This is a genomic window from Pseudomonas sp. SBB6 (genome assembly GCF_024213215.1).
Lineage (GTDB): Bacteria > Pseudomonadota > Gammaproteobacteria > Pseudomonadales > Pseudomonadaceae > Aquipseudomonas > Aquipseudomonas donghuensis.
Genome location: NZ_JANAVH010000004.1, coordinates 430,427 through 487,324 on the forward strand (window position 1 = coordinate 430,427; position 56,898 = coordinate 487,324).

At 62.7% G+C, this 56,898-nt stretch carries 48 protein-coding genes and 2 pseudogenes (1 of these 50 running past the window's edge); 29 read left to right on the forward strand and 21 right to left on the reverse strand.

Annotated elements, in window-relative coordinates:
- From NLX68_RS10775 to dnaB, 8 genes are all read left to right on the forward strand, one after another.
- On the forward strand, positions 1 to 196 hold a 196-nt coding region (locus NLX68_RS10775; protein ID WP_254283962.1), incomplete at its 5' end, for a hypothetical protein.
- 83 nt (positions 197 to 279) lie between these two features.
- A complete protein-coding gene (gene rnr / locus NLX68_RS10780; protein WP_254283963.1) occupies positions 280 to 2,871 on the forward strand; it encodes a ribonuclease R in 2,592 nt (863 codons plus the stop codon).
- Positions 2,868 to 3,620 carry a 23S rRNA (guanosine(2251)-2'-O)-methyltransferase RlmB gene (gene rlmB / locus NLX68_RS10785; protein ID WP_010221604.1) on the forward strand — a complete coding sequence of 251 codons (753 nt, stop codon included), beginning with the start codon at positions 2,868 to 2,870 and terminating at the stop codon, positions 3,618 to 3,620. The genes rnr and rlmB overlap by 4 nt, the downstream gene beginning before the upstream one ends.
- 276 nt (positions 3,621 to 3,896) lie before the next feature.
- Positions 3,897 to 4,322, forward strand: a complete 426-nt coding sequence (gene rpsF, locus NLX68_RS10790; RefSeq protein WP_010221605.1) for a 30S ribosomal protein S6 — start codon at positions 3,897 to 3,899, stop codon at positions 4,320 to 4,322.
- 28 nt (positions 4,323 to 4,350) lie between these two features.
- Positions 4,351 to 4,581: a 30S ribosomal protein S18 gene (gene rpsR, locus NLX68_RS10795; RefSeq protein WP_009403887.1), complete on the forward strand. Its 231-nt coding sequence runs from the start codon at positions 4,351 to 4,353 to the stop codon at positions 4,579 to 4,581.
- Between the two features lie 36 nt (positions 4,582 to 4,617).
- Positions 4,618 to 5,508 carry a hypothetical protein gene (locus tag NLX68_RS10800; protein ID WP_254283964.1) on the forward strand — a complete coding sequence of 297 codons (891 nt, stop codon included), beginning with the start codon at positions 4,618 to 4,620 and terminating at the stop codon, positions 5,506 to 5,508.
- A gap of 21 nt (positions 5,509 to 5,529) precedes the next feature.
- Positions 5,530 to 5,976, forward strand: a complete 447-nt coding sequence (gene rplI / locus NLX68_RS10805) for a 50S ribosomal protein L9 (protein ID WP_010221607.1) — start codon at positions 5,530 to 5,532, stop codon at positions 5,974 to 5,976.
- A gap of 110 nt (positions 5,977 to 6,086) precedes the next feature.
- Positions 6,087 to 7,484: a replicative DNA helicase gene (gene dnaB / locus NLX68_RS10810; protein ID WP_115089082.1), complete on the forward strand. Its 1,398-nt coding sequence runs from the start codon at positions 6,087 to 6,089 to the stop codon at positions 7,482 to 7,484.
- Between the two features lie 5 nt (positions 7,485 to 7,489).
- Here dnaB and NLX68_RS10815 read toward each other — a convergent pair whose 3' ends face one another.
- Positions 7,490 to 12,019, reverse strand: coding sequence for a hypothetical protein (locus tag NLX68_RS10815; RefSeq protein ID WP_254283965.1), 4,530 nt, complete (start codon positions 12,017 to 12,019; stop codon positions 7,490 to 7,492).
- Between the two features lie 168 nt (positions 12,020 to 12,187).
- Here NLX68_RS10815 and NLX68_RS10820 point away from each other — a divergent pair, with 168 nt between their 5' ends.
- Positions 12,188 to 14,491, forward strand: a complete 2,304-nt coding sequence (locus NLX68_RS10820; protein WP_134064509.1) for a YgiQ family radical SAM protein — start codon at positions 12,188 to 12,190, stop codon at positions 14,489 to 14,491.
- A 148-nt stretch (positions 14,492 to 14,639) separates the two neighbouring features.
- On the opposite strand, the pseudogene NLX68_RS10825 reads toward NLX68_RS10820, so the two are convergent.
- Positions 14,640 to 14,878 (reverse strand): annotated as a pseudogene (locus NLX68_RS10825) (transposase); the annotation flags it as partial.
- Positions 14,879 to 15,521: 643 nt separating this feature from the next.
- Between NLX68_RS10825 and NLX68_RS10830 the strand changes: the two are divergent.
- From NLX68_RS10830 to NLX68_RS10840, 3 genes are read left to right on the forward strand one after another with little or no spacing between them, the layout of a single operon-like run.
- On the forward strand, positions 15,522 to 18,806 hold the full coding sequence (locus NLX68_RS10830) for a transglutaminase family protein (protein ID WP_254283966.1): 3,285 nt from the start codon (positions 15,522 to 15,524) through the stop codon (positions 18,804 to 18,806).
- A 39-nt stretch (positions 18,807 to 18,845) separates the two neighbouring features.
- Positions 18,846 to 21,332 carry a circularly permuted type 2 ATP-grasp protein gene (locus NLX68_RS10835; protein ID WP_254283967.1) on the forward strand — a complete coding sequence of 829 codons (2,487 nt, stop codon included), beginning with the start codon at positions 18,846 to 18,848 and terminating at the stop codon, positions 21,330 to 21,332.
- On the forward strand, positions 21,332 to 22,237 hold the full coding sequence (locus NLX68_RS10840; RefSeq protein ID WP_254283968.1) for a transglutaminase family protein: 906 nt from the start codon (positions 21,332 to 21,334) through the stop codon (positions 22,235 to 22,237). The genes NLX68_RS10835 and NLX68_RS10840 overlap by 1 nt, the downstream gene beginning before the upstream one ends.
- Positions 22,238 to 22,327: 90 nt before the next feature.
- Here the strand turns inward: NLX68_RS10840 and NLX68_RS10845 are convergent, their stop codons facing one another.
- Complete coding sequence (locus tag NLX68_RS10845) at positions 22,328 to 22,915, reverse strand: TIGR00730 family Rossman fold protein (protein WP_254283969.1); 588 nt, start codon at positions 22,913 to 22,915, stop codon at positions 22,328 to 22,330.
- A 354-nt stretch (positions 22,916 to 23,269) separates the two neighbouring features.
- Here NLX68_RS10845 and azu point away from each other — a divergent pair, with 354 nt between their 5' ends.
- Positions 23,270 to 23,716 (forward strand): azurin, encoded by a 447-nt coding sequence (gene azu / locus NLX68_RS10850; protein WP_254283970.1) that lies wholly within the window; start codon positions 23,270 to 23,272, stop codon positions 23,714 to 23,716.
- Positions 23,717 to 23,811: 95 nt separating this feature from the next.
- Here azu and nadE read toward each other — a convergent pair whose 3' ends face one another.
- On the reverse strand, positions 23,812 to 24,639 hold the full coding sequence (gene nadE / locus NLX68_RS10855; protein ID WP_254283971.1) for an ammonia-dependent NAD(+) synthetase: 828 nt from the start codon (positions 24,637 to 24,639) through the stop codon (positions 23,812 to 23,814).
- A 3-nt stretch (positions 24,640 to 24,642) separates the two neighbouring features.
- Entirely contained in the window at positions 24,643 to 25,845 is a 1,203-nt protein-coding gene (gene pncB / locus NLX68_RS10860; protein ID WP_254283972.1) for a nicotinate phosphoribosyltransferase, read from the reverse strand.
- 470 nt (positions 25,846 to 26,315) lie between these two features.
- Between pncB and NLX68_RS10865 the strand changes: the two genes are divergently transcribed.
- From NLX68_RS10865 to NLX68_RS10890, 6 genes are all read left to right on the forward strand, one after another.
- Positions 26,316 to 27,452, forward strand: coding sequence for a branched-chain amino acid ABC transporter substrate-binding protein (locus NLX68_RS10865; RefSeq protein ID WP_254283973.1), 1,137 nt, complete (start codon positions 26,316 to 26,318; stop codon positions 27,450 to 27,452).
- A gap of 160 nt (positions 27,453 to 27,612) precedes the next feature.
- Positions 27,613 to 28,527, forward strand: coding sequence for a branched-chain amino acid ABC transporter permease (locus NLX68_RS10870; protein WP_010221625.1), 915 nt, complete (start codon positions 27,613 to 27,615; stop codon positions 28,525 to 28,527).
- Positions 28,528 to 28,529: 2 nt separating this feature from the next.
- Positions 28,530 to 29,813: a high-affinity branched-chain amino acid ABC transporter permease LivM gene (gene livM / locus NLX68_RS10875; RefSeq protein ID WP_254283974.1), complete on the forward strand. Its 1,284-nt coding sequence runs from the start codon at positions 28,530 to 28,532 to the stop codon at positions 29,811 to 29,813.
- A complete protein-coding gene (locus tag NLX68_RS10880) occupies positions 29,810 to 30,685 on the forward strand; it encodes an ABC transporter ATP-binding protein (protein WP_254283975.1) in 876 nt (291 codons plus the stop codon). The genes livM and NLX68_RS10880 overlap by 4 nt, the downstream gene beginning before the upstream one ends.
- Complete coding sequence (locus NLX68_RS10885) at positions 30,682 to 31,398, forward strand: ABC transporter ATP-binding protein (protein WP_254283976.1); 717 nt, start codon at positions 30,682 to 30,684, stop codon at positions 31,396 to 31,398. The genes NLX68_RS10880 and NLX68_RS10885 overlap by 4 nt, the downstream gene beginning before the upstream one ends.
- Positions 31,399 to 32,074: 676 nt before the next feature.
- Positions 32,075 to 32,842, forward strand: coding sequence for an SDR family oxidoreductase (locus NLX68_RS10890; RefSeq protein WP_254283977.1), 768 nt, complete (start codon positions 32,075 to 32,077; stop codon positions 32,840 to 32,842).
- A 43-nt stretch (positions 32,843 to 32,885) separates the two neighbouring features.
- Here the strand turns inward: NLX68_RS10890 and NLX68_RS10895 are convergent, their stop codons facing one another.
- The 3 genes from NLX68_RS10895 to NLX68_RS10905 all read right to left on the reverse strand — a co-directional run bounded on the left by NLX68_RS10895 (position 32,886) and on the right by NLX68_RS10905 (position 35,338).
- On the reverse strand, positions 32,886 to 33,995 hold the full coding sequence (locus NLX68_RS10895; protein ID WP_254283978.1) for an AGE family epimerase/isomerase: 1,110 nt from the start codon (positions 33,993 to 33,995) through the stop codon (positions 32,886 to 32,888).
- Between the two features lie 177 nt (positions 33,996 to 34,172).
- Positions 34,173 to 34,802, reverse strand: a complete 630-nt coding sequence (locus NLX68_RS10900) for a TetR family transcriptional regulator (protein WP_254283979.1) — start codon at positions 34,800 to 34,802, stop codon at positions 34,173 to 34,175.
- Between the two features lie 134 nt (positions 34,803 to 34,936).
- Positions 34,937 to 35,338: a hypothetical protein gene (locus NLX68_RS10905; RefSeq protein WP_010221632.1), complete on the reverse strand. Its 402-nt coding sequence runs from the start codon at positions 35,336 to 35,338 to the stop codon at positions 34,937 to 34,939.
- Positions 35,339 to 35,679: 341 nt separating this feature from the next.
- Between NLX68_RS10905 and NLX68_RS10910 the strand changes: the two genes are divergently transcribed.
- On the forward strand, positions 35,680 to 37,740 hold the full coding sequence (locus tag NLX68_RS10910; RefSeq protein WP_254283980.1) for an AsmA family protein: 2,061 nt from the start codon (positions 35,680 to 35,682) through the stop codon (positions 37,738 to 37,740).
- 39 nt (positions 37,741 to 37,779) lie between these two features.
- On the opposite strand, the pseudogene NLX68_RS10915 reads toward NLX68_RS10910, so the two are convergent.
- Positions 37,780 to 37,857: pseudogene (locus NLX68_RS10915) on the reverse strand (bacterioferritin); the annotation flags it as partial.
- Positions 37,858 to 37,929: 72 nt separating this feature from the next.
- Here NLX68_RS10915 and NLX68_RS10920 point away from each other — a divergent pair.
- Complete coding sequence (locus tag NLX68_RS10920) at positions 37,930 to 38,820, forward strand: triacylglycerol lipase (protein WP_254283981.1); 891 nt, start codon at positions 37,930 to 37,932, stop codon at positions 38,818 to 38,820.
- Here NLX68_RS10920 and NLX68_RS10925 read toward each other — a convergent pair.
- Positions 38,801 to 39,694, reverse strand: a complete 894-nt coding sequence (locus tag NLX68_RS10925) for a DMT family transporter (RefSeq protein ID WP_254283982.1) — start codon at positions 39,692 to 39,694, stop codon at positions 38,801 to 38,803. The genes NLX68_RS10920 and NLX68_RS10925 overlap by 20 nt on opposite strands.
- 98 nt (positions 39,695 to 39,792) lie before the next feature.
- On the opposite strand from NLX68_RS10925, the gene NLX68_RS10930 reads away from it, so the two are divergent.
- From NLX68_RS10930 to NLX68_RS10940, 3 genes are all read left to right on the forward strand, one after another.
- The gene (locus NLX68_RS10930; protein WP_254283983.1) at positions 39,793 to 40,584 is read left to right on the forward strand and encodes a helix-turn-helix transcriptional regulator; all 792 of its coding nucleotides are present in this window, start codon (positions 39,793 to 39,795) and stop codon (positions 40,582 to 40,584) included.
- Between the two features lie 62 nt (positions 40,585 to 40,646).
- On the forward strand, positions 40,647 to 40,928 hold the full coding sequence (locus NLX68_RS10935; RefSeq protein WP_254283984.1) for a PsiF family protein: 282 nt from the start codon (positions 40,647 to 40,649) through the stop codon (positions 40,926 to 40,928).
- Positions 40,929 to 41,039: 111 nt separating this feature from the next.
- Positions 41,040 to 41,450 (forward strand): hypothetical protein, encoded by a 411-nt coding sequence (locus NLX68_RS10940; protein ID WP_254283985.1) that lies wholly within the window; start codon positions 41,040 to 41,042, stop codon positions 41,448 to 41,450.
- Here NLX68_RS10940 and NLX68_RS10945 read toward each other — a convergent pair.
- A complete protein-coding gene (locus NLX68_RS10945; protein WP_254283986.1) occupies positions 41,432 to 42,358 on the reverse strand; it encodes a hypothetical protein in 927 nt (308 codons plus the stop codon). The genes NLX68_RS10940 and NLX68_RS10945 overlap by 19 nt on opposite strands.
- Positions 42,359 to 42,577: 219 nt before the next feature.
- Here NLX68_RS10945 and NLX68_RS10950 point away from each other — a divergent pair, with 219 nt between their 5' ends.
- Complete coding sequence (locus tag NLX68_RS10950) at positions 42,578 to 43,585, forward strand: AI-2E family transporter (protein WP_010221643.1); 1,008 nt, start codon at positions 42,578 to 42,580, stop codon at positions 43,583 to 43,585.
- 108 nt (positions 43,586 to 43,693) lie between these two features.
- Here NLX68_RS10950 and NLX68_RS10955 read toward each other — a convergent pair whose 3' ends face one another.
- A complete protein-coding gene (locus NLX68_RS10955; RefSeq protein WP_254283987.1) occupies positions 43,694 to 44,959 on the reverse strand; it encodes an Hsp70 family protein in 1,266 nt (421 codons plus the stop codon).
- Positions 44,960 to 45,118: 159 nt separating this feature from the next.
- Between NLX68_RS10955 and cbpA the strand changes: the two genes are divergently transcribed.
- Complete coding sequence (gene cbpA, locus NLX68_RS10960) at positions 45,119 to 46,078, forward strand: curved DNA-binding protein (protein WP_254283988.1); 960 nt, start codon at positions 45,119 to 45,121, stop codon at positions 46,076 to 46,078.
- A gap of 2 nt (positions 46,079 to 46,080) precedes the next feature.
- On the forward strand, positions 46,081 to 46,386 hold the full coding sequence (locus NLX68_RS10965; RefSeq protein WP_010221646.1) for a chaperone modulator CbpM: 306 nt from the start codon (positions 46,081 to 46,083) through the stop codon (positions 46,384 to 46,386).
- Between the two features lie 111 nt (positions 46,387 to 46,497).
- On the opposite strand, the gene NLX68_RS10970 is transcribed toward NLX68_RS10965, so the two are convergent.
- From NLX68_RS10970 to urtA, 7 genes are all read right to left on the reverse strand, one after another.
- The gene (locus tag NLX68_RS10970) at positions 46,498 to 47,019 is read right to left on the reverse strand and encodes a GNAT family N-acetyltransferase (protein WP_254283989.1); all 522 of its coding nucleotides are present in this window, start codon (positions 47,017 to 47,019) and stop codon (positions 46,498 to 46,500) included.
- A gap of 5 nt (positions 47,020 to 47,024) precedes the next feature.
- On the reverse strand, positions 47,025 to 47,552 hold the full coding sequence (locus NLX68_RS10975; RefSeq protein ID WP_254283990.1) for a GNAT family N-acetyltransferase: 528 nt from the start codon (positions 47,550 to 47,552) through the stop codon (positions 47,025 to 47,027).
- Between the two features lie 38 nt (positions 47,553 to 47,590).
- Positions 47,591 to 48,289, reverse strand: coding sequence for an urea ABC transporter ATP-binding subunit UrtE (urtE, locus tag NLX68_RS10980; protein ID WP_254283991.1), 699 nt, complete (start codon positions 48,287 to 48,289; stop codon positions 47,591 to 47,593).
- 20 nt (positions 48,290 to 48,309) lie between these two features.
- Complete coding sequence (urtD, locus tag NLX68_RS10985) at positions 48,310 to 49,131, reverse strand: urea ABC transporter ATP-binding protein UrtD (protein ID WP_254284070.1); 822 nt, start codon at positions 49,129 to 49,131, stop codon at positions 48,310 to 48,312.
- Between the two features lie 35 nt (positions 49,132 to 49,166).
- A complete protein-coding gene (gene urtC, locus NLX68_RS10990) occupies positions 49,167 to 50,246 on the reverse strand; it encodes an urea ABC transporter permease subunit UrtC (protein WP_254283992.1) in 1,080 nt (359 codons plus the stop codon).
- Positions 50,246 to 51,742, reverse strand: a complete 1,497-nt coding sequence (gene urtB / locus NLX68_RS10995) for an urea ABC transporter permease subunit UrtB (RefSeq protein WP_254283993.1) — start codon at positions 51,740 to 51,742, stop codon at positions 50,246 to 50,248. The genes urtC and urtB overlap by 1 nt, the downstream gene beginning before the upstream one ends.
- Before the next feature lie 102 nt (positions 51,743 to 51,844).
- Entirely contained in the window at positions 51,845 to 53,110 is a 1,266-nt protein-coding gene (urtA, locus tag NLX68_RS11000) for an urea ABC transporter substrate-binding protein (protein ID WP_254283994.1), read from the reverse strand.
- A 245-nt stretch (positions 53,111 to 53,355) separates the two neighbouring features.
- On the opposite strand from urtA, the gene NLX68_RS11005 reads away from it, so the two are divergent.
- Positions 53,356 to 53,931 carry a hypothetical protein gene (locus NLX68_RS11005; RefSeq protein WP_254283995.1) on the forward strand — a complete coding sequence of 192 codons (576 nt, stop codon included), beginning with the start codon at positions 53,356 to 53,358 and terminating at the stop codon, positions 53,929 to 53,931.
- Between the two features lie 33 nt (positions 53,932 to 53,964).
- Positions 53,965 to 54,504: a hypothetical protein gene (locus tag NLX68_RS11010; RefSeq protein WP_254283996.1), complete on the forward strand. Its 540-nt coding sequence runs from the start codon at positions 53,965 to 53,967 to the stop codon at positions 54,502 to 54,504.
- A gap of 9 nt (positions 54,505 to 54,513) precedes the next feature.
- Here NLX68_RS11010 and cycA read toward each other — a convergent pair whose 3' ends face one another.
- Both cycA and NLX68_RS11020 read right to left on the reverse strand, forming a co-directional pair.
- Entirely contained in the window at positions 54,514 to 55,932 is a 1,419-nt protein-coding gene (gene cycA / locus NLX68_RS11015) for a D-serine/D-alanine/glycine transporter (protein ID WP_254283997.1), read from the reverse strand.
- A gap of 110 nt (positions 55,933 to 56,042) precedes the next feature.
- A protein-coding gene (locus tag NLX68_RS11020) for an iron ABC transporter permease (protein WP_254283998.1) crosses the window boundary here: on the reverse strand, positions 56,043 to 56,898 show its 3' portion. The gene runs 167 nt beyond the window's last position; only the last 856 of its 1,023 coding nucleotides appear in the window; its start codon lies beyond the right edge, outside the window; it ends in the stop codon at positions 56,043 to 56,045.

Here is a 56,898-nt window from a genome sequence, read left to right on the forward strand (position 1 = left end):
TCACCATCTGGGCATTTCGCTGAGGAACATGATGCTTCACATCGTGTTGCATCTCAACTATAACGACGGTGTCCGTCGCTGTGGTGCGCACTATACGGATGCCTCTGAGAGCTGTAAACCCCCGTTCAGAAAAAATCTTAAAAAATTCAAGTCGTTGTTCCTTATGATGGTTTTGGCAGCATTGAGGGGGCTCTGACAGGGCTGTCCAAGCCTGAAATTTCCGGTTTCAATACGCCTATGCCAAACTAACCCTTATATAGACAAGGTGAACCCCTCCTAATGGCCGATTGGCAGACCCTCGATCCCGAGGCCGCTCGTGAAGCGGAAAAATACGAAAACCCTATTCCTAGCCGTGAGCTGATCCTCCAGCGTCTGGACGAGCGCGGCTCGCCGGCAGCCCGTGAGCAGCTGGTCGAAGAGTTCGGCCTGACCACCGAAGACCAGATCGAAGCCCTGCGCCGCCGTCTGCGCGCGATGGAACGCGACGGCCAGCTGATCTATACCCGGCGCGGCACTTATGCCCCGGTAGACAAGCTCGACCTGATCCTCGGTCGCATCGCCGGCCACCGCGACGGCTTCGGTTTCCTGATTCCGGATGACGGCAGCGACGACCTGTTCCTCAGCCCCGCACAAATGCGCCTGGTGTTCGATGGCGACCGCGCCCTGGCCCGGGTTTCCGGCCTGGACCGTCGTGGCCGCCGCGAAGGCGTGGTGGTCGAAGTGATCTCCCGTGCCCACGAAAGCATCGTTGGCCGCTACTTCGAAGAAGGCGGTATCGGCTTTGTCACCCCCGACAACCCCAAGGTCCAGCAGGAAGTGCTGATCACCCCGGGGCGCAACGGTGGTGCCAAGATCGGTCAGTTCGTCGAGGTCAAGATCACCCACTGGCCGACCCCGCGCTTCCAGCCTCAGGGCGATATCACCGAAGTGATCGGCAACTACATGGCCCCGGGCATGGAAATCGACGTTGCCCTGCGCAGCTACGATATTCCGCATGTCTGGCCAGAAGCCGTGATCAAGGAAGCGCGCAAGCTCAAGCCGGAAGTCGAAGAGAAAGACAAAGAACACCGCGTCGACCTGCGCCATCTGCCGTTCGTCACCATCGACGGCGAAGATGCCCGCGACTTCGACGATGCGGTGTACTGCGAGAGCCTGGGCAAGTTGCGCCTGTTCTCCGGTGGCTGGCGCCTGTACGTGGCGATCGCCGACGTCTCCAGCTACGTGCGCCTGGGTTCTGCCCTGGATGCCGAAGCCCAGGTGCGCGGCAACTCGGTGTATTTCCCCGAGCGCGTGGTGCCGATGCTGCCCGAAGAGCTGTCCAACGGCCTGTGCTCGCTGAACCCGCACGTCGACCGCTTGGCGATGGTCTGTGAAATGACCATCAACAAGTCCGGGCAGATGGTCGATTACCAATTCTACGAAGCGGTGATCCACTCTCATGCGCGCCTGACCTACAACAAGGTCAGCAGCATGCTCGAACACGCCCGTACCCGCGAAGGCAAGGCCCTGCGCGAGCAGTACAGCAACGTGGTGCCGGACCTCAAGCAGCTCTATGCGCTGTACAAGGTGCTGCTGGCGGCCCGTCATACCCGTGGTGCGATCGACTTCGAAACCCAGGAAACCCGGATCATCTTCGGGGCCGAGCGCAAGATCGCCGAAATTCGCCCGACCGTGCGCAACGACGCCCACAAGCTGATCGAGGAGTGCATGCTGGCGGCCAACGTGGCCACCGCCGAGTTCCTCAAGAAGCACGAAATCCCTGCGCTGTACCGTGTTCACGACGGTCCGCCGCCGGAGCGCCTGGAAAAACTGCGCGCCTTCCTGGGCGAGCTGGGCCTGTCCCTGCACAAGGGCAAGGAGGGGCCGTCGCCCAAGGATTACCAGGCACTGCTGGCGAGCATCGCCGACCGCCCGGATTTCCACCTGATCCAGACCGTGATGCTGCGCTCCCTGAGCCAGGCGGTGTACAGCGCCGACAACAACGGCCACTTCGGTCTGAATTACGAGGCGTACACCCACTTCACCTCGCCGATCCGTCGCTACCCGGACCTGCTGACCCACCGGGCCATCCGCAGCGTGATCCGTTCGCGCCAGGAAACCCCGCACGTCAAGCGTGCCGGTGCGATGAGCATTCCCAAGGCGCGTATCTACCCGTACGACGAGGCGACCCTGGAGCAGCTCGGCGAGCAGTGCTCGATGAGCGAGCGGCGTGCCGACGAGGCCACCCGCGACGTGGTCAACTGGCTCAAGTGCGAGTACATGAAAGACCGCGTCGGCGAGAGCTTCCCGGGTGTGATCACCGCGGTGACCGGCTTTGGCCTGTTCGTCGAGCTGACCGACATCTACGTCGAAGGCATGGTGCACGTCAGCGCGTTGCCGGGTGATTACTACCACTTCGACCCTGTGCATCACCGGCTGGCCGGTGAACGTACCGGGCGCAACTTCCGCCTGGGTGACACCGTCGAAGTGCGGGTGATGCGCGTCGATCTCGAGCAGCGCAAGATCGACTTCGAGATGGCCGAGAACACCCTCAAGGCGCCGATTGGCCGCAAGCAGCGTGGCGAAGGCGTGCGTCCACAAGACGGCAAGCCGGTACCGGTGCTCGACAAGGCTGAAGTGACCAAGGCGGCAGAGCCTGCGCGCCGGAGCAAGAAGAACGAAACCGCCGAAGCCTATTTCCCTGCCCATGCCGCGGCGAAAAACGCCGAAGTGCGCAAGAGCCGGGAGATGAAGAAGGCCTTGATGTCCGATGCCAAGCACGCAGGCAGCAAGCCGGCGTCCAAGTCGGGCAAGTCGGAAAAACCGAGCAAGCACCGTAAAGGGCCGCCCAAAGCCGGCTCTGCGTCACGTAAACCCAAGGCCAAGTCATGAGTCAGTTGGAAAAGATCTACGGCGTGCATGCCGTGGAAGCGCTGTTGCGTCATCACCCCAAGCGGGTCAAGCAGATCTGGTTGTCCGAGGGGCGCAGCGAGCCGCGCCTGCAGCCGCTGCTTGAGCTCGCTGCGCAGAACCGCGTGGCGGTCGGCCAGGCCGAGCGCCGCGAGATGGATGCCTGGGTTGAAGGCGTGCACCAGGGGGTGGTGGCTGAAGTCAGCCCGAGCCAGGTCTGGGGCGAGGCGATGCTCGAAGAGCTGCTCGACCGTACTGAAGGCGCACCGCTGATCCTGGTGCTCGACGGCGTCACCGACCCGCACAACCTCGGCGCGTGCCTGCGCACCGCCGATGCTGCCGGTGCCCTGGCGGTGGTGGTGCCCAAGGACAAGTCGGCGACCCTGACCCCTGCAGTGCGTAAAGTGGCCTGCGGTGCGGCCGAAGTCATCCCCCTGGTGGCGGTCACCAACCTGGCGCGGACCCTGGAGAAACTCCAGCAGCGTGGCCTGTGGGTGGTGGGCACGGCGGGCGAGGCCGAGCAGGAGCTGTATCAACAGGACCTGACTGGCCCGACCATCCTGATCATGGGCGCCGAAGGCAAGGGCATGCGCCGCTTGACCCGCGAGCACTGTGATTTTCTGGTCAAGCTGCCGATGGCCGGTAGCGTCAGCAGCCTCAACGTATCGGTGGCGACGGGCGTGTGCCTGTTCGAGGCCGTTCGTCAGCGGCAGGCTAAAGCTAAACGCTGATCTCTGCGGGCTGCTTCGCAGCCCATCGCCGGCAAGGCCGGCTCCCACAGGTGTTGTGCACGTCTGTGGGAGCTGGCCTTGCCGGCGATTGCAGCACCTCGGTGCTGCTCAATAATTCACCAATTACCTTGCTTGTCCCTCGGCGCTTCTCTACAATTGCGCCCCTTGCCATGTTGGCAGGCGTTCATGCGCCTTTTCCCAGGGCAAGACATACAAGTGTCCTTCACTCCTTGTCTGACCACTCTGGTGGCAGACTACAACCCGTAAGGAGCATTCATGCGTCATTACGAAATCATCTTTCTGGTCCACCCTGACCAGAGCGAGCAAGTCGGCGGCATGGTTGAGCGTTACACCAAGCTGATCGAAGAAGACGGCGGCAAAATCCACCGTCTGGAAGACTGGGGCCGTCGTCAACTGGCCTATGCAATCAACAATGTTCACAAGGCTCACTACGTGATGCTGAACGTTGAGTGCACCGGCAAGGCCCTGGCCGAGCTGGAAGACAACTTCCGCTACAACGATGCCGTGATCCGTAACCTGGTCATCCGTCGCGACGAAGCCGTTACCGGCCAGTCCGAGATGCTCAAGGCTGAAGAGAACCGCAGTGAGCGCCGTGAGCGTCGCGACCGTCCTGAGCATGCTGACAGCGCCGATGGCGATGACAGCAACGACAGCGACAACAGCGATAACGCTGACGAGTAATCCACGGACCTTTTGAGGAGCCTATTACATGGCACGTTTCTTCCGTCGTCGTAAATTCTGCCGCTTCACTGCTGAAGACGTGAAAGAGATCGATTACAAAGATCTCAACACCCTGAAAGCTTACGTATCCGAAACCGGCAAGATCGTTCCAAGCCGTATCACCGGTACCAAAGCTCGTTATCAGCGTCAGCTGGCTACCGCTATCAAGCGCGCCCGCTTCCTGGCCCTGCTGCCCTACACCGACAGCCACGGCCGCTGAGACCGGGTCGTCGACAAGTAGCAAAGGATAAAGTGCATGCGAGCGCTAGCTGATTACATCATGCGCGGACGTGTGCAGGCCACGCTTGTCGTGGCCGGATCGGCGGCATTGCCGCTGTTGTTCTGGTTGAGTGCCGCTGCGGGATGCCTTGTGCTTCTGCGGCGCGGTTCGGACGCATTGAGCGTCCTTGGTCTGGGATTGCTGGCGACGTTGTTGAGCTGGCACTTCCTGAAGGACCCGACAGCGTTGCTGGTGCTGGTGGGGTCTTGCAGCCTTGCGTTGGTTTTGCGCGCAGGCCATTCCTGGAACCGCGTGCTGCTGGTCAGCGTGGTAGTGGGGTTGTTGTTTGCGGTGAGCCTGGGGACCTTGCTGGGTCCTTACATCGATTCACTCGCCAAAGCGTCGCAAGATGCCTTGCCGTTAGTGATGGGTAAAGCCTACGAGACTATCTCGGCGGACCAGAAGGCAATGCTCGCCTCAGTGATGGCCCCAATCTTGATCGCTTCAATAGCGATAACGCTGCAGGTCTTTAGCGTGTCATGTCTGATTCTTGGGCGTTATTGGCAGGCGTTGTTGTACAACCCAGGTGGTTTCGGTCGCGAATTTCGCGCGATTCGGTTCCCCAAGGGCGTGATGCTGGCATTGCTGGCCGTCATGTTTGTAGCACCGTTCATGGGGCTGCACGCATTGATTCTGTTGCCGCTGTGCAGTGTTGCGTTCATGTTCGCCGGGCTGGCCCTGATTCACGGGCTGGTCGCGCAGAAACGCCTGGCCAGTTTCTGGCTGGTGGGGTTATACGTCACGCTGTTGCCTTTCATGCACTTGATCGGTCCATTGCTCGTGGTTCTGGCCATTGTCGACAGCCTGATTGATTTTCGTGGTCGTTCAGCATCCAAGGATGCCGATGACGCGAACGGTGAAGGTTAAAAGTTAAGAGGTTAATACCAAATGGAACTGATCCTGCTGGAAAAAGTCGCCAACCTGGGCAACCTGGGCGACAAGGTAAATGTTAAGGCCGGTTACGGTCGTAACTTCCTGCTGCCATTCGGCAAAGCCACCGCTGCGACCGCTGCCAACCTGGCTGCGTTCGAAGAGCGTCGTGCTGAGCTGGAAAAAATCGCTGCAGAGAAAAAAGCTTCGGCCGAAACTCGCGCTGCCCAACTGGCTGAGCTGGAAGTGACCATCACTGCCACCGCCGGTGACGAAGGCAAGCTGTTCGGTTCGATCGGCACCCACGACATCGCTGACGCCCTGACCGCCTCCGGCGTTGAAGTGGCCAAGGCTGAAGTTCGTCTGCCGAACGGCACCATCCGTAACGTCGGCGAATACGACGTTGCCGTGCACCTGCACAGCGACGTTGAAGCCACCGTTCGCGTGGTTGTTGTCGCAGCCTAAGCTGTACCGATCGGCTGGCACCTTGGGTGTCAGCCGGTTAACATCGGGCACGATCCTGCTTTGCAGGTCGTGCCCTTTGTCTTTTTCATCACCCTGATTCCTGCGTGGCCATGAACGAGATAACCGCCCCCGAGCAATATGATCTGCAAACCGCTGCCCTGAAGGTGCCGCCGCATTCCATCGAGGCCGAACAGGCCGTGCTCGGTGGCTTGATGCTGGACAACAACGCCTGGGAGCGGGTGCTTGATCAAGTCTCCGATGGCGACTTCTACCGGCATGACCACCGCCTGATCTTCCGCGCCATCCACAAGCTCGCCGACCAGAACGCCCCGTTCGACGTGGTCACCCTGCACGAGCAACTGGACAAGGAAGGCCTGAGCTCGCAAATCGGCGGCCTGGGTTACCTGGGCGAGCTGGCGAAGAACACCCCGTCGGTGGCCAACATCAAGGCCTATGCGGGGATCATCCGCGAGCGGGCGACCCTGCGCCAGCTGATCAGCATCAGCAACGAGATCGCCGACAGCGCCTTCAATCCCCAAGGGCGCAATGCCGCGGAGATCCTCGATGAAGCCGAACGGCAGATCTTCCAGATCGCCGAAGCGCGGCCGAAAACCGGTGGCCCGGTGGGCGTCAACGACCTGCTGACCAAGGCCATCGACCGCATCGACACGCTGTTCAACACCGACAGCGCGATCACCGGCCTGTCCACCGGCTACACCGACCTCGACGAGAAGACCAGCGGCCTGCAGCCAGCCGACCTGATCATCGTCGCCGGCCGTCCGTCGATGGGTAAGACCACCTTCGCCATGAACCTGGTGGAAAACGCCGTACTGCGCAGCGACAAGGCGGTACTGGTGTACTCCCTGGAGATGCCAGGCGAATCGCTGATCATGCGTATGCTGTCCTCGCTCGGCCGTATCGACCAGACCAAAGTGCGTTCCGGCCAGCTGGAAGACGACGACTGGCCGCGCCTGACCTCGGCGGTCAACCTGCTCAACGACCGCAAGCTGTTCATCGACGATACCGCCGGCATCAGCCCGTCGGAAATGCGCGCCCGGACCCGCCGTCTGGTGCGCGAGCACGGCGAAGTCGGCCTGATCATGATCGACTACCTGCAACTGATGCAGATCCCCGGCTCCAGCGGCGACAATCGCACCAACGAGATTTCCGAGATTTCCCGCTCGCTCAAGGCCCTGGCCAAAGAGTTCAACTGCCCGGTAGTTGCCCTGTCGCAGCTCAACCGCTCCCTCGAGCAGCGGCCGAACAAGCGCCCGGTGAACTCCGACTTGCGTGAATCCGGTGCAATCGAGCAGGACGCCGACGTGATCATGTTCGTCTACCGCGATGAGGTCTACCACCCGGAGACCGAGCACAAAGGCATTGCCGAAATCATCATCGGCAAGCAGCGGAACGGCCCGATCGGCTTTATCCGCCTGGCTTTCATCGGCAAGTACACGCGCTTCGAAAACCTCGCGCCGGGCAGTTACAACTTCGACGACGACGAGTAAGCCGCTCAGCCATCACTGGCGGCCCTGAACAGTTCGCGCGCCGCCTGAGGGCTAAAAGCGGCACGCCAGATCGGCTCATGGGCTTGCCCTTCACGCTCGGCCTGAGCCTGTGATACCGCGCCCAGGCGGCTTTGTGCCAAGGTCTTCAAGTGCGCGCCCTTGAGCTGGAACTGGTCCAGGGCGGTCGTTGTCGCATCGTAGTGAAAATGCGCCTCCCACAGCGTCGAGCGACTGCCCTGGGCGTCGCGGACCTGGTAAATGTCGAGGAAGTGCTTGTTCCGCCCTTTACCGCGTGGCGCTCGCATCAGTGTCTTGTGCACGCTCACTTGCCGGTGCTCGATCAGGTACAGCAGACGATTGATATCGAGTGTTTCCGGTGATTTGTACAGCATCAGGCGCAATGCCTCGCCATGCTGGCGCAAACGCTGGGCGGCGCCGTGCAGGCGATCGAGCAGGGATCGCTGTTCAGCCTCCGTGCTTGATGACTCAATGCCTTGTGCCAACACCTCCAGAGCCCCGGCGTGACGTTCAAGGGCCTCGACGATGTTGCTCGGGTTTTGTTTTTTCTCGGCATCCTGACGCGCGCTGTCCAGTTGCTGCTCGACGTTGCCCAGTAACGTATTGGCCTGGGACAGTTGCGTTGCCAACGACGCCGCGCCGCCAACCTGGCGTTCAGTGGCAAGCGGCTGCCAGTAGCCGGCCACCGGGTTGACATAGCGTTGCACCCGGGGCCCGGAAACGATGCCAGGGTTGATGATATCGACCACCTCCCGACCCTGCTCGTCGGTGTGTGCTTCCCCCACCTTAAATGCCGTAGCGCCCTGCTGCCTGACTTTGATCACCCGCTTGCGTGGCCCGGCGACAGGCTGCTGCAGCGATCGGGCGGGCAGAAAATCAGTGTCCAGGGCCTGCGAATCAAGGCTCAACAGGGTATTGCTGGTCAGGTCCTGGTACATCGACTCAAGTCGCTGTTGTATCTGCTGCACCAGGCTGACCAGCGCCTGGTCAATATCGCGCAGATGGGCTTTATCCAGCATGGCAGCGGTGTCCTGCATGGATTTGAGCCCTTGCTGGTGGTTGTCGAATTGGCGTTGCAGGTCATCGAGCAGTGACAGCTGATAGTGTTCCGGGAGGCTGTCCAGGTCGGTGTAGGTGCTCAGGGCGTCGTGCAGTTGCACCAGGCGCAGCGCCGCCTCGGTATTGAGCTGGATCAGGGCTTGCGGGTCCGGGGTGTCGCTGATAACCAGCAAGTCCATCTTGAACAGGATCACCGCCGCTTGGTGCATCAGCGCAGTCGCGGGGAAATGCTCCTTGGCCCGAGCGAGATAGGCGTCGGTGCGAGCGCCGGGAAAGCTGTTGGTGAGGGCCTTGATATAGGCCGCGTGCTTGTCGAGGAAGGGACGCTTTTCTTCCAGGTGCTGGAGGATGCGCCGGTGTTGCAGGCGATAGCGGCCATGCTCGCCCTGATGGGGGTCGGCCAGCAACTCCCCGGTTTCACTGGTGAAGGCGAGGTCCTGGCTGAGCATGATCTTTTCCAGGCAGTGCAGGCGATATTCGTGCATCTCTCGTTGCTGACTCAGTGTCTGCGGGTCGCCCAGGGTTTCAAGCAGGTCGACCTTCGTCGAAATGTGTTTGATGGTTTTCCAGTAGGTCACCACCAGGGCAGAGATGGCTTGTTGCTGTGCGTCTGAGCCACTAACCGCAGCGTTGACCCGGGCAGTCACTTGCGTCATCTGGTCGGCGGTCGTCAGCAGTGCCTGGTTGACCTCAAGCAGTTGCTGGCGAGTGTTGTGCTGCTGCTGAAATTGGGCAGCACGCTCGGCTGCGGCGGCTGCGCGGTTCTGCTCCTGCATTTGCGCCAGGCGCCCTCCTCGGCGGGGCATGCCGGCGGCGCCAGGAACCCGGGCGTAGTACCAGTGCTGGCGATACAGCACAATCGCAGGGCTATCGGCGGGTGGGCCGTCTGCCAGTCGCCATACCCGCCATTCTGGAGTTGATGCCGAGGCATCAGGCACTATCGGGTACGCCGCGTCCTCAATCATGGCGTAGGTCGTCCCCTGGTAACGATGAATACCGCTACCAGGCGTGCCAGCAGTACCGGCCAATGGATGGGCGCTGACCCTCAAGCGCCCGGCTGAGACCGCCTGCAGCGGGGGCTCGGCCAGCAGTTCCGGCAGCAGGTCGCGGTTGCGCAGCGCGATGTCGAGCAGTTGCTCGCGCAACATGGCAACGCTATCGTCTTTGGCTAACGGGGTGTGCGGATGCTCGTGCAAGGCCTGCAGTAACCCAACACCTGGCATGTCCTGGAAGTGATAGTGGCTACCGGTGCGGGTCAGGCTCAGGTAGTCCGTGGCATCGGCTGAACCGAAGTGTTGAGTGGGCGCTGCGGGGGTGAAGCCTGTGCCTGGCGGGGCCTGAAGGTTCTCTTCGATGCGGATGCCTAAGGTAGCTGGCCACTCAGGGCGGATGGCGAGCAACTGGCAGCACAGGGCTTCGGCATCCCGGTCGGGGCCAGCCCGTTCATCGTCCAGCTTGCACAGTGCCAACAGGCTGCGGCTTTCCTGCGCAAGCCCGAGCACGGTCGCAATGGGGCCGGGCTCGATGAGACTGTCCGTTGCTAGCCGCATCAGCTGGGGGTGGCGGCGCAGGGCTTCGTGCGCGGCTGCAACAGACAAATCGGGGAAGCGCAGGGTCAGGGCGGCAATGGCCGGATTGCCCTCTGCGTTGGCCGATGGTTGCCCTTCAATCACGCAGCGCAGTTGCCAAGGCAGGTCCGCTCCGGCGCTCCATGCCGCCTCCAGCTGTTCGCGCGTTACACCGCTCAGCCGCAAGATTGAGGTAGCGGCCTTGGTAGGGAGCTGAGGCTGCAGGTGTTCCAGCAACCTGGCGTCGCTCCAGTTTCGCGAATCCAGTTGCTGCGCTATTCGTGCCTCAATTGCCGGTGCACGGCCAAGGGCTGCCACCAGGTGCCTTGAGCGGCGCGCCGAGAGCCGTGCGCCGAGGCCCTGAAGCCTGGCGCTGATTATCAGGTCGGCGATATCGGCCGCTGCCTGGACTGCTTCGCTGGTGCGGCCGGACAGCAGTGCGTTGGCTGCTGAAATCGACTGAAAACCGAGGCTGGCGAAGGTGGCGGTGAGCATGGCGCGGTTGAGACCGGTAACGCCGCCGGGAACCGAGAGCGTCAGCAGCTCCAGCACCTCGCTGACCACGAACAGTGCGCCTCTCTGGAAGGTGTCGAAATCCACGCTGTTGTTGCTGATCGCCATCAGCGCCAGGTCGGCGGCGATCCCGTGCTGCTGTTCCTGGGCGATAACCTGGAGCAGTGATTGCGCTTTCCACGGGCTGTTCGGGTTCTCGACGACATCGAGCAGGGCGGTGGAGGGCTGGTTGGCAAAGGTGTCGTACAGCCATTTGGCCAACGCATTGAGCTGGTTGCGGTCAACGTTGTCAGGCTTGAGCAGTGCCGAGAGCTTTTGTTGTAGCGCAAGCGGCAGCCATTGATAGAGCCAATGCAACGCGCTGGTGCTTTGGCCCTGGTGGATCTGCTGGCGTAGCGAGTCCACGGCGTCGACGGCCGAGGCGTGAGAACGCCAGGCGCCGCCCGGGCGTTCGGGAAAATAGCTGAAAACCCCATCGCCCAACTTGACCACGAAGAACGGCAGCGGAATCAAGTTACCTACCAAGGTCTGGCTCATGCGTCGGCTGGCCAATGAATCCAGTGCCTGTTTCAGTGGCCTGAACAACGGCTGAGACCCGGCCAGCCCGAGCAGATGTTCGATGACCCCGTCCGGCAACTTCAGGCTGAAGTACTTCCACTGCAAGGCCCCCGGTCGCTCGCAGGCCGTTTGCAAGCTGGCCAGTTGCTCACGGTTGAATTCGTGGTCTTCGGTGCTGCGATAGGCTTCCAGCAGGGCAAATTGCAACAGGGCACGCTGATAGTCGTTGACCGCTTGTGCGCTCAGGGCGGGCAGCTTCTGCTGCAAGTCGTCTTGCAAGCGCTTGCCCAGGTTCAAATTGCGCACGACATCGACGAAAGTGCTGACCGGGATCAGCGAATGACGCCCGCCTGACTCGCGGGTGTTGATGCTGCTGGCCCTGAGGAGGACCTGCCCTGAACCGCTTTGCAAGGCAACGTTGAAGCCAAAATTGTCCTGGGCTGCCTGCCAGAGGCTGCGAGTCTGCAGGTGTTCGACTTCCTGGTGGGGGAATTCGTGCTGAACCTCCAGCGAGTAGGTGTGCAGGTAGGTGCTCAGAGGGTCCAGCGCCTGGCCGGACGCCAGGGCCAGTTGTTGGCGCAGGTCATCCAGAGCCTGGTGCTCGAAAGCACTGCGAAACTGGTGCAGGGCATCGCTCAGACGCTGGCGCCGTTGCGGGCCGAGACGGGCCAGTAGCAGGTAACGGCGCTGCTCATGTTCATCCAGGGTGTGCAAACTCTGGTTCAGATGCTCTTCGATCAGCTCCAGGGTCAGTCGATCCGACCAGCGTTGCTGGTCGTTGGCTGCCAGTGGGGCCTGGTCGACAATTGAGGGGGGCATGGTGTGCGTCTCCATTGGTGGAAAACGCAGATCAGAGCGCGGCGCTGGCGGCGACGGGCGGTAAATAATTGTCGGGGGCGGATTCCGACCACCACCGTCGGATTTGGTCAATTTTTGTGCTATATTCCGCGCCCGCGATTTTTCATCGATTAGCCACCGGTCACTGACATGCAAGCAGCCAAACCACTTTTCGACTATCCCAAGTACTGGGCCGAATGCTTCGGGCCAGCACCGTTCCTGCCGATGAGCAGGGAGGAGATGGATCAGCTCGGCTGGGATTCCTGCGACATCATCATCGTGACCGGTGATGCCTACGTCGACCATCCGTCGTTCGGCATGGCCATTATCGGCCGCCTGCTGGAAGCCCAGGGTTTTCGCGTGGGCATCATTGCCCAGCCGAACTGGCAGTCCAAAGACGACTTCATGAAGCTCGGCGAGCCGAACCTGTTCTTCGGCGTCGCGGCCGGCAACATGGACTCGATGATCAACCGCTACACCGCCGACAAGAAGATCCGCTCCGACGACGCCTACACCCCAGGTGGCCTGGCCGGCAAGCGTCCGGACCGCGCCAGCCTGGTGTACAGCCAGCGCTGCAAGGAAGCCTACAAGCATGTGCCGATCGTCCTCGGCGGCATTGAAGCTTCTCTGCGCCGTATCGCTCACTACGACTACTGGCAGGACAAGGTCCGTCATTCGATCCTGATCGACGCCTGCGCCGATATCCTGCTGTACGGCAACGCCGAGCGGGCCATTGTCGAAGTGGCCCAGCGCCTGTCTTTTGGCCAGAAGATTGAAGACATTACCGACATCCGCGGTACTGCATTCATTCGCCGTGACACGCCGCAAGGCTGGTACGAGGTCGACTCGACCCGTATCGACCGTCCGGGCAAGATCGACAAGATCATCAACCCGTACGTCAACACCCAGGACACCCAGGCCTGTGCCATCGAGCAGGAGAAGGGCGAGGTCGAGGACCCGAACGAAGCCAAGGTGGTGCAGATTCTCGCCAGCCCGCGCATGACCCGTGACAAGACGGTCATCCGCTTGCCGTCGTTCGAGAAGGTCCGTGGTGATGCCGTGCTCTATGCCCACGCCAACCGCGTGTTGCACCTGGAAACCAACCCGGGCAACGCCCGTGCCCTGGTGCAGAAGCATGGCGAAGTGGACGTCTGGTTCAACCCGCCACCCATTCCGATGACCACCGAAGAAATGGACTACGTGTTCGGCATGCCCTATGCACGCATCCCGCACCCGGCGTACGGCAAGGAGAAAATCCCCGCCTACGACATGATCCGTTTCTCGGTGAACATCATGCGCGGCTGTTTCGGCGGCTGCACCTTCTGCTCGATCACCGAGCACGAAGGGCGGATCATCCAGAACCGTTCGCACGAGTCGATCATTCGCGAGATCGAAGAGATCCGTGACAAGGTTCCCGGTTTTACCGGGGTCATCTCCGACCTTGGCGGCCCGACCGCGAACATGTACCGCATCGCCTGCAAGAGCCCCGAGATCGAATCGGCGTGCCGCAAGCCATCGTGCGTGTTCCCCGGCATCTGCCCGAACCTGAACACCGACCACTCGGCGCTGATCAAGCTGTACCGCAGCGCCCGTGACTTGCCGGGGGTGAAGAAGATCCTCATCGCCTCGGGCCTGCGTTACGACCTGGCGGTGGAATCGCCGGAGTACGTCAAGGAGCTGGTGACCCACCACGTCGGCGGCTACCTGAAGATTGCCCCGGAGCATACCGAGGAAGGCCCGCTGAACCAGATGATGAAGCCGGGCATCGGTAGCTACGACCGCTTCAAGCGCATGTTCGAGAAGTACTCGAAAGAGGCGGGCAAAGAGCAGTACCTGATCCCGTACTTCATCGCCGCGCACCCGGGCACCACCGACGAAGACATGATGAACCTGGCCCTGTGGCTCAAGGGCAACGGCTTCCGTGCCGACCAGGTGCAGGCGTTCTACCCGTCGCCAATGGCGTCGGCCACGGCGATGTACCACTCGGGCAAGAACCCGCTGCGCAAGGTCACCTACAAGAGCGACCCGGTGACCATCGTCAAGAGCGAGCAGCAGCGCCGCCTGCACAAGGCCTTCCTGCGCTATCACGACCCGAAGGGCTGGCCGATGCTGCGTGAAGCCCTGGAGCGCATGGGCCGTGCCGACCTGATCGGCCCGGGCAAGCACCAGTTGATCCCGCTGCACCAGCCGGCGACCGACAGCTACCAAAGTGCCCGGCGCAAGAACTCGACCCCGGCCGGCAGCCACAAGGTGGCCAAGGAACAGAAGATCCTCACCCAGCACAACGGCTTGCCGCCGCGTGCCAGTGACGGTTCCAAACCGTGGGACAAGCGCGAACAGGCCAAGGCGGCGGCGTTTGCCCGCAACCAGGAAGCGGCCAAGGCGCGCAAGGATGCCGCCAAGGGCGGCAAGGGCAAGAAGAAGCCCGCCCGCCAACCGGCTCTGCCGCGCTAACAGGTGGGGCAGGGCTTGTGGGAGCAACTGTCTGTCATCTGGTTAGCTGTGGGAGCCGGCCTTGCCGGCGATGGGGTGCGTAGCACCCCCGGCCCGGCTATGCCGGGCATCGCCAGCAAGGCTGGCTCCCACAGGGACTCAACCGCCTTCAAGCCGGCTGTTCTCGCCAGGGCGTTCCGCTTTTGAGCATGGCATTCAATCGCACGATCAATACCCGCATGCACGCAACCACTGCTTGAAGTCCTTGTTGTGCCGAATAACGATCCAGCAGGCCATGTACAGCGCTCGCCTGACCCGTGACCGACCACCCCATATCGTGTGTTTGCCTGAGTGTTTGCCACTGTCCTGGTTGAAGGGCGCGACGCCCACCAGCGCCGCGATTTTTTTGCTGTCTACCTGACTGAACAAAGCGGTCCCGCTGCAGGAGTTACTCACGAAGTAAAGCGCGCTCAACGCCGCGCACTCGTAGCCGCCCGTGGCTTCAAGCAAAACCTGGGAACGCGGGTCATCACTGATTTTTTCGACCAACTGCTTGAAGCCGCTCAAGTCATTGGAAACATTGAAACTCACACCCTCGGGACGGATGTGAACCGCTAGCTTGGTGCTGGAAACAGCGATGCCGACAGAGGAAGACATGGCCAAACCCTCTTAGCCTCAACGAGTGAGAGCACTTTGGCTTGGCCCACGCTTGTGATTCGAGATCTGGCTCTCATCCAACTGTTCGGGCTCTCGCCAAAGTGGAACGGTGAATGGCAGTTTGTGCTCCCACACGTGCTCTAGGCACTTCGGATTAGCAACTTGTCATTCACCGCTCCCACTCCAGACACTTACCCCCCCCACAACTGCAAACGCCGGCCTTGTCGCAATCTTCCTGGCAAAGCCTCAAATCTGTGCAAGGCTTGCACGGCGGCCTCGCTACGGTGCGCTTTGGGTGCGACGGTACGGGCTGCATGCAGGGAATCGCAGGCCTGGGGCCATGGCACAAGTCTTGCGCGGTTCCACTACCGCCCAGGCTCGCAGGAGGCCCGCCGTGTCGATTCATGTCGCCTTGCACCATGTCACCGAGTACCGCTACGACCGTGCGGTTGAACTGGGCCCGCAAATCGTGCGCCTGCGTCCGGCGGCCCACAGCCGCACCCGGATTCTTTCCTACGGACTGAAGGTGCAACCGGATGGGCATTTCATCAATTGGCAGCAGGACCCACAGGGCAATTACCTGGCGCGCCTGGTGTTTCCGGAAAAGACCGACAGCCTGCGTGTAGAAGTCGACCTGGTCGCCGAGATGGCGGTGTTCAACCCTTTCGACTTCTTCCTCGAACCCTACGCCGAGCAGATTCCCTTCAGCTATGGCCGTGACGAACGCCATGAGCTGATGCCTTACCTGGAACAGCTGCCGCTGACGCCGACGTTCGCTACCTACCTGCAAAGCATCGAGCGCGCGCCGCAAGCCAGCGTCGATTTCCTGGTGGCGCTCAATCAGCGCCTGAGCGAAGACATCAGTTACCTGATTCGCCTGGAACCTGGCGTGCAAACCCCGGAGCAGACCTTGGAACTGGGCGCCGGCTCCTGCCGCGATTCGGCCTGGCTGTTGGTGCAACTGCTGCGCCACCTGGGCTTGGCGGCGCGGTTTGTCTCCGGTTATCTGATTCAGCTGACGGCCGACATCAAGTCGCTGGACGGGCCGTCCGGCACCGAAGAAGACTTCACCGACCTGCACGCCTGGTGCGAGGTGTACTTGCCAGGTGCTGGCTGGATCGGCCTGGACGTCACCTCCGGGCTGTTTGCCGGTGAAGGTCATATCCCACTGGCCTGTAGCCCCGATCCGACTTCAGCGGCGCCGATCAGTGGCCTGGTCGAGCCCTGCGAATGCACCTTCGAACATGACATGAGCGTCGAGCGCCTGTGGGAATCGCCACGGGTGACGTTGCCCTACCGCGATGAGCAATGGCAGGCCATCGTCGCCCTCGGGCGGCAGGTGGATAGCGACCTGAAAGCGGCGGATGTACGCCTGACCATGGGCGGTGAACCGACCTTCGTGGCCATCGACGACCCTGACGGCGCCGAGTGGAATACCGCCGCGTTGGGTGCGAACAAGCGGCGCCTGGCGGGCGAACTGTTCCAGCGCCTGTACAAGCATTACGCGCCCAGCGCCCTGGTGCACTTCGGCCAGGGCAAGTGGTACCCGGGGGAGCAGTTGCCGCGCTGGTCGCTCAACTGCTTCTGGCGCCGCGATGGTGTGCCGTTGTGGAGCAACCCGGCGTTGATTGCCGACGAGCAGGAGGACCTCGGTGCCGACAGCGACTTGGCCGGGCGCTTCCTGGCCAGCGTTGCCGAACGGCTGAAGCTGCCGCCACGCTATGTCTTCGCCGCTTATGAAGACCACCTCTATTACCTATGGCGCGAGGGCGGCCTGCCGTCCAATGTACGCGCCGACGATGCGCGCCTGAACGACGAGATGGAACGGGCGAGGCTGCGCAAGGTGTTTGGCCAGGGCCTGGACCAGGTCATCGGCCAGGTTCTGCCGCTGGCCCGCAGCGCCGACGAACAACGCTGGCAGAGTGGGCGCTGGTACCTGCGTGATGAACATTGCCGGCTGGTGCCTGGCGACTCGCCGCTTGGCTATCGCTTGCCGCTGGCGGCGCAGCCTTGGGTCAAGGCTGCTGAATACCCCTATGTGCACCCCACCGACCCGAACCAGACCTTGGGCGACTTGCCCGGTCGTGACGAGTTGGTCAAGGCCAGTGCGCAGCAGGCAGTCGACCAGCAGGAGCGCGCAGCCCCCGAGATCGATGCTTCGGCAGACTGGCTGACGCGCACGGCGCTGTGCGCCGAGCCGCGTGAGGGGCGGTTGTACCTGTTCATGCCGCCGCTGTCACGGCTGGAGGATTACCTCGAACTGCTCGCAGTGATCGAAGCCACCGCGGCCGAGCTGCATTGCCCGGTCATCCTCGAAGGCTACGAGCCACCGGCCGATCCGCGCCTGGCCAATTTCAAAGTCACCCCCGACCCCGGCGTCATCGAGGTCAACGTGCAGCCTTCGGCCAGTTGGGATGAATTGGTGGAGCGCACCGAGTTTCTCTACGAACAGGCGCGGCTGACGCGCTTGAGCTGCGAAAAATTCATGATCGACGGCCGTCACACCGGTACCGGTGGCGGCAACCATTTCGTCCTTGGCGGCGCGACGCCGGCCGACTCCCCCTTCCTGCGCCGCCCCGACCTGCTGCGCAGCCTGATCAGCTACTGGCACAACCATCCGTCATTGTCCTACCTGTTTTCCGGCCTGTTCATCGGCCCGACGTCCCAGGCGCCGCGGGTCGATGAAGCGCGTAACGATGCCCTGTATGAGCTGGAAATCGCCTTCGCACAGATGCCCGAGGCCGGTGAGCAATGCCCGCCGTGGCTGGTCGACCGGCTGCTGCGCAACCTGCTGATCGACGTCACCGGCAACACCCATCGCGCCGAGTTCTGCATCGACAAACTGTATTCCCCGGACGGTCCGGCCGGGCGCCTGGGTTTGCTTGAGCTGCGTGCCTTCGAGATGCCGCCGCATGCGCGCATGAGCCTGGTCCAGCAACTGCTGCTGCGTGCCTTGGTCGCGCGTTTCTGGCGTGAACCTTATGCGCCCAAGCGCCTGGTCCGCTGGGGGACCGAGCTGCATGACCGGTTCATGCTGCCGCACTTTATCGAGCAGGACTTCGCTGATGTGCTGGTCGAGCTCAACGCCTCAGGTTACCCGCTGCGGGCCGAGTGGTTCGCCGCGCACCTGGAGTTTCGCTTTCCCAAGGTCGGCGACATTGCCGTCAATGGCATCGAACTGGAACTGCGCCAGGCCCTGGAGCCCTGGCATGTACTGGGCGAGGAGGGCAGTGGCGGTGCCACCGTGCGTTATGTCGATTCGTCGCTGGAGCGCCTGCAGGTCAAGGTCAGCGGCCTGTCGCCGGAGCGCTATCAACTGACCTGTAACGGTCGGGCGCTACCCTTGCAGCCAACCGGGCGGGTCGGTGAGTTCGTCGCCGCCGTGCGCTATCGCGCCTGGCAGCCGGCCAATTGTTTGCAGCCGACCATCGCGGTGCATGCGCCGCTGGTATTCGACCTGCTGGACACCTGGATGGGCCGTTCGCTGGGCGGCTGCCAGTACCATGTCACCCACCCGGGCGGGCGCAATTACGAGACCCTGCCGGTCAATGCCAATGAAGCCCAGAGCCGGCGTCAGGCGCGCTTCTTCCGCCTCGGGCACAGCCCGGGCGTGATGGCGATACCTGTGCCGCAGGTGAACCCGGAACGCCCCTTTACTCTGGATTTGCGCCGCAGCTGAGCGCTACTCTGAACTGACTTGTGGCCTTCGAGCACTGCCATGCCTGACCTGTTTGATGCTTACCCGCTGAGTGCGGGGACCTATCACGAGATGCTCGAAGGCCAAGGCGCCGTACGTGGCCATTGGCAACCGCTGTGCGCCTACCTGCAGCGCAGCGGGCCGGCGCAACTGGCGCAACGCCAGGCCTCGTTGACCCGCCAGTTACGCGAGAACGGTGTCACCTACAACGTTTATGCCGACCCCAAGGGCGCCGACCGGCCGTGGGAGCTGGACCTGTTGCCACACCTGCTGCCTGCCGCCGAATGGCAGCAGTTGGCGGCCGGTGTTGAACAGCGCGCGCGTTTGCTCAATGCGGTGCTGGCCGATATCTACGGGCCGCAGCAGTTGATCCGTGAAGGCCTGCTGCCGGCCGAGCTGGTCTATGGCCATAACAATTTTCTCTGGCCCTGTCAGGGTATCGCTGCGCCAGAAGGGACTTACCTGCATGTCTACGCTGTGGACCTTGCTCGCGCTCCGGACGGTCGCTGGTGGGTAACCGCCGACCGTACCCAGGCGCCGTCGGGCGCAGGTTTCGCGCTGGAGAACCGCACCATCGTCTCGCGGGCCTTGCCCGAGCTTTACCGCGATCTGCAAGTGCAGCACCTGTCCGGGTTTTTCCGCACCCTGCAACAGACCCTGGCGCGTCTGGCGCCAAGCGACAAGGCCGCGCCGCTGGTGGTGCTGCTGACTCCGGGGCGCTTCAACGAGAGCTATTTCGAGCACCTGTACCTGGCTCGGCAACTGGGTTATCCACTGGTCGAGGGCAGCGACCTGACCGTGCGCGACGCCACGGTGTACCTCAAGACCTTGAGCGGCCTACGTCGGGTGCACGCGATCATGCGCCGCCTGGACGATGACTTCTGCGACCCGCTGGAGCTGCGCACCGATTCGGCCCTGGGCGTGCCCGGTTTGCTTGATGCGGTGCGCCAGGGCCGGGTGCTGGTGGCCAATGCACTGGGTAGCGGGGTGCTGGAATCGCCTGGCCTGCTCGGCTTTTTGCCGGCGATCAACCAGCGTTTGTTTGCTGAAGACTTGAGCCTGCCGTCGATTGCCACCTGGTGGTGTGGTGAGCCTCCGGTGATGGCCCGCGCCCTGGAGCAGTTGCCCACGTTGGTGGTCAAACCGGCGTTTCCCTCGCAGAGTTTCAGCCCTGTGTTTGGTCGCGACCTCGACCCGGCCCAACGCCAGGCCCTGGCCGAACGCATCCAGGCCCGGCCCTATGCCTACGTGGCCCAGGCGTTGGCGCAGTTGTCCCAGGCGCCGGTGTGGCAGGCCGAGCAGGGCCAGTTGCAGGCGCGGGCCATTGGCATGCGCATGTACGCGGTGGCCACGGCCGAGGGGTATCGGGTGTTGCCCGGTGGCCTGACCCGGGTCGCGGCCCAGGCCGATGCCGAAGTGGTGTCGATGCAGCGCGGTGGCGCCAGCAAGGACACCTGGGTACTCGGCGAGGCGGCGCCACAGGGTGAGCAGTGGCGGGCCCAGCGCACTATCGGTGTGGCCGAATTGATCCGCCAGGACCCTTACCTGCCATCGCGTGTGGTAGAGAACCTGTTCTGGTTCGGGCGCTACTGCGAGCGTTGCGATGCCAGTGCGCGTTTGCTGCGGATCATCCTTACCCGTTACCTGGACGGCGACGATCCGCTGGCTTTGCAAGCAGCGGTGGAACTGGCCGATGAGTTGTCGCTGCTGCCGGAGGAGGGCGACTTGCCCGGGCGCTTGCGCGCGGCGCTGGATGATGCGGACTGGGCGTTCAGCCTGCGCGCCAACCTGCTGCGCCTGCAGTGGGCGGCGTCGCAGGTGCGCGGCAAGCTCTCACGGGAGAACTGGCAAGCGCTGGTCGAGCTGCAACGGGAGGCGCAATGCCTGGAGGATGGCGAGGGGGATTTCGGCGAACGAGTGGATGTTCTCAACCGCCTGGTGATGTCGCTGGCGGCACTCTCGGGGTTTGCCCTGGACGATATGACCCGCGACGAGGGCTGGCGCTTTTTGATGATCGGCCGGCGCATCGAGCGTCTGCAATCGCTGTGCAGTAGCCTGGCGGCGTTTCTGCGCGGGCCGGCGGTGTACGATCAAGCCGGGCTTGAGTGGTTGCTGGAGCTGGGCAACAGCAGCATCACTTATCGCTCGCGTTATCTGGCCGTTGCGCAACTGATCCCGGTGCTCGATCTGTTGTTGCTCGATGAACAAAACCCCCACGCGGTGCTGTTCCAGCTCAAGCTGCTGGTGCGTGCCAACCAGCGCTTGAGCGAAGAGTTCGCCAGCCCTCGCGATCCGGCCCTGGCCCTGCTGGCTGAGCAATTGCGCCACTTCGACCTGCGCAGCCTGGAGCATCCACTGTTCGGCAACGCCAGCGTGCAGGCGGTGTTGGCCGGGCTGGCTGATCTGCTGCAAGCGGTTGCTATCGCCAGTGGCGAGCTCTCCGAGCGCCTGGCCCTACGCCACTTCGCTCATGTCGATGATGTCAGCCAACAGACGGTGTCGCTGTGATGAGTGCCCGCTACCAGATCGTTCACGACACCCACTACCGCTACGACAGCCCGGTGTCCCTGGCCCAGCAGCTGGCGCACCTGTGGCCGCGGCCTTGTGCCTGGCAACGCTGTACGGCCCAGGCCCTGCAGGTCAATCCGCAGCCGACCCAGCGCCGTGATGAGTGGGATGTGTTCGGCAACCCGCTGACCCGCCTGGCATTCGAGCGCCAGCATGAGCAGTTGCGGGTGGTGGCGCGCTTGCAAGTCGAAGTGCTGGAGCGGGCCGCGCCGGACTTTGCCACGGCGCCCGCGTGGGAGCAGGTACGCGATGCCCTGACCTATGCCAACCAGCCGCTTTCGAGCGAGGCTCTGGAAGCCTGTCGCTACCGCTTCGAGTCACCTTATGTGCGGCTCAAGCAGCGCTTCGTTGCCTTCAGCGAGTCCTGTTTCCAACCCGGGCAGGCATTGCTGGCGGGCGTGCAGGCGCTGATGGAGAAGATTTTCACCGAGTTCACCTTCGACGCCGACGCTACCCAGGTCGCCACGCCGCTGGTGGAGGTGCTGGCGCGCCGCCGCGGCGTGTGCCAGGACTTTGCCCACCTGATGCTCGCCTGTCTGCGTTCGCGTGGGCTGGCGGCGCGCTATGTCAGCGGCTACCTGCTGACCCGGCCGCCACCCGGCCAGCCACGGCTGATCGGTGCCGATGCCTCGCATGCGTGGGTTTCGGTGTTTTGCCCGGGGCTGGGCTGGATCGATTTCGACCCCACCAACAACCTGCGTCCGGCGCTGGAGCACATCACCCTGGCCTGGGGCCGGGACTTTTCCGATGTGTCGCCGTTGCGCGGGGTGATCCTCGGTGGCGGCAGCCATGACCCGCAGGTGCAGGTCACGGTGATGCCGCTGGATGAAGCTGCTGCCTTGTAGGAGCGGGCTTGACCCGCGATGAGGCCCATCAGGTGTTGCCTGGATTGCGACCGCTACGCGCTCGATCGCGGGTCAAGCCCGCTCCCACAGTCAGTCAGGCTTTTTGTCGACCCACTTGGGCAGCACCGGGGATTCGAAGCTGTCCATGGCGTCGAGCAGCTCGGCGGGCGAGTCGGCCAGTTGCAGCATGGCGCGGTGTTGCGGGCGTACGAAGCCCTCTTCCACCACATGGTCGAGGAAGCTGCCCAGCTTGCTGTAGAAGCCGTTGACGTCGAGCAGGCCCAGCGGCTTGGCGTGGTAGCCCAATTGGCCCCAGGTCCAGACTTCGAACAGTTCTTCCAGGGTTCCCAGGCCGCCCGGCAGGGCGACGAAGGCGTCGCTCAGTTCAGCCATGCGTGCCTTGCGCGCGTGCATGCCGTCGACCACTTCCAGGCGGGTCAGGCCGGTGTGGCCGATCTCGGCGTTTTTCAGCGCTTCGGGGATGATGCCGATCACCTCGCCGCCCGCAGCCATGGCCGCATCGGCAACGATACCCATCAAACCCACGGCGCCACCGCCGTAGACCAGGGTCAGGCCGCGCTCGGCGATGGTCTGGCCGAGGGCGATGGCCGCCTCGCGGTAGGCCGGGTTGACGCCGGTGCTGGCGCCACAAAATACACAAACGGAACGTACGGGCATTGCTTCTCTCCGGTTACAAGCGCACACAGAGTAAGGCGCTGGCCGCTCGCTTCCAAGCCCGCAGTGTTCACTCCGGCCGGGCAAACTCGCAGGAGGCGCCAGCAGCGCCGCAGGCGTAGGCGGCCAGAAGGCTGTTCAGGAAAGTACCAAAGGACATGATCATTTACTCCTAAATGAGAGGTTGTCTCATCCTCCCTCAAAGGTGCATGATGGGCACTTAGATTTCCTGTATACAATCCATAGAACAAATTCACTGCCTGGCTCTTCGGCCAGCGCTTGACCCACATCATGGGCCCGCCTTGCGGTTTCAGGCAGTCTTCAAACTGATAAAAACCCCTGCCATGGAGATTCACGATGTTTGCCAAAGTTGTAGCAGTATCCTTGCTGACCCTTGCCAGCACTCAGGTATTTGCCGCTGAGTGCAAGGCGACGATCGACTCCACCGACCAGATGTCCTTCAACACCAAGGCCATCGAAATCGACAAGAGCTGCAAGACCTTCACCGTCGAGCTGACCCACTCCGGTTCGTTGCCGAAGAACGTCATGGGCCACAACCTGGTGATCAGCAAAGAAGCTGACATGCAGCCAATCGCCACCGACGGCCTGGCGGCTGGCATCGACAAGAGCTACCTGAAAGAAGGCGACGCGCGCGTGATCGCCCATACCAAGATCATTGGCGCTGGCGAGAAGGATTCGCTGACCATCGACGTGTCCAAGCTCAAGGCGGACGAGAAGTACGGCTTCTTCTGCTCGTTCCCTGGCCACATCTCGATGATGAAAGGCACCATTACCCTGAAGTAATTGCCCTGGGGCTGCTTTGCAGCCCATCGCCGGCAACGCCGGCTCCCACACCGATTACCGTGGGAGCCGGCGTTGCCGGCGATTCAATCAGCGCCTCAAGGCGCGAACGGCATCTCGCGCTTGTGCTGGGTCTTGCGGTACGTGGCGCTGATGATGTCGAAGGCTTCCTGGCTCACCGGCTCGCCATGCAGGAACGCATCGATCTGCGCATAGGTCACCCCGTGGGATGCTTCGTCCGGCTTGCCGGGTGCCATGTCTTCCAGGTCCGCGGTCGGGACCTTTTCCACCAATGATTGCGGCGCGCCAAAGCTGCGCGCGATGGCCCGTACCTGGTTTTTCACCAGGCCGCTGAGCGGCGCCAGATCGCAGGAACCATCACCAAACTTGGTAAAGAAGCCCATCACCGCTTCGGCGGCGTGGTCGGTGCCAATCACCAGGCCCTGACGGGCGCCGGCGATGGTGTACTGAGCAACCATGCGCATGCGCGCCTTGGTATTGCCGACGACAAAGTCGACCATCGCCGGCGCGCCGTTCTCCAGGGCCTTGACCTCGGCTGCCAGGGCACGCACGGCCGGGGCGATGTCGACGGTGTGGACCTCGTCGGCCTTGATCACCTCCAGGCAGGCCTGGGCATCGTGTTCGTCGTGCTGCAGTTGGTAGGGCAGGCGCACGGCGATGAAGCGGTACTGCTCGTCACCGGTCTCGCGGCGCAGTTCGTTGATCGCCCGTTGCGCCATCAGCGCCGCGGTCAACGAGTCGACGCCGCCACTGATGCCCAGCACCAGGGTCTTGAGCCGTGCGTTGCTCAGGCAGGTCTTGATGAACGCCACGCGCCGGGCGACTTCGGCTTCGAGCGCGGCGCTGTCGGCGAACGGCGGCTGGACCTTGAGTGCTTGCGCAATCTCTCGCTGGACGGCTTGCATGAATTACTCCTTGGACACTTTGAAGACGTGGCGCAGGTAGGCGACGAAGTTTTCGTCGCGGCATTGGGTCTTGGCCGCCTCATCGGAAATCTTGGCGACGGGCTGGCCGTTACAGTCGGTCATTTTAAGCACGATGCTCATCGGCGCCACCCCGGGCAGGTCGCAGGTGAGGTTGGTGCCAATGCCAAAGCTGACGTTGATCCGCCCGCGCAGGGCACGGAAGATCTCCAGCGACTTGGTCAGGTTCAGGCCGTCGGAGAACACCAGGGTCTTGGTCATCGGGTCGATCCCCAGCTTGCGGTAGTGGGCGATGGCCTTTTCCGCCCACTGCACCGGGTCGCCCGAGTCATGGCGCAGGCCGTCGAACAGCTTGGCAAAGTACAGGTCGAAATCGGTCAGGAAGGCATCCATGGTGATGCAGTCGGTCAGGGCGATGCCAAGCAGCCCGCGGTACTCTCGCACCCAGCAATCGAGCGCGGCGATCTGGCTGTCGATCAGCCGCGGCCCCAGTTGTTGATGGGCCATGATCCATTCATGGGCCATGGTCCCCAATGGCTTGATATCCAGTTTCCGTGCCAGGTGCACGTTACTGGTGCCGACGAAGCGCGCCGGGAAGTCTTCCTTGAGCACCCGTACTACTTCTTCCTGAACTTTGTAGGAGAAGCGTCGGCGGGTGCCGAAGTCGGCGACCTGCAACTCGGCCAGCTCGTCGCTGCTGGCATTGGCCTTGAGCCAGTCGAACTTGCGGTACAGCTGGTCGCGTGCGTCGCTGAGCTTTGCCTGCGGATGACGATGGCGGTTGCGCACTTCGCTGATGATCGCAAGCAAAGGCACTTCAAACAGGATCACGTGCAGCCAGGGCCCGCGCAGGCGCAGGTACAGCTGATCGTTCTCCACCCCCAGTTGCAGGTAGCGCAGGTTGAAGCGAAACAGCCCGAGAAAGCGCAAGAAGTCCGGCTTCATGAAGCTGATCTGCTCAAGAAAACCCAACTGGCCATTACCCAGGCTCAGTTCGCACAGTTGCTCGATCTGTTCGCGGATCTGCGCCAGATAAGGGCGCAGGTCTTCACCATTGCGGCAGCGGAACTCCCATTCAACGTCGACGTTGGGGTAGTTGTGCAGCACGGCCTGCATCATGGTCAGCTTGTAGAAATCGGTGTCGAGCAGGTTCTGCACGATGCGATCGGCAAATGCACTCTCGCTCATAAAGGGCTCCAAAGGGGGCGCACGCCATCACCAGCCGCGACGACGCACAGACCTGCGCATTGTGCCAGCCTTTATCGCTGCGGGGGCAGGCCAGGCCTGGGGTAATTCAGTAGCAGGCTACAGGTAGCGGCGCTTTTAGCGCTCAGCGGCTAGCCTGTAATGGTGCCCGCTGTAGCAGTCGCGCACCACGGATGTGCAGTTCGGTTACGCATCCTGTTACAGGCCGGTTGCACGTAACCACAACCAAGGGTTGCAATGATGGCACTTCGCGGTTGCTCTTTTTTGCTGGATCGGGTGGCGCTTGCCGTGAGGCAGACGGTTGCACGACCAATAAAAAAAGGCCGCGAATCCTTGCGCCGCAACTTGTTCACGAGTTTTTCCAGAATAAAAAACCACTGGCACGGCGCTTGCTCAGAGCAATTGCTGAAAGTTGTAGTGCCAACCAAAAAAAACTCCAGGAGCACCACCTCATGTCGCAGACGTTTTACAAGAAAGGTTTTCTGGCCCTTGCCGTGGCTACGGCGCTGGGCGTTTCTTCGTATGTTCAGGCCGACATCAAGATCGGCGTAGCAGGCCCGATGACCGGTGCCAACGCAGCGTTTGGCGAGCAGTACATGAAAGGTGCACAGGCGGCGGCCGACAAGATCAACGCCGCAGGCGGTGTCAACGGCGAGAAGATTCAACTGGTCAAGGGTGACGATGCCTGCGAGCCGAAACAGGCCGTGGCCGTGGCCAACCGCCTGGTTGATCAGGAAAAGGTCGTCGGTGTGGTCGGGCACTTCTGCTCGTCCAATACCATCCCGGCTTCGGAGGTGTACGACGAAGCCGGTGTCATCGCCATCACCCCGGGTTCGACCAACCCGGCGGTTACCGAACGCGGCCTGACCGGCATGTTCCGCATGTGCGGGCGTGACGACCAGCAGGGCATCGTCGCCGGCGACTACATCATCGATGTGCTCAAGGGCAAGAAGGTCGTGGTCCTGCACGACAAGGACACCTACGGCCAGGGCCTGGCGGATGCGACCAAGGCGCAGCTTGAAAAACGTGGGGTGAAGCCTGTTATGTACGAAGGTCTGACCCGTGGCGAGAAAGACTTCAGCGCCGTGGTCACCAAGATCCGCGGAACCGGTGCCGACGTCGTCTACTTCGGTGGCCTGCACCCGGAAGCCGGCCCACTGGTCCGGCAACTGCGTGAGGCGGGTCTGAAAGACGTCAAGTTCATGTCCGATGACGGCATCGTCACCGACGAACTGGTCGCCACCGCTGGCGGCCCGCAGTACGTCGATGGCGTGTACATGACCTTCGGCGCCGACCCGCGCCTGCTGCCAGACAGCAAGGCAGTGGTTGAAGAGTTCCGCAAAGGCGGCACCGAACCTGAAGGCTACACCCTGTATGCCTACGCCTCGGTCCAGGCCCTGGCCGCCGCCTTCAACGGCGCCAAGTCGAACAAGGGCGAAGATGCTGCCAAGTGGCTCAAGGCCAACCCGGTGCAAACCGTGATGGGCGAGAAGAAGTGGGACAGCAAGGGCGACCTGACGGTCTCCGACTACGTGGTCTACCAGTGGGACAAGGACGGCAAGTATCACCAACTGGAAAAACAAAAATAACAACGGTAGGCGACCCGGGCCTGTGCCCGGGTCGCTGCCCGGTTTTGCGCCGTACCTGTCTTTTCTCGTAGATCTGCACAACCCTGCGCTGCGAGAGCCGCTTCATCCAGGGCTCACCGTAGTCGGCGCTTGTGCAATCTCAAATACGTGAGATTGCGTTATGGATGGTATTTTCCTGCAGCAACTGGTCAATGGGCTGACCCTCGGGTCTGTCTATGGCTTGATCGCCATCGGCTACACAATGGTCTATGGCATCATCGGCATGATCAACTTCGCGCACGGCGAGGTGTATATGATTTCCGCGTATCTGGCGGCAATCAGCCTGGCATTGCTGGCGTATTTCGGTATCGAATCCTTCCCCTTGCTGATGCTCGGGACGCTGATCTTCACGGTGGTGGTCACCGGAGTCTACGGCTGGACCATCGAACGCATTGCCTACAAACCCCTGCGCAACTCCACCCGCCTGGCACCGCTGATCAGTGCCATCGGTATCTCGCTGATCCTGCAGAACTATGCGCAGATCAGCCAGGGCGCACGCCAGCAAGGCGTACCGACCCTGCTCGAAGGCGCCTGGCGCGTCGAGGTGGGCACCGGTTTCGTCCAACTGACCTACACCAAGATCTTCATCCTGGTGGCTGCCTTCGTCGGCATGGCCGCACTCACCTACATCATCAAGTTCACCAAACTTGGTCGCATGTGCCGGGCCACCCAGCAGGATCGCAAGATGGCCTCGATCCTGGGTATCAACACCGACCGGGTGATCTCCTATGTGTTCGTCATCGGTGCGGTAATGGCGGCCCTGGCCGGCGTACTGATCACCATGAACTACGGCACCTTCGACTTCTATGCCGGCTTCATCATCGGCATCAAGGCCTTCACCGCCGCGGTGCTCGGTGGCATCGGCTCGTTACCGGGCGCCATGCTCGGCGGGATCATCCTCGGGATTTCCGAGTCGCTGTTCTCCGGGCTGATCAACTCCGACTACAAAGACGTGTTCAGTTTCTCGCTGCTGGTGCTGATCCTGATCTTCCGTCCCCAAGGCCTGCTGGGTCGCCCACTCGTGGCGAAGGTGTAAGTATGTCTGCTGCCAAAACAACTACATTCGATATCAAGCGCAGCCTGATCGATGCGATTCTCGCCGGGCTGATTTCCCTGATCGTGTTCGGGCCCATCGTCGGCGTGGTGCTCGACGGCTACAGTTTCAACCTGGAACCCACCCGTGTTGCCTGGCTGGTGGCCGGGGTGATGGCCGGGCGCTTTATCCTCAGCCTGTTCCTGCAGACGCCCAAGGGCCAGTCGATCCTCCAGGGCTTCGAGGGCAGTGGTTCCGGCGTGCACGTGCTGGCGCCGGACTACAAGTCGCGGCTGCGCTGGATCATCCCGGCACTGATCGTGATTGCCATCGTCTTTCCGTTCTTCGCCAACAAGTACTTGCTCACTGTGGTCATCCTCGGCCTGATCTACGTGCTGCTGGGCCTGGGCCTGAACATCGTGGTCGGTCTGGCGGGTCTGCTCGACCTGGGCTACGTGGCCTTCTACGCCATCGGCGCCTATGGCTTGGCGCTGGGTTACCAGTACCTGGGGCTGGGCTTCTGGACTGTGTTGCCGCTGGCGGCGCTGGCCGCGGCGCTGGCCGGGTGCATATTGGGCTTCCCGGTGCTGAGGATGCATGGCGACTACCTGGCCATCGTCACCCTGGGCTTTGGCGAAATCATCCGGCTGATACTGAACAACTGGTTGTCGTTTACCGGTGGCCCCAATGGCATGCCGGTGCCTTCGCCAACCTTCATGGGCCTGGAGTTTGGCCGCCGGGCCAAGGACGGCGGGGTGCCATTCCATGAGTTCTTCGGCATCGCCTACAACCCCAACGTGAAATTCCTGTTCATCTACATCGTGCTGTTCCTGGTGGTGCTGGCGGTGCTGTACATCAAGCACCGGCTGACCCGCATGCCGGTCGGCCGCGCCTGGGAAGCGCTGCGTGAAGACGAGATCGCCTGCCGCTCCATGGGCTTGAACCATGTGCTGGTGAAACTCTCGGCCTTCACCCTCGGCGCCTCCACCGCTGGCCTTGCCGGGGTGTTTTTTGCCAGCTACCAGGGCTTCGTCAACCCGTCGTCGTTCACCTTCTTCGAGTCGGCGCTGATCCTCGCCATCGTTGTGCTCGGCGGCATGGGCTCGACGGTCGGTGTGGTGATCGCGGCGTTCGTGCTGACGGTGGCGCCGGAACTGCTGCGCAGCTTCTCCGAATACCGGGTGCTGCTGTTCGGCGTGCTGATGGTGTTGATGATGATCTGGAGACCGCGCGGCCTGATTCGCATCAGCCGTACCGGTGTAGTCCCGCGTAAAGGAGTAGCGCCATGAGCGATGAGGTGATTCTCTCGGTCGACAACCTGATGATGCAGTTTGGCGGGATCAAGGCGCTCAGTGACGTCAGCCTGAAGGTCAAGCGCAACGCCATCTTCGCCCTGATCGGCCCCAACGGTGCGGGTAAGACTACGGTGTTCAACTGCCTGACCGGCTTCTACAAAGCCAGTGGCGGCAAGATCGAACTGAACCTGCGCGGCACCCGCACCAACGTGATCCAGCTGTTGGGCGAGCGCTTCCGGCTGGGCGATTTCGTCTCGCCCAAGCGCTTCATCAACCGCCTGCACTATAAGATGTTCGGCGGCACCCACCTGGTCAACCGTGCAGGCCTGGCGCGGACTTTCCAGAATATCCGCCTGTTTCGGGAAATGTCGGTGGTCGAGAACCTGCTGGTAGCCCAGCACATGTGGGTCAACCGCAACCTGCTGGCTGGCGTGCTCAACACCAAGGGCTACCGCAAGGCCGAAAGCGATGCCCTGGACCATGCCTTCTACTGGCTGGAAGTGGTCGACCTGGTCGACTGCGCCAACCGCCTGGCCGGTGAACTGTCGTACGGCCAGCAACGCCGCCTGGAGATCGCCCGGGCCATGTGCACGCGGCCGCAGATCATTTGCCTGGACGAACCGGCTGCCGGTCTCAACCCGCAGGAAACCGAAGCGCTGAGCAAGATGATCCGTGTGCTGCGCGACGAGCATGACCTGACCGTGGTGCTGATCGAGCACGACATGGGCATGGTCATGAGCATTTCCGACCATATCGTGGTGCTCGACCACGGCAAACTGATCGCCGAAGGCGCGCCACAGGACATCCGTCACAACCCGACGGTGATTGCCGCTTACCTGGGCGCCGATGAAGAGGAACTGGTATGAGTACAGCGATCCTCGAACTGAAAGAGATCGACGTGTTTTATGGGCCGATCCAGGCCCTGAAAAAAGTCTCGCTGCACATCGATGAAGGTGAAACGGTGAGCCTGATCGGCTCCAACGGTGCCGGCAAGTCGACCCTGCTGATGTCGATCTTTGGCCAGCCGCGGGCGGCAGCCGGGCAGATCATCTACCGTGGCACCGACATTACCCACAAGTCTTCGCACTATATCGCCTCCAACGGCATCGCCCAGTCGCCGGAAGGCCGGCGGGTTTTCCCCGACATGTCGGTGGAAGAGAACCTGATGATGGGCACCATCCCCATTGGCGACACGTTCGCCAGCGAGGACATGCAGCGCATGTTCGAGCTGTTCCCACGGCTCAAGGAGCGGCGCAACCAGCGCGCCATGACCATGTCCGGCGGCGAGCAGCAAATGCTCGCCATTGCCCGGGCGCTGATGAGCCGTCCCAAGTTGCTGCTGCTCGATGAGCCGTCGCTGGGCCTGGCGCCGATCGTGGTCAAGCAGATCTTCGCCACCTTGCGCGAGCTGGCGCAGACCGGCATGACCATCTTCCTGGTGGAGCAGAACGCCAACCATGCGCTGAAGCTCTCGGACCGCGCCTATGTGATGGTCAACGGCCATATCCGCATGACTGGCACTGGCCAGGAGCTGTTGGTCAACGAGGAGGTGCGTAACGCTTATCTGGGCGGGCACTGATCTGTAGCTGGAAAAAACGCCCCGCCTGACGGGGTGTTTTTTTGTCCACAGTTTTGTGGAAAACCTTGCGCAAACGTTCTTTTGGGCGCGACAGAAAGTCGCTTTAACTGGCTGTTTTATCAGCTTTTGAGTTGTCCACCATTGGTGTGGAAGCGACTGTGGGTAACTTGGGTGCAGCTTGCTGCAGGCCTTTGTTTACAGGGCCTTCAGGCTTGTGGTTGTTTTTTGATCAGGTTTTTTTCCGGCGTTCGCATCAGGGTTTGTCAAGTGCTTTGTCCTTAGTGCAAATAGCGATTAACGGGCTCCAAAAGCCTGTGGATAACTCTGTGGGCAAGCCTTGGAAAGATCGACGTACACAGCGTAGTTACAGGCCTGGAGCCATCATGGAAATCTGCGCCGTGAGCGAGCGCCACGGCCCTGAGGTCAAGGCCAGCGCCCAAGGTCAAGGAAAATACTTGCGCAAGGCCCGGATTACATGGCTTTCAGGGTTTTCAAGTTGCCCCCGGATTTTGTGGAAGGGCTTGTGGATAAGATGAGCAAAGTTTGCCGCAGGCCTTCTATACCGGGGCTTTCCAAGGTTTGATCGATTTTTGTACAGTAAACCGAATGGCTTGCTGCCGGATGCGATGGTGGGCATGCTGAAAACCCTGTGATCAGCCTCATCAAGGAGACCCGCATGACCTCTACCGTTTTCATCACTGGCGCAACTTCCGGCTTCGGTGAAGCCTGTGCCCGTCGTTTTGCTGAAGCCGGCTGGTCGCTGGTGCTCACCGGTCGCCGTCAGGAGCGCCTGCAAGCGCTGTGCGCCAAGCTGTCCCAGCTGACCGAAGTGCACGGCCTGGTGCTTGATGTGCGTGACCGCAAGGCCATGGAAGAAGCCATCGCCAACCTGCCGCCGTCGTTCGCCAAGCTGCGCGGGCTGATCAACAACGCAGGCCTGGCCCTGGGCGCGGACCCGGCGCCCAAGTGTAACCTGGATGATTGGGAAACCATGGTCGACACCAACATCAAGGGCCTGATGTACAGCACCCGCCTGCTGCTGCCACGGCTGATCGCCCATGGCCGTGGCGCGACCATCCTCAACGTCGGCTCGGTGGCCGGTAACTATCCGTACCCGGGTAGCCACGTGTATGGCGGCACCAAGGCGTTCGTCGGGCAGTTCTCGTTGAGCCTGCGCTGCGACCTGCAGGGCACTGGCGTGCGGGTGAGCAACATCGAGCCGGGCCTGTGCGAGAGCGAGTTCTCGCTGGTGCGTTTCGGTGGCGACCAGGCGCGTTACGACGCCACCTATGCCGGGGCCGAGCCAATCCAGCCGCAGGACATCGCCGAGACCATCTTCTGGATCATGAACCAGCCGGCGCACATCAACATCAACAGCCTTGAGCTGATGCCGGTCAGTCAGGCGTGGGCGGGGTTTTCGATCGATCGTTCGGGCAAGGCGTGAGGGCCGCTCCTACCTGTAGGAGCGGGCTTGCCCCGCGATAGTGTCAGACCTGACGCTGCAGCCCTTCCAGGCACGTCGCCAGATGGTAAGGCGTGGTCGACGGCATATCGAAGCGGCTGACCTTGCCATTGGCATCCCGGCACTCATACCAGCCACCGGCATGCAGGAAGTTCTGCTGCAGCGCCTTGAGCTGGGCCAGCACCGTGGCGGCGCTCTCCGGGCGCAAGGTCAGGGCGCGCAGGTATTCGGCCTGGGCCCAGATGCGCTGGGTAGCGTCGCGCACCTGGCCATCGGCGCTGAGCATTGCCAGCACTGCGGTGTCCTTCACCCCGCATTGCTCGGCATAGGTGAATGCCCGGCTGAGCGATCCATGCAACTCACCACCGCGTAGCAGCGGCGAAGACTCCAGCAAGTAGAACCATTCGAACTGGTGACCCGGTTCGAACCAGTTATCCACAGCGCCGCGCGGTTTTTCCAGCATCACCCCGTGTTCCGGGTCGATGAAGTGCATCTGCATGGCCGCTGCCAGGGTTTCCAGCGCGTGTTGAACGGCTTCATCGTCACGCACCGACAGGGTGGCAAGGAAGGCTTCGGCCAGGTGCATCAGCGGGTTTTGCAGCGGGCCGCTGGCCAGGTCCGACCAATCTTCGCCAAGGCTCGCTTCGTACAGGCCGTCATCGCGGGCGAACTGCACGGCCACTACTTCCAGCGCGGCATTGAGGGTCGATTCGACCAGTGGCTCGCGAACCTTGCCCCAGTAATGCGCGCAGGCGAAGACGATAAAGGCGTGGGTGTAGAGGTCCTTGCGCCGGTCCAGCGGCTTGCCCTGGGCATCGATACTGTAGAACCAGCCGCCGTGTTCGGCATCATGGAAGTGCCGCTGCAACGAGCGAAACAGAGCCGCGGCGCGCTCGCTGGCGCCGGGCTGCTCGATGCGGCTGCTGAACAGGTACAGCTGGCGCGCACAGGCCATGGCCCGGTAGCGCTGCGCAGGCAATGGCTGCTGCTGCGGGTCGAGGGCTTCGAAGGGCAGGGCCATCTCTGCATTCCAGCCCGGGCCTTGCCACAGCGGCACGATGCGCTGGGCAAAGTGCGCCTGGACCTCGGCGAGCAGGGCGGGCAGTTGAGGCTGGGCAGTACGAAGGTCGGGCATGGAGAAAGTTCGTCGCGGTCAGTGCGTTTGCGCGCAATGGTAGCAGGAAACGGCAGGGACTTTGCCGGCCTCATCGCTGGCAAGGCCCGCTCCCACAGGACTTCGGTGGAGTCAGTGATCTCTGTGGGAGCCGGCCTTGCCGGCGATGGGCTGCGAAGCAGCCCCGGAACAGACTGCCTACAGGGTGCTGAGCCCCTGCCAGTGTTTGGCGCCGACAAAGATGAAGCGCAGCTGCTGGGTGATTTTCTCCTGGGCGCTGATTGGCACGGCGGCATTGTCGCTCGGCTCATCGATCAGTTCCGGCAGGGTGGCGAACACGGTTTTCACCACCAGGTCGGCCATCACCGCCAGGGCTGCGGCGTCCAGGTGCTGCCAACGCGGCATGCGCGCAAGGTCGGTAGCCAGGTCCGAGCTGATGCCTTGACGCAAGGTGCCGATGGCCTGGCGCACCGGTTGCGAACCGCCATATTGCTCACGGGCCAGGAACAGAAACTGGGCGCGGTTGGCCGCTACCACATCGAGAAAGATCCGCACCGAGGCGTCGGTGATGCCGCCGAGCTCGAATTCGTTCTGGCGTACCAGGCGGATGGTCTGGCGAAAGGTTTCGCCGACTTCATTGACCAGGGCCAGGCCCAGTTGGTCCATGTCGGAGAAATGCCGGTAAAAGCCGGTCGGGACGATACCTGCGGTTTTCGCCACTTCGCGCAGGCTGATGCTGCCGAAACCTCGACCGCTTTCCATCAGGTGGCGGGCGGCATCCAGCAGGGCGTGGCGGGTCTGTTGCTTTTGTTCGGCGCGCGGCAGCATGGCAAGTATCGGCAGGCAGTGAAACAGCCCTGCACTCTAATAGGCTGGCGCCGGAAAAACAAAGCCCGGTCAATGGACCGGGCTGGGAGGGGAGCCGCTACAGCATTGGTGAGTCTTGTTGTCTGGCATAGGCTTCAGCTCGCGCGTTGGATTTCGATCAGGCGATCAGCGCCACCTTCTGCGACCTCGAAGCGTGCTTTCAGACGGTCAGAACCACCTTCGGCTACTTTGTAATACTGTTTCAGGCGATCAGAGCCACCCTCGGCAACTTTGACCCGGTCATTCAGGCGATCAGCGCCGCCTTCGGCGACACGGTTGTTACGCTCCAGTACGCGATCGGAACCGCCTTCAGCGACACGGTTGTTGCGTTCCAGTACGCGATCCGAACCGCCTTCAGCCAGCGGGTTCAGTGGCTGCGAAATCACCGTCGAGCTCGAACGCGATTCGGCGCTCAGGGCTTGGTCGGCGGCGGGAACGGCAAAGGCGTTGGCGGCCAGAATGGACAAGGACAGGCTCAGCAGTAATTGGCGTTTCATGATTCGGTGCTCCTCGGCGGGGCTGGAAAGTGGGTACGGAGCCAATGCTACGCCGGGAAGCGCCAGATAAAAGTTCATAAAGATAATGGTAACAATCAACGGAATTGATGTTTTACAGCGACCGCTCTAGCTAGCTGGTTACGGCGCGATGAGCAGCGGTGCCGAGGCCATTGGCGGGGCTGGCGGATGGGGTAACGATCGACAAAAGTTGAGAAAGAGGTCAGAAAAAACCTCGTTATCATGGCTGATCCATTAAACCCCTCGGCTTTTCATCAGTCCGAAGAGATAAGTGCCATCAACGCGCCCGCTTTTTGCCATGCAGTCATCAGGAGAATCGTGCAATGACGCGCCCCGCCAAACTCATCACCTGGACCCTCGCCAGCCTGCTGCTGGTCCTGGCCGTACTGGTGATCGTCATCGCCACGTTCGACTGGAACCGGGTCAAGCCCACCCTCAATGCCAAGGTCTCCGAAGCGCTGCACCGGCCCTTCGCTATCAACGGCAACCTGACGGTGCGCTGGCAGCGCGAGCTGGAGCAGGGTGGTTGGCGCGCCTGGCTGCCATGGCCGCATTTCATCGCCGAAGACCTGACCCTGGGCAACCCGGACTGGCTCAAGGAGCCACAGATGGTCGGCCTCAAGCGCGTCGAGTTCCGCCTCGCGCCGCTGCCGCTGCTGGTGCAGCAGATCGTCATTCCGCGCATCGACCTCAACCAGCCGACCGCCAGCCTCAAGCGTCTGGCCGATGGTCGTGCCAACTGGACCTTCGACTTCGGCCCCAAGGATGAGCAGGCCCAACCATCGGAGTGGGTGCTGGACATCGGCGCCATCGGCTTCGACAAGGGCCAGGTCAGTGTTGATGACCAGACGTTGAAAACCCGTCTGGACGTGCTGATCGACCCGCTGGGCAAACCGATTCCGTTCAGCGACATCGTCGGCAAGGCTTCGGCGCAGAAGGCCGGTGCCGCACAGGACTACGCCTTCGGCCTCAAGGTCAAGGGCCGCTACAAGGGCCAGGCGCTGGCCGGCACCGGCAAGATCGGCGGCCTGCTGGCCCTGCAGGACGCTTCGCAGCCGTTCCCGTTGCAGGCCGACATGGCCATTGGCGATACCCGCATTGCCGTCGCCGGCACCCTGACCGACCCGCGCAATCTCGGCGCCCTCGACCTGCGCCTGCGTCTGTCAGGAGCGAGCCTGGGCAACCTGTATCCGCTCACCGGCGTGACCCTGCCTGATTCACCGCCCTATGCCACCGATGGTCATCTCACCGCCAAGCTGCATGAACCCGGCGGCGCGGCGTTTCGCTATGAAGGCTTCAACGGCAAGATCGGCGACAGCGATATCCATGGCGACCTGGCGTTCGTGGCCAGCCAGCCGCGGCCGAAGCTGACCGGCAAACTGGTGTCCAACCAGTTGTTGTTCAAGGACCTGGCGCCGCTGATCGGGGCCGACTCCAATGCCGAACAGAAAGCCCGAGGCGGTGCCAGCAAGCAACCAGCGGGCAAGGTATTGCCGGTCGAGGCGTTTCGCACCGAACGCTGGCGGACCATGGACGCGGACGTGACCTTCAGCGGCAAGCGCATCGTGCACAGCGCCAAGCTGCCGTTCACCGACCTCTCCAGCCACTTCGTCCTCGAGGACGGCGTGCTGCGCCTGGAACCACTGCGTTTTGGCATCGCCGGCGGCACGCTCGATGCCCAGGTGCGCCTCGATGGCCGTAGCGTGCCGTTGCAGGGACGGGCGCAACTGAGTGCGCGTAACTTCAAGCTCAAGCAGCTGTTCCCGACCTTCGAGCCGATGAAGACCAGCTTCGGCGAACTCAACGGCGACGCCGACCTGAGCGGGCGCGGCAACTCGGTGGCGGCCTTGCTGGCTACGGCCAATGGCGACCTGAAGATGCTGATCAACGATGGCGCCATCAGCCGTGGCCTGATGGAGATCGCCGGGCTTAACGTCGGTAACTATGTGGTCGGCAAGCTGTTTGGCGACAAGGAAGTGAAGATCAACTGTGCGGCGGCCGATTTCGGCATCAAGGACGGCCTGGCCACCACCCGGGTGTTTGTCTTCGATACCGAGAACGCGATCATCTACATCGACGGCACAGCCAACTTCGCCAGTGAGCAGCTGGATTTGAAGATCAACCCCGAGTCCAAGGGGGTGCGCCTGCTATCGTTGCGCTCGCCGCTGTATGTGCGCGGGTCGTTTGCCAAGCCTAGCGCTGGCGTGCAGGCGTTGCCGCTGGCGCTGCGTGGCGCGGGAATGGTGGCGTTGGGGGTGGTTGCCGGGCCCGCAGCAGGGTTGCTGGCGCTGATCGCGCCTAGCGGCGATGTACCGAACCAGTGCACGCCGTTGCTGGAGCAGATGAAGGCCGGCAAGGCACCGCGGGCGGTCAAGGCGGGTTAAGGAGCGCTATGTAGGAGCGCGCTTGCCCCGCGATAAGATCTACAGGCCGTGCAGCAAATCCGCCCTGTCGTCAGCGTGCTCCTGTTCCTGGGCCAGAATGTCTTCGACGATGCGGCGGGCGTTCGATTGCGATTGCCGGCGAAGTGCCTGTAGTGTGGGGCGACTGTCCACGGAACGGGGAATGCAGCCATGGCCCAAGGGCTCGCAACGCGTTATCCACTGGTGCTGGTGCCGGGCATGCTCGGGTTTGTCCGCCTGCTGTTGTATCCCTACTGGTTCGGCATCGTTTCGGCGTTGCGCCGGGGCGGCGCCAAGGTGTTTGCCGTGCAGGTGTCAGCGCTCAACTCGAGTGAGGTGCGCGGCGAGCAGTTGCTGCTGATCATCGAAGGTATTCGCCAGCGTACAGGGGCCGACAAGGTCAACCTGCTGGGCCACAGCCAGGGCGCCCTGACCGCGCGCTACGCTGCGGCCAAGCGGCCGGAATGGGTTGCCTCGGTTACCTCGATCGCCGGCCCCAACCATGGCTCGGAACTGGCCGATTATCTGCTCGAACACTACCCGGCCGATTCTGTTCGTGGCCGCCTGCTCACAGCGCTGTTGCATGGCTTGGGGGTGTTGATGGGCTGGCTGGAGACTGGCTGGCGTGGGCCGAAACTGCCGATCGACGTGCACGCCTCGCACCACTCCCTGACCAGCGCCGGGGTGGCGCTGTTCAACCAGGCTTATCCACAGGGCCTGCCGACCACCTGGGGCGGCGAGGGCCCAGTCGAGGTCAATGGCGTGCGTTACTACTCCTGGTCCGGCACCCTGCAACCGGGCCGCACCGACCGCGGCCTCAACCGCCTGGACGGCAGCAACCGCTTCTGCCGCTTGTTCGCCCGCGCCTTCGTGCGGGAAAAGGGCCAGTGCGACGGTATGGTCGGGCGCTTCAGCTCGCACCTGGGCGAGGTGATCGGCGATGACTATCCGCTCGATCACCTGGACATCGTCAATCAGTCGCTAGGTGCGGTGGGCAAGGGCGCCGAGCCTGTGCGGCTGTTCACCGAGCATGCCGCCAGGCTCAAGGCTGCGGGGCTATAGCAGCGCGGCGCAGGGGTGTTTTCCAGCGTTCGGCGAGGATCACCCCGACCAGGGTCAGGACCCCGCCCACCAGGTGATAGAGGGCCAGTTGCTCACCCAGCACCCCGGCGGCGATCACCGCCGTCACCGCCGGCAACAGGTTGAAGAACAGTGTCGTGCGGCTCGGGCCCAGGCGGCTGACCGCCTGCATCCAGGCCAGCGGCGCGATCATCGAGGCCAGAACGCAGGCATAGATCACCAGGCCGATGTTGCCCGCGCCCAGGCCGGTCTTTGCCGAGAACAGGAACAGCGGCAGCAATACGATGATCGCCACCAGCACCTGCAGGTACAGCAGTTGCAACGGCGGGATACGCAGCTGCCACTTTTTCAGCAAGGTGCTGTACACCGCGTAGGCCAGGGTGGCGATCAGCATCAGCGCATCGCCGCCGTTGACCCCGTGTTGCACCAGCACCGCCAGATCGCCCGCCGACACCACCACCAGCACACCGATGAACGACACCAGCGCCCCGATCAGCGCACCGATGGTCAGCCGCTGACCGAGGCTGATGATCGCCAGGGCCAGGGACATCAGCGGCATCAGCGAAAGGATGATGCCCATGTTGGTGGCGCTGGTGATGGCGGCGGCGAAGTAGGCCAGGCTCTGGTACACCGCCATGCCCAACACGCCGAGGATGAAGACCTTGCCCAGGTTCGGGCCGATGGCCGCCCAGTTGCGCAGCACCGGGCGCAACAGAAATGGGGTGAACAGCAGGCCTGCCAGCAGCCAGCGATAGAAGCCGATCTCGGCCGGGAAAATCGCCCCGGCAGACATCTTGGTGACCACGGTATTGCCGGCCCAGATGAAGATCGCCAGCAACGGAAACGCATAATTCATGAAACGGAAACTCTTGAGGGAACAGGCGGCCATTATCCGCTTGTCTGTCTTGTTGCTTATACTTGCATCCAGACAATCTGCGCATAGATCCAGACAGCATGGCGATAAAGTACGTAAAAATTCCGCAATTCGAGGCTTTGCCGGCCCCGGTGTATTTTCGCTACGACGAGTTTGGCGCCGATACCCACAGCGCCGCCCACCGGCATGCCTGGGGCCAGCTCAACTATGCGGCGCACGGCATCATGCACCTGGAAATCGACGGCCAGCGCTTCATCTCGCCGCCGCATTATGCGGTGTGGGTGCCGCCCGATACCGAGCACAGCTGCTACAACCCGCAGGCCATTGTCTATCGCTCGGTGTACCTGGATCGCGCCCTGTGCCAGGGCCTGCCTGCCGAACCGTGCACCCTGGTGATCAGCGACATTCTCAAGGCCATTCTTGGCGATTTCGCCGCCCGTGACGTCAAGGTCCCTGAAGATGAAGCCGACCAGCGCCTGGCCCAGGTGCTGGTCGACCAGTTGCGCCGCGCACCGACCCAGGCCTGCTACCTGCCCTACGCACGCAGTGCCGGTCTGGGCGATGTGCTGCAGGCTCTGCATGCCGAGCCCGGCGACAATCGCCCGCTCGGCCATTGGGCCGCCAGCGTCCATGTCAGCGAACGCACCCTGGCCCGGCAGTTCATCCGCGAGCTGGGCATGAGCTTTGGCGAGTGGCGCCTGCGCCTGCGCTTTTTGCGCGCCATCGAGGCGCTGGAGCAGAACCTGCCGATCCAGCAGATTGCCTTCGACCTGGGCTACAGCAGCGCCTCGGCGTTCATCGCCATGTTCCAGCGCCAGGCCCACTGCACGCCTGAGCAGTACCGGCGCCAGGCTCGCGCTGGAGGTTTGTAAGAGTATTTGTCTACACTCTCGCCAAGGCTGCGCGTGGTGCGCGGCGACCAGGAGAAAACGCCATGAAGATGGTGCGTGTGCCGTTGCTGTTGCTGGGTTTGCTGATGTGTTCCCAAGGTTTTGCCGCCACGGCGCAACAGGAAAAAATGAAGACTTGTAACGCCGACGCCACGGCCAAGGCTCTCAAGGGCGATGAACGCAAGGCGTTCATGAGCACCTGCCTGAAAGCCAAGCCTGCGACCCAGCAGGAGAAAATGAAAACCTGCAACGCCGACGCCACCACCAAGGCGCTCAAGGGCGACGAGCGCAAGGCGTACATGAGTGACTGCCTGAAGAAAAAGTAACGTCTGCTGCTGGCGGCGGGCCCGCGGTCCTTGCGAGCCTGTCGCCACCCCCCTATGATCCGCGGCCCGGGCAGGATGGTTCATCCTGCACACTTCATCGCCAGGATCTTCATGAAAACGGACTTCAACTTCTCGCGCCAGCATCTGTTGCTCGGCTGCTCGGCGTTCTTTGTCGCAGCGTTTTTCTTCTACTCGATTGCCACGATCAACTACTGGATCGACGGCAGTGACCTGGTCTTTTTCAGCCTGCTGACCCTGTTGTCGGTCACCGCGCTGTTCAACATGATCTGTGGCAAGGAGATTGCCACCAGCCTGAGCTTGGAAGAGGGCAAGGTGCACTATTTCGACGGCAAGCAGTACCGGGTGGCGGTGCCGGTGGAGGAGATCACCGAGGTCAAGGTGCAGAACCTGCTGCTGTGCAATCGCCTGATCGTCGACTTCAGCGGCTCGCGCCGCCTCAGCCGCTTCAATGTCGAGAACGCCGAAGCCTTTCGCGACCAGCTTCAGTCGTCGGCGGCGTAAGTCACCGACTCGAGCCGGTCCAGACCCTCGCCGATAAACAGCGAGAATGGCCGGCCGGCGCGGTTGGCCAGTTCCCGGCAGTCGCTCTGCAGCAGGCCGACACGCAGGTCCTTGCCCGGGATCAGGTTCAGGCTCTGCTTGCCCAGTGAGCCGATCTCGAAGGCCATCTCGAAGGGGCGCCACGGGCTGCGCTGTGGCGTCCTTTCGGCTTGCCAGGCTTTGACCTGGCCATTGTGGATTCTCTCCCGCAGAACCGGGTCCTTGAAATCGAAGCGTGCCGGCAGTTGGGCGAACTGCATCGGCGCGTACTCGATGATGACCTGCGCACGTTCCGGTGGGCCATCGTCGAGCTGCACGATCGACCTGAACTTGAACGGCCCACCGGAAACCTCGGCCAACGCGTGACAGGTGATGATGCTCGACACCTGGCTGCTGGTTTCGGCGGCAAGTGCGCGTTCTTGCACCGTGGCGCTGGAAAGCACTTCGATCCGGTCACCAAGTTTGAGCTGCAGGGTCACCGGCCCCTGGATGCTGTCAACCGCCTCCCTCCACTGGTCGTACTTGGCGTCCGGCGCATGCGGCTCAAGGGTGACATCGACTTCCCAGGAGGTGGCAGCGCGGGCCCGGGGAATTTCATCGAGCAACTGGTGCAGGGCTTGGCGTTTGCTGGCCTCGAGTGAGCGCGAGACGCTGATGAGGATGACCCGACTGTCGTTCGAGTCGAGCTCGACCTCGATGTCTTCGGGATCGATTTTGAGTGCCAGGATGGCCTGGTACAGGTCATCGCCGTAGCGCGTGGCGAGGTCGCCGTAAAAGGATCTAACTGACTGCTGAAAGTGCAGGGTGGCGAAGTCTTCCGAACAGCCGCCAAGCAGCATCAACGGAAGCAGGACAAGCAGTTTGCGCATGGTCTGGAGCTCTTTGCCTTGAAGGTGGGAAGGCACAGAGGGACTCCTGTTTCGCTTACCTGCGAATGCGCTGCGAGGCGCCACCATTCCATCGGGGGGCGGCAATCATAGAAACATCACAACGGCATTGCCAGCCGCAGTGCCGCTGCATGCCACTATGCCTGCCGGGCGAAGGCTGGCAGACTGCCGGTTTTCCATGCCGTCGCCTTTCGAGGTTGTATGACCTTTACTCCGCGCCAGATCACCCTGGCCAGTTGGATCATCGTCTTCTCCGGCCTGTTGCTGGTGTTGCCGCTCAAGTTGTTGCCGAGCCTGCTGGCCGGTCTGCTGGTGTTCGAACTGGTCAACATGCTCACCCCCAAACTGCAGCACCTGATTGCCGGGCAACGGGCGCGCTGGCTGGCGGTGGCGTTGCTCGGCACCCTGGTGGTCAGCACCCTGACCCTGCTGTTCGCCGGCGCCATCAGTTTCTTGCTGCATGAAGCGGAAAACCCCGGGGCATCCCTGGACAAGTTCATGCTGCTGGTCGACCAGGCCCGCGGGCAGTTGCCGCCGTTCATCGATGCCTACCTGCCGGCCAGCGCCTCGGAGTTCAAAGTGGCCATCGGCGAATGGCTCAAGACCCACCTGGGTGAGCTGCAACTGGTGGGCAAGGGCGCGGCGCACATGTTCGTCACCCTGCTGATCGGCATGATCCTCGGCGCCATCGTTGCCCTGCAGCGCATCCCCGATATCTCCAAGCGCAAGCCCCTGGCGGCGGCGTTGTTCAACCGTCTGGCGCTTTTGGTGCAGGCGTTTCGCAACATCGTCTTTGCGCAGATCAAGATTTCCCTGCTCAACACCTTCTTCACCGGCATCTTCCTTGCCGTGGTACTGCCGCTGTTCGGCGTGCACCTGCCGCTGACCAAGACCCTGATCGTGCTGACCTTCCTGCTCGGCTTGCTGCCGGTGATCGGCAACCTGATGTCCAACACCCTGATCACCATCGTCGGCCTGTCGTTGTCGATCTGGGTAGCGATGGCGGCGCTCGGTTACCTGATCGTTATCCACAAGGTCGAGTACTTCCTCAACGCGCGGATCGTCGGCGGGCAGATCAGTGCCAAGTCGTGGGAATTGCTGCTGGCGATGCTGGTATGCGAGGCGGCGTTCGGCTTGCCGGGGGTGGTGGCGGGGCCGATTTACTACGCCTACCTGAAGAGTGAGTTGCGCCAGCAAGAGCTGGTGTGAACTGAAGGCTATCGCCGGCAAGGCCGGCTCCCACAGGGATAGTGTGCAGCAATACTTTGTGGGAGCCGGCGTTGCCGGCGAAAGGGCCGCAACGCGGCCCCGGCTATCTCAACCGTAACGCTTGCGCGCCTCGATCGCCAAGCCGCTGCCAATGCTGCCGAAGATGTTGCCTTCGACATGGCGGGCATTGGGCAGCATTGCCGCCACGCTCTGGCGCAAGGCCGGGATGCCGCTGGAACCGCCGGTGAAGAACACCGTGTCGACCTGCGCGACACCAACGCCGGCCTTGGCCAGCAACTCGCTGACACTGCCACGCACGCGCTCGAGCAGGTTGTCGATCGACTCTTCGAACAGCGCCCGGCTCAACTCGACGCTGAGGCCCGGCTCGACCCGCTTGAGGTCGACCAGGCGGCGCTCGTTGTGGGTCAGCTCGATCTTGGTTTCTTCCACTTCCATCGCCAGCCAGTGCCCGGCGCGCTGTTCGATCAGCTTGAACAGGCGGTCGATGCCGTCGGTGTCTTCGATGTCGTAGCGCATGCTGCCCAGGGCCAGCTGGGATTTTTGCGAGTACACCGAGTTGATGGTGTGCCAGGTGGCCAGGTTCATGTGGTGGCTGGTGGGCATGAAGGCACCGCTTTTCATCCGGCTGCCGTAGCCGAACAGCGGCATCACGCCTTGCAGGCTCAGCTGCTTGTCGAAGTCGGTACCGCCGATGTGCACGCCACCGGTGGCGAGGATGTCCTGCTGGCGGTCATCGAGCATGTGCCGCTCGGGGGCCAGGCGCACCAGGGAGAAGTCCGAAGTACCCCCGCCGATGTCGACGATCAGCACCAGCTCTTCGCCCTGGATGTTCGACTCATAGTCAAAGGCCGCGGCAATGGGTTCGTACTGAAACGACACGTGCTTGAAACCGATCTTCTTCGCGACTTCCGCCAGGGTGTCTTCGGCTTCCTGGTCGGCGGCCTGGTCGTCATCGACGAAATGCACCGGGCGGCCCAGTACTACCTCGTCGAAGGCACGGCCGGCATTGGCTTCGGCGCGCTTTTTCAGTTCGCCGATGAACATGCCCAGCAGGTCCTTGAACGGCAGCGCGGTACCCAGCACGCTGGTGTCGTGCTTGATCAGCTTGGAACCCAGCAGGCTCTTGAGCGAGCGCATCAGGCGGCCTTCATAGCCTTCGAGGTATTCGTGCAGGGCCAGGCGGCCGTACACCGGGCGGCGCTCCTCGATATTGAAGAACACCACCGACGGCAGGGTGATCTTGCCGTCTTCCAGGGCGATCAACGACTCCACGCCCGGGCGGTGCCAGCCGACGGTGGAGTTGGAGGTGCCAAAGTCGATGCCGCAGGCACGGGCCGGGGATGCGTCACTCATGGGTTGTACTTCCGGGGAAAAACGGCCGCGCAGTTTATGCCAGCCGTCAGCAGAATCAAGACCGATTATCTGCTTTGCAGCAAACCCATGGGCACCTTGAAAGGCTATGCTTGACCCCAATCTACACAAGCATTCGATTAACCCATGGTGATTCCTTAGATGGACTTCAAAGACTATTACAAGATTCTTGGCGTAGAGCCGACGGCGGATGACAAGGCGATCAAGACCGCCTACCGCAAGCTCGCGCGCAAGTATCACCCCGACGTCAGCAAAGAGCGTGACGCCGAGGATAAATTCAAGGAGGCCAACGAGGCCTATGAAGCCCTGAGCAGCCCGGAAAAACGCGCCGAGTACGACGAACTGCGCAAATACGGCCAGCACGGCCGGCCGTTCCAGGGCCCGCCAGGCTGGCAAAGCCGCGGCTCGGCAGGCGCCGGCGGCTTTGGTGACGGTGGCGATTTTTCCGATTTCTTCAGCTCGATCTTCGGTTCGCGCGGTGGCAATGGCAATCCATTTGGCCGCGGCCAGCAACGCAGTGCCGGACGGCGGGGGCAAGACGTGGAAATGGAACTGGCGATTTTCCTTGAAGAGACCCTGTCCAGCGAGTCCAAGCAGATCAGCTTCCAGGTGCCGCAGCACAACGCCAATGGTCAGCGCACCGGCTTTACCACCAAGACCCTGAACGTGAAGATTCCGGCCGGCGTCAGCGACGGCGAGAAAATCCGTCTCAAGGGCCAGGGCGCACCGGGCGTCGGTGGCGGAGCCAATGGCGACTTGTTCCTGACCATTCGCATGGCACCGCACCCGCTGTTCGATGTCGAAGGTCATGACCTGATCATCACCGTGCCGCTGGCACCGTGGGAGGCCGCACTGGGCACCAAGGTGGCGATGCCGACCCTGACCGGCAAGGTCAACCTGACCATTCGTCCGGACAGCCAGAACGGCCAGCGCCTGCGGATCAAGGGCATGGGCCTGGGCAACAAGCACGGCCAGCGCGGCGACCTGTTCGCGCAATTGAAAGTGGTGATGCCGAGCCAGTCCGATGCCGCCGCCCGCGAGCTGTGGACCAAGTTGTCGGAAAAGGCCGCATTCAACCCGAGGACACAATGGAGTAGCTGATCATGAGCAGTACCCTGGTCGTTCAACTGGACATGCAGACCCTCTGTCAGGAAGCCGATTTACCGGCGGCCTACGTGATCGAAATCGTCGAACACGGCATTGTCGAGCCTTCCGGGCGAACGCCGGAAGACTGGCTGTTTGACGATCAGGCGCCGGTGCTGGCCAAGCGCGCGGCCAAGCTGCATCACGATCTGCAGCTGGAGTGGGAAGGGGTGGCGCTGGCCCTGGAGCTGCTGGAGGAAGTGCAGCAACTGCGCAGCGAGAACAGCATGCTCAGGCAGCGTTTGGGGCGGTTTGTGCAGGGCTGAGTTCATTGCGTCCGCTGCGCGACCGATCGCCGGCAACGCCGGCTCCCACACTGGCCCTGTGCATGCAGTACCCTGTGGGAGCCGGCCTTGCCGGCGATTGGCCCTGAAGACCTAGAGCAATTTGTAGTACAGCGCCGTTGCCCGATAGACTCCGTCCGGCCCACAGGCGTAATCCGGAATCTCCCCGGCCTTGCTGTACCCCAGCGACCGATAAAAAGCTTCGGCCTCCGAGCCAGCCTCGGTATCCAGGTACAGCATGCCGCGCTGCTTCTGCCGCGCCACCAGTTCCAGTGCCTGCATCAGTTGCTGGCCAAGGCCCCGGCGCCGTGCCGCGCTGTGCACCAGCAGTTTTTGCACTTCAGCCCGGTTCAAGCCATTGGGCTTAAGGCACAAGCCCAGCTGGACACTGCCCAGCACTTCCTTGTCCTTGCCCACCACCCACAGCAACAGCTCGCCGCTGACCAGGCGCTGGCGCACCTCCTCGAAATAGCCCTCGGCCTGCTGCGCATCGATATCCGCCAGAAACCCCACCGAGGCGCCGTGTTGCACGGCATCAAGCAGCAACGCCACCAGGCCGTCGCGGTAATAGGCAAGGCTTTCATGGGTTACACGATTAAGCTGCGCAGCATTCACAGGCGTCACTCCATTGTCGGGGGCAGGGCATCCGGGTTGAGGATCAACTGCATAAAGGTCAGGTCCAGCCAGCGGCCAAACTTCACCCCGACCTGGGGCATCTGCCCGTTGAGGGTGAAGCCCAGGCGCTGATGCAGGCGAATCGAGGCGGCGTTGCCGCTTTCGATGGCGGCGACCATCACGTGTTTGTCGCAGGCGCGGGCCCGTTCGATCAGCGCCTGCATCAGCTTGGGACCCAGGCCGTTGCCGCGCTGGTCATTGCGGATGTACACCGAGTGCTCGACGGTATGGCGAAAACCTTCGAACGGCCGCCAGTCGCCAAACGAAGCATAGCCGAGTACCTCGTTGGCAGCGTTCACCGCCACCAGGATCGGATAACCCTGGGCCTGGCGAGCATCGAACCAGGCCTGGCGGTTGCCCAGATCGACCGCTTGCTCGTTCCAGATCGCCGTGGTGTTGAGCACGGCGTCGTTATAGATATCGCGAATGCCCGTCAGGTCGGCAGGCACTGCATCGCGCAACAGGTAAGTCATGGCAGGTTCTCGAACAGGGGCATGGTGATCGGCTCAGGTTAAATGGTTACCAGGCCGCGCACACCTTCGGCTTCCATAGTTTCGCCACGCCCGGCCTGGATGATTTCACCGCGCGACATCACCAGGTACTGGTCGGCAAGCTCCGCGGCAAAGTCGTAGAACTGCTCGACCAGCAGGATCGCCATGTCGCCACGGGCGGCAAGCGTGCTGATGACCGCGCCGATCTCCTTGATGACTGAAGGTTGAATGCCCTCGGTGGGCTCGTCGAGGATCAGCAGGCGCGGCTGGCTGGCCAGGGCGCGGCCGATGGCCAGTTGTTGTTGCTGGCCACCGGAGAGGTCGCCGCCACGGCGCTGTTTCATCTGCAGCAGCACCGGGAACAGCTCGTAGATGAACACCGGCACGCTGTGGGCCTGGCTGGCGCCAAAGCGCGACAGGCCCATCAGCAGGTTCTCCTCGACGCTCAGACGCGGGAAAATCTCGCGGCCCTGGGGCACGTAGGCGATGCCGGCGTGCACCCGCTGGTGCGGCTTGAGCGCAGTGATCGCCTGGCCTTCCCAGTGCACGCTGCCTTCGCGGGTGGGCAGCAGGCCCATCAGGCAGCGCAGCAGGGTGGTCTTGCCGACGCCATTGCGGCCTAACAGGCAGGTGACTTCACCGACCTTGGCCTCGAACGACAAGCCGCGCAGGATGTGGCTGCCGCCGTAGTATTGGTGCAGTGAGTCGATTTTCAGCATGTTGTCGTCCTTTGTTGGCCTCATCGCCCGAGGTAAACCTCGATCACCCGGTCATCCGCCTGCACCTGCTCCAGCGACCCCTCGGCCAGCACACTGCCCTGGTGCAGCACGGTGACGTGGTCGGCGATGCTGCCGACAAAGCCCATGTCATGCTCGACCACCATCAGCGAATGCTTGCCGGCCAGGCTTTTGAACAGTTCGGCGGTGAATTCGGTTTCGGCATCGGTCATGCCCGCCACCGGCTCATCCAGCAGCAGTAACTGCGGGTCCTGCATCAGCAGCATGCCGATCTCCAGGAACTGCTTCTGGCCGTGGGAGAGCAAACCGGCCGGGCGTTGGGCCGAAGCGCTCAGGCCAATGGTCTGCAGGATCTCGTCGATGCGCTCGCGCTGCTCGCCGCTCAGGCGCGCCACCAGGCTGGCCAGCACCGACTTGTCGGCCTTCTGCGCCAGCTCCAGGTTTTCGAACACGCTCAGGGCCTCGAACACCGTCGGCTTCTGGAACTTGCGGCCGATCCCGGCCTGGGCGATCTGCACCTCGCTCATGCGCGTCAGGTCCAGGGTGTCGCCGAACCAGGCCTTGCCGCTGGTAGGGCGGGTCTTGCCGGTGATCACATCCATCAGGGTGGTCTTGCCGGCGCCGTTGGGGCCGATGATGCAGCGCAGCTCACCGACGCCGATGTACAGGTTGAGGTTGTTCAGCGCCTTGAAACCGTCGAAGCTGACGTTGATGTCTTCCAAGGTCAGTACCGTGCCGTGGCGCACCTCCAGGCCTTCGCCGCGGCGCTGGCCGAGGCCGATGGCATCGCGGCCGCTGCCAGCATCGAGGATCGGTTCGAGCATGAATTCCGGGTGCACCGGCGGTAGTGGGATGGCTCTCATTGTTCGCCCCTTTTGTTCAGCAGACCGACCACGCCCCGTGGCAGGTACAGGGTCACCAGGATGAACAGCGCTCCGAGGCAGAACAGCCAGTACTCGGGAAAGGCCACGGTGAACCAGCTCTTCATGCCGTTGACCAGGCCGGCCCCCAGCAGCGGCCCGATCAGTGTGCCGCGCCCGCCGAGGGCGACCCACACAGCAGCTTCGATGGAGTTGGTCGGCGACATCTCGCTAGGGTTGATGATGCCCACCTGCGGCACGTACAAGGCCCCGGCCAGACCGCACAGCACCGCGCTCAGCACCCAGACGAACAACTTGAAACCGCGCGGGTCGTAGCCGCAGAACATCAGGCGGTTCTCGGCATCGCGCAGAGCGGTCAGGACCCGCCCGAACTTGCTCCGGGCCAGGCGCCAACCCAGGTACAGGCTGGCCACCAGCAAGGCGACGGTGAGCAGGAACAGCACCGCGCGGGTGCTTTGCGCGGTGATTTCAAAGCCGAGGATGCTGCGAAAATGGGTGAAGCCGTTGTTGCCGCCAAAGCCGGTCTCGTTGCGAAAGAACAGCAGCATGCCGGCGAAGGTCAGGGCCTGGGTCATGATCGAGAAATACACGCCCTTGATCCGCGAACGGAAGGCGAAGTAGCCGAACACCAGCGCCAGCAACCCCGGCGCCAGCACCACCAGGCACAGGGCCCAGGCAAAGTGCTGGGTGCCGGCCCAGTACCAGGGCAGCTCGCTCCACGACAGGAAGGTCATGAACGCTGGCAGGCCATCGCCGGCCGCTTCGCGCATCAGGTACATGCCCATGGCATAGCCGCCGAGGGCGAAGAACAGGCCGTGGCCCAGCGACAGCAACCCGGCATAGCCCCAGACCAGGTCCAGGGCCAGGGCGACAATGGCGTAGCAGAGGATCTTGCCGACCAGGGTCAGGGTGTAGGCCGAGACCTGCAGGCTGTGCCCGGCGGGCAGCAACGACAGCACTGGCAGGGCCAGCAGCACCAGTAGCACCGTGGTGCCGATGGCCAGGGTCCAGCGCGGGCCGGCCTTCTGGCTGGCGGTAACAAGCAGAGGCTGGTTCATCAGTCGATTACCCGTCCCTTGAGCGCGAAGAGGCCTTGCGGGCGTTTCTGGATGAACAGAATGATCAGCGCAAGGATGAGGATCTTGCCGAGCACTGCACCGATCTGCGGCTCCAGCAGTTTGTTGGCGATGCCAAGGCCGAAGGCCGCCCAGAGGCTGCCGGCCAGTTGCCCGACGCCGCCCAGCACCACCACCAGGAACGAGTCGATGATGTAGCTCTGGCCCAGGTCCGGGCCGACGTTGCCGATCTGGCTCAGGGCCACGCCACCGAGCCCGGCGATACCGGAGCCGAGACCAAAGGCAAGCATGTCCACACGCCCGGTCGGTACGCCGCAGCAGGCGGCCATGTTGCGGTTCTGGGTGACTGCACGCACGTTCAGGCCCAGGCGCGTGCGGTTGAGCAGCAACCAGGTCAGCAGCACCACGAACAGCGCGAAGGCGATGATCACCAGGCGGCTGTAGGGCAGCACCAGGTTGGGCAGCACCTGGAGGCCACCGGAGAGCCAGGCCGGGTTGGCCACTTCGACGTTCTGTGCGCCGAACAGCAGGCGGATGGCCTGGATCAGGATCAGGCTGATGCCCCAGGTGGCCAGCAGGGTTTCCAGCGGGCGGCCATACAGGTGGCGGATCACCGTGCGCTCCAGGAGCATGCCGACCCCGGCACTGACGGCGAAGGCCACCGGCAGGGCAATCAGCGGGTAGAACTCGATGGCCCCGGGCGCATAGCGTTGCACCAGGACCTGCACGACATAGGTGGCGTAGGCGCCGAGCATGAGCATCTCGCCGTGGGCCATGTTGATCACCCCGAGCAGGCCGAAGGTGATGGCCAGGCCCAGGGCCGCGAGCAACAGAATCGAACCCAGCGACAGGCCGCTGAAGGCCTGGCCGAGCAGCTCGCCAAACAGCAGCTTGCGCTTGACCTGGGCCAGGCTGGTTTCGGCGGCGGTACGCACGCCGGCGTTGTTCTCGACACCGGGTTCGAGCAGCGCTTCCAATCGGGTGCGGGCCATCGGGTCGCCGGTTTCGCCGAGCAGGCGCACCGCCGCCAGGCGCACGGCCGGGTCGCGGTCGACCAGTTGCAGGTTGGCCAGGGCCAGAGCCAATGCCGCATGGACGGCGGCGTCGGCTTCGCTGGCGAAGCGCCGGTCGAGGAAGGCAACCTGGGCCGGCTGGGCGCTTTTTTGCAGTTGCTGGGCAGCCGCCAGGCGCACTGTGCTATCTGCGCTGAGCAACTGATGGCTGGCCAGGGCGTTATCCACAAGCCCGCGCAAGCGGTTGTTCAGGCGCAGTTTGCGGGTGTCGCCGGGGGCGATGCGGCCTTGTTGCAGAGCGCTCAGCAGTTCAAGGCGGGCCGGGTCCGGTTGCGCCGCCCAGTCCTGGAGCAGGCGCGCCTGCTCATTGGCCTTGGCGGCGATGAAGTAGTCTGCGTCGCTGGCCTGGGCAGTCAGGGGCAACAGCAGGAGGCTGAGGAAAAGGCACAGGAGGGCCTTGGGCATGACGGTTTCCTTGTGGTGTGCTTTGCGGCCTCATCGCGGGTCAAGCCCGCTCCCACAAGGGCTGTGCAAACCCTGTGTGAGCGAGCGTGACCCGCGATGGGCTCAGTTGCCCTTCACCGCATAATCCGGCCGCTTGTCGTTGCCCGGAATGAACGGGCTCCACGGCTGCGCACGCAGCGGCTGCTCGGTTTCCCAGACCACATTGAACTGGCCGTCATCCTGGATCTCGCCGATCATCACCGGCTTGTGCAGGTGGTGATTGCTCTTGTCCATGGTCAGGGTGTAGCCCGACGGCGCCTTGAAGGTCTGCCCGGCCAGGGCCTCGCGGACCTTGTCGACATCGGTGGACTTGGCTTTCTCGACCGCCTGGGCCCACATGTGGATGCCGACGTAGGTAGCCTCCATCGGGTCGTTGGTCACCGCCTTGTCGGCGCCTGGCAGGTTCTTGGCCTTGGCGTAGGCCTTCCAATCGGCGACGAACTGGCTGTTGACCGGGTTATCCACCGACTCGAAGTAGTTCCACGCCGCCAGGTGGCCGACCAACGGTTCGGTGTCGATGCCGCGCAGTTCTTCCTCGCCCACCGAGAAGGCCACCACCGGTACGTCGGTGGCTTTCAGGCCCTGGTTGGCCAGTTCCTTGTAGAACGGCACGTTGGAGTCGCCGTTGACCGTGGAGATGACCGCGGTCTTGCCGCCGGCGGAGAACTTTTTGATGTTGGCGACGATGGTCTGGTAATCGCTGTGGCCGAACGGCGTGTAGACCTCTTCGATGTCCTTGTCGGCCACGCCCTTGCTGTGCAGGAAGGCGCGCAAGATCTTGTTGGTGGTGCGCGGGTAGACGTAGTCGGTACCCAGCAGGAAGTAGCGCTTGGCGCCGCCGCCGTCTTCGCTCATCAGGTATTCCACCGCCGGGATCGCCTGCTGGTTGGGTGCGGCACCGGTGTAGAAGACGTTCGGCGACATCTCTTCGCCCTCATACTGCACCGGGTAGAACAGCAGGCCATTGAGCTCTTCGAACACCGGCAGTACCGACTTGCGCGACACCGAGGTCCAGCAGCCAAACACCACCGCGACCTTGTCCTGGGTCAGCAACTGGCGGCCCTTTTCGGCGAACAGCGGCCAGTTCGAGGCCGGGTCGACCACCACCGGTTCCAGCAGCTTGCCGTTGACCCCACCCTTGGCGTTGATTTGCTCGATGGTCATCAGGGCCATGTCCTTGAGCGAGGTCTCGGAAATCGCCATGGTCCCCGACAGCGAATGCAGGATGCCGACCTTGATGGTCTCGGCGGCCTGGATGCTCCAGCTCAGGCCCATGGCCGCGATGGACGCGCTGAGGGTAAAGGCCTTGATCAGACTGCGACGCTTCATAGTGCTCTCTCCATGGAATCGGATGTTCTGTTGGGCAGATGGCGACTTCGCCCAAGAGCGTTAGCAAGGGCTGTGCCGGGTAGAGCGAGGCTGTCTGGGACAGGGGTTTCATGGGGATTTGCGACGGCAATGAAGCGTGCCTGCACCGTGATGGCGCCGGGACCTGTGCGCTGCAAACTTGTCTGCACAGCTTTGGTTCGCGGGGGTATCATCGCCGCCTTCAACACCGTTCAGGGACGACGACAGTGAACCAACTCGCGTGTGCAGGGATGCTGGTGGCCGGCGTGTGGGCCGCAATGGGGCAGGTGCAGGCCAGCGAGCCCTCCTCGCTGTATTTTCGCTGCACCATGACCGCTGCCCAGTACGCCGAGGCCAAGGCCGCGCCGCCGGGCGGGGCGCCAGCCTTCGATGATTGGCAGCAATGGTTCGACAGCCAGGGGATGTATGGCCCGGGCAAGGTCAGGAGTGAAGACCTGCGGCCGCTGGTAGCGCGAAACCTTAGAGAGCTGGTCGGCGTCACTGGCTGGGGCACGTACTCGGAGTACGACGAGAAGGCGGGCGCCTGGCGTTTCGCCCTGTTGCAGTTCAGCGAGAACTACGGCGAGATGATCTCGCTGCTGGCGCCGCTACGCAGCGTCGCACCCTATTGCGCGGCCGACTCCGACAGTTTCATGCTGGTCTACTCGTACATCTGGGGTAACGGCGACGACGCCTACCTGACCCTCAACGGCCGCAGCCAGTTCGCCAAGGCACCGACGCCGGCCCAGCGCAAGGAGGCCGACGCGGTGCTGGCCGAGCTGCTCAAGGCAGCAGAAGGTTAATCAACGATCACCCACGGAACAAGGAACGACCCGATGGAAGCTTCATCGCTATACATTCGCTGCAACTTCACCCCCGCTGCCTATCAGGCCGCCATGAGCGCGCCGGCGGCCAACCCGCGGCAGTTCGATGATTGGCAACGCTGGTATGACAGCAAGGACGCCTACGGGGCGGGCGAGCTGTCCGCCCATGACCTGGACCGATCCACTACCTGCAGCCTGGGCGACCTGATCGCAGGCTGGGTTGAGTTCTCCCCGGGTAGCCGCAGTCATTACGATGAGCAGACCGGGGTGTGGACGTTCGCCGTGCTGGAGTTCACTGACAATTATGGCGAGATGCTGCAACTGCTGGCGCCCCTGCGGCAGGTCGCGCACTACGCCGACGTCGATTCGGACAGTTTTCTGCTGATCTATTCGTACATCTGGGGCAATGGCATCGATGCCTGCCTGAGCCTTGGCCAGGGCCGCAGTGAGTTCATCGACGGCCCGAGCGAGGCACAGCGCGCCGAGGCCGACGCCGCACTGGAACAGTTGTGGGACAGTGTGGCGGCGGCGTACGAGCAGGGCGGCCTGTAGTTCGGCTGATCAGCTGTCGGCGTTGGCTATCAGCAGCGCGCGGTTACGCCGCACGAACTGGTAGGTCACGGTCAGCAACACGAACCACAGCGGCGTGACGATCAGCGCCTGGCGGGTATCGTGCTCCAGGCCCAGCAGCACCAGGATGAAGGCGAAGAACGCCAGGCACACCCAGCACATCAAGCGCCCGCCAGGCATCTTGTACTTCGAGGCCTGGTGCAGCGCCGCGCGCTGCTTGCGGTAGCTCAGGTAAGACAGCAGGATCAGGGTCCAGACAAACATGAACAGGATCGCCGATACCGTGGTCACCAGGGTGAAGGCTTCGATCAGGTCGGGGACCACATACATCAGTGCGGCGCCCAGCAGCAGGCAGGTGCAGGAGAAGTACAGGCCGTTGGCCGGCACCTTGCGGCTGGAAAGGTGTTCGAAGCTGCGGGGTGCATCACCCTGCTGGGCCAGGCCGAAGAGCATGCGGCTGGTGGAGAACACACCGCTGTTGGCCGACGAGGCCGCCGAGGTCAGCACCACGAAGTTGATGATGCTGGCCGCCGCCGGCAGGCCGGCGAGCACGAACAGTTCCACGAACGGGCTCTTGCCGGGCACCACGTCGCGCCATGGCGTGACCGCCATGATGGTGATCAGCGCCAGCACGTAGAAGACGATGATGCGCACCGGGATCGAGTTGATTGCCCGCGGCAGGTTGCGCTCCGGGTTCTTCGCTTCGGCGGCGGTGGTGCCCACCAGTTCGATGCCGACGAAGGCGAACACGGCAATCTGGAATCCGGCAAAAAAGCCCATCAGGCCATGGGGGAACATGCCCTGGTCATTCCACAGGTTGGCAATGTCGGCGGTGCGCCCGGCGGGCGACTGGAAGCCGGCCATGACCATGTACAGACCGGTGCCGACCAGGGCGACGATAGCGACGATCTTGATCATGGCGAACCAGAACTCGATTTCGCCGAACATCTTCACCGTGATCAGGTTCAGTGACAGCAGCAGGCCGACACAGGCAATCGCCGGCGCCCATTGCGGCAAGTCAGGGAACCAGAACTGCGAATAGGCCGAGATCGCGATGACATCGGCGATGCCGGTGATGATCCAGCAGAACCAGTAGGTCCAGCCGGTAAAGTAGCCGGCCCAGGGCCCGAGCAGGTCGGCGGAGAAATCGATGAACGACTTGTAGTTGAGGTTCGACAGCAGCAGTTCGCCCATGGCACGCATGACGAAGAACAGCATGAAACCGATGATCATGTAGACGAAGATGATCGACGGACCGGCCAGGCTGATGGTCTTGCCCGAGCCCATGAACAGGCCGGTGCCGATAGCGCCACCGATGGCGATCAGTTGGATATGGCGGTTGGACAGGCTGCGTTGCAGGTGGTCATGGTCATCGGGAGCGGGGTGTTGCGGGGGCAGGTTCACAGTCATCGGCAGGCATTCCGTTGAGGTCAGTCTTGTTGTGCGCCGCTAGGCTAACACGCGCCTTCCTGGCGCTAGCGCGACAATACGTCTCAAGGCGCCGGCGGTGTTGACCGCGATCAACGTCGGCGCATCAGGCCGATAAAGAACAAGCCACCAATGGCGGCGGTGGCGATGCCGATGGGCAGGTCTTCGGGCGAGATCAACGTGCGCGCGGCGACGTCGACCCAGATCAGGAACAGGCTGCCCAGCAGCAGGCACACCGGCAACAGGCGGCTGTGCTCGGCACCGACCAGGCGCCGGGCGATGTGCGGCACCATCAAACCGACAAAGCCGATCGAGCCGCTGATCGCCACCAGTACGCCGGTCAACAGCGAACAGATCAGAAACGCCAGCAGACGGACCTTGCGCGCATTCAGGCCAAGGGTCACGGCGGTCTGCTCGCCGGCCATCAGCGCGTTCAGCGAGCGGGCCATGCCCAGCAGCAAGGCCAGCCCCAGCAACACGCTGATGGCCGGAATCGGCAGCAGCTCCCAGCGCGCCAGGCCCAGGCCGCCGAGCATCCAGAACATCACCGCCGAGCTTGCCCGGTGATCACCGAGAAACAGCAGCAGGTTAGCCGCCGCCATCATCACAAAGGCCACCGCCACGCCGCAGAGCAGCAGACGGTCGCTGTCCAGGCGGCCGTGGCGGCTGGCGATGGCCAGCACCAGCAGCATGCTGCACAGGGCGCCGATGAAGGCCGCCAGGGGCAAGGTCAACACACCCAGCAGTTCACCGATATGCAGCACCACCAGCACCGCACCGAGTGTTGCCCCGGAGGTGACGCCGAGCAGGTGCGGATCGGCCAGCGGGTTGCGGGTCACGGCCTGCAGCACGGCGCCAATCATCGCCAGGCCGCCGCCGACCAGCGCCGCCAGGAGCATGCGCGGCACGCGGATCAACCAGACGATATGCTCCTGGCCGGTGCTCCAT

Excerpts from the sequence above, each read along its gene's own strand:
- NLX68_RS10895 (WP_254283978.1), bottom strand. The coding sequence starts at position 33,995 with ATGCCCGACCTTCGTACTGCCCAGCCTCAACTGCCCGCCCTGCTCGCC.
- pncB (WP_254283972.1), bottom strand. The coding sequence starts at position 25,845 with ATGAGCGAGAGTGCATTTGCCGATCGCATCGTGCAGAACCTGCTCGAC.
- urtC (WP_254283992.1), bottom strand. The coding sequence starts at position 50,246 with ATGAACCAGCCTCTGCTTGTTACCGCCAGCCAGAAGGCCGGCCCGCGC.
- NLX68_RS10920 (WP_254283981.1), top strand. The coding sequence starts at position 37,930 with ATGGCCCAAGGGCTCGCAACGCGTTATCCACTGGTGCTGGTGCCGGGC.
- rlmB (WP_010221604.1), top strand. The coding sequence starts at position 2,868 with ATGAGTCAGTTGGAAAAGATCTACGGCGTGCATGCCGTGGAAGCGCTG.
- rnr (WP_254283963.1), top strand. The coding sequence starts at position 280 with ATGGCCGATTGGCAGACCCTCGATCCCGAGGCCGCTCGTGAAGCGGAA.
- NLX68_RS10865 (WP_254283973.1), top strand. The coding sequence starts at position 26,316 with ATGTCGCAGACGTTTTACAAGAAAGGTTTTCTGGCCCTTGCCGTGGCT.
- NLX68_RS10800 (WP_254283964.1), top strand. The coding sequence starts at position 4,618 with ATGCGAGCGCTAGCTGATTACATCATGCGCGGACGTGTGCAGGCCACG.
- NLX68_RS10885 (WP_254283976.1), top strand. The coding sequence starts at position 30,682 with ATGAGTACAGCGATCCTCGAACTGAAAGAGATCGACGTGTTTTATGGG.
- urtA (WP_254283994.1), bottom strand. The coding sequence starts at position 53,110 with ATGAAGCGTCGCAGTCTGATCAAGGCCTTTACCCTCAGCGCGTCCATC.
- NLX68_RS10940 (WP_254283985.1), top strand. The coding sequence starts at position 41,040 with ATGAAAACGGACTTCAACTTCTCGCGCCAGCATCTGTTGCTCGGCTGC.
- dnaB (WP_115089082.1), top strand. The coding sequence starts at position 6,087 with ATGAACGAGATAACCGCCCCCGAGCAATATGATCTGCAAACCGCTGCC.
- cbpA (WP_254283988.1), top strand. The coding sequence starts at position 45,119 with ATGGACTTCAAAGACTATTACAAGATTCTTGGCGTAGAGCCGACGGCG.
- urtE (WP_254283991.1), bottom strand. The coding sequence starts at position 48,289 with ATGCTGAAAATCGACTCACTGCACCAATACTACGGCGGCAGCCACATC.
- rplI (WP_010221607.1), top strand. The coding sequence starts at position 5,530 with ATGGAACTGATCCTGCTGGAAAAAGTCGCCAACCTGGGCAACCTGGGC.
- NLX68_RS10910 (WP_254283980.1), top strand. The coding sequence starts at position 35,680 with ATGACGCGCCCCGCCAAACTCATCACCTGGACCCTCGCCAGCCTGCTG.
- NLX68_RS10880 (WP_254283975.1), top strand. The coding sequence starts at position 29,810 with ATGAGCGATGAGGTGATTCTCTCGGTCGACAACCTGATGATGCAGTTT.
- urtD (WP_254284070.1), bottom strand. The coding sequence starts at position 49,131 with ATGCTCGAACCGATCCTCGATGCTGGCAGCGGCCGCGATGCCATCGGC.
- NLX68_RS10890 (WP_254283977.1), top strand. The coding sequence starts at position 32,075 with ATGACCTCTACCGTTTTCATCACTGGCGCAACTTCCGGCTTCGGTGAA.
- NLX68_RS10820 (WP_134064509.1), top strand. The coding sequence starts at position 12,188 with ATGCAAGCAGCCAAACCACTTTTCGACTATCCCAAGTACTGGGCCGAA.
- NLX68_RS10945 (WP_254283986.1), bottom strand. The coding sequence starts at position 42,358 with ATGCGCAAACTGCTTGTCCTGCTTCCGTTGATGCTGCTTGGCGGCTGT.
- cycA (WP_254283997.1), bottom strand. The coding sequence starts at position 55,932 with ATGACTGTGAACCTGCCCCCGCAACACCCCGCTCCCGATGACCATGAC.
- NLX68_RS10950 (WP_010221643.1), top strand. The coding sequence starts at position 42,578 with ATGACCTTTACTCCGCGCCAGATCACCCTGGCCAGTTGGATCATCGTC.
- NLX68_RS10975 (WP_254283990.1), bottom strand. The coding sequence starts at position 47,552 with ATGACTTACCTGTTGCGCGATGCAGTGCCTGCCGACCTGACGGGCATT.
- NLX68_RS10935 (WP_254283984.1), top strand. The coding sequence starts at position 40,647 with ATGAAGATGGTGCGTGTGCCGTTGCTGTTGCTGGGTTTGCTGATGTGT.
- NLX68_RS10840 (WP_254283968.1), top strand. The coding sequence starts at position 21,332 with ATGAGTGCCCGCTACCAGATCGTTCACGACACCCACTACCGCTACGAC.
- rpsF (WP_010221605.1), top strand. The coding sequence starts at position 3,897 with ATGCGTCATTACGAAATCATCTTTCTGGTCCACCCTGACCAGAGCGAG.
- livM (WP_254283974.1), top strand. The coding sequence starts at position 28,530 with ATGTCTGCTGCCAAAACAACTACATTCGATATCAAGCGCAGCCTGATC.
- NLX68_RS11010 (WP_254283996.1), top strand. The coding sequence starts at position 53,965 with ATGGAAGCTTCATCGCTATACATTCGCTGCAACTTCACCCCCGCTGCC.
- rpsR (WP_009403887.1), top strand. The coding sequence starts at position 4,351 with ATGGCACGTTTCTTCCGTCGTCGTAAATTCTGCCGCTTCACTGCTGAA.
- urtB (WP_254283993.1), bottom strand. The coding sequence starts at position 51,742 with ATGCCCAAGGCCCTCCTGTGCCTTTTCCTCAGCCTCCTGCTGTTGCCC.
- nadE (WP_254283971.1), bottom strand. The coding sequence starts at position 24,639 with ATGCAAGCCGTCCAGCGAGAGATTGCGCAAGCACTCAAGGTCCAGCCG.
- NLX68_RS10900 (WP_254283979.1), bottom strand. The coding sequence starts at position 34,802 with ATGCTGCCGCGCGCCGAACAAAAGCAACAGACCCGCCACGCCCTGCTG.
- NLX68_RS10905 (WP_010221632.1), bottom strand. The coding sequence starts at position 35,338 with ATGAAACGCCAATTACTGCTGAGCCTGTCCTTGTCCATTCTGGCCGCC.
- NLX68_RS10835 (WP_254283967.1), top strand. The coding sequence starts at position 18,846 with ATGCCTGACCTGTTTGATGCTTACCCGCTGAGTGCGGGGACCTATCAC.
- NLX68_RS10955 (WP_254283987.1), bottom strand. The coding sequence starts at position 44,959 with ATGAGTGACGCATCCCCGGCCCGTGCCTGCGGCATCGACTTTGGCACC.
- NLX68_RS10930 (WP_254283983.1), top strand. The coding sequence starts at position 39,793 with ATGGCGATAAAGTACGTAAAAATTCCGCAATTCGAGGCTTTGCCGGCC.
- NLX68_RS10845 (WP_254283969.1), bottom strand. The coding sequence starts at position 22,915 with ATGCCCGTACGTTCCGTTTGTGTATTTTGTGGCGCCAGCACCGGCGTC.
- NLX68_RS10925 (WP_254283982.1), bottom strand. The coding sequence starts at position 39,694 with ATGAATTATGCGTTTCCGTTGCTGGCGATCTTCATCTGGGCCGGCAAT.
- NLX68_RS10815 (WP_254283965.1), bottom strand. The coding sequence starts at position 12,019 with ATGCCCCCCTCAATTGTCGACCAGGCCCCACTGGCAGCCAACGACCAG.
- NLX68_RS10965 (WP_010221646.1), top strand. The coding sequence starts at position 46,081 with ATGAGCAGTACCCTGGTCGTTCAACTGGACATGCAGACCCTCTGTCAG.
- NLX68_RS10870 (WP_010221625.1), top strand. The coding sequence starts at position 27,613 with ATGGATGGTATTTTCCTGCAGCAACTGGTCAATGGGCTGACCCTCGGG.
- azu (WP_254283970.1), top strand. The coding sequence starts at position 23,270 with ATGTTTGCCAAAGTTGTAGCAGTATCCTTGCTGACCCTTGCCAGCACT.